Raw genomic sequence first — 57,111 nt, forward strand, 5'->3', positions numbered from 1 at the left:
CGCGCTGGGTTTGATGGAAATACCGCCAGTATCGAAGGTCACACCCTTGCCAACCAGCACGACGGTCTTGCGCCGGCGCTTCTGCCCAATTCGTTCTGGGTCCCACACCAGTTCCACCAACCGCGGTGGACGCACAGAGCCCTGCCCCACCGCCAGGATGCCACCGAAGCCTTTTTGCTGCAGCCATTCTTCGTCACGAATGCGTACCTTCACGCCCTCGATGTCATTAACGGCCTTCTTAGCTTGTCGCGCGAACCACTCCGGCGATTTCACATTTGCCGGAGCGTTGGCTAAGTCCCGGGCCAGACACGTCGCCGCACCTAAACGCGCTCCGGTTTTCACGGCGTTCGCTAGGTGCTCGGACGTTGCCGATTTGCCGTTACCCGGCAAAACGATGTGGGCGCGACGAACCTTGGGCTTTCGACGTTTATTGGTGGTGACGAACGTGTGGTTTCCCACCGTCATCCCAATAGCCAAAGAACGTAGCTTATCCGCACTGACGTTCGCGGGAACGCTCACCTGCACCAGGTGTTTCTTGGCACGGACTGGGTGGCCTTGAATCAGGGTGCTCAGACGGCGAACTATATCTGCACCCGCAGCGCGCCAACCGTCGTCCTCGAAGTCCTCCGCGTGGGTCAGATCCAATAGCGCCAGGCGCGAACCTTTGAGTCCGTAAACGAACGACCCATCGGCTTGGATTTCCATGCCTGGGGACTGGGCGGCGTCGGAGGAAAGAATGGAAACCTCAATGATCTCGCTGGACTCGAGGCGCTCCCCCGCGGTCAATTCAACAACTCTTTGCGGGATCGAGGGTATGGGGGCAGTAGTGGGCACTTAGTTTTCCTCCTTCAACGGCGCATGTGGTGAAGATTGGTTGTCAGTGCGGGCAGCGTTTTCCAGCTCCGCCAAACGGGCATGAACGTTTTCAAGGTAGGCGTCCACTTCATCCTGTCGGTAGCCTCGCAACCCCAAGGAAAACTGGACCTTGGTGACCGAAGCGGCCGTCACTGGAGCCTGAGTGAGATTACGCCAGTGCTCTTGTGAAGCAGGCCCTTTCTTCACATCAGGGAACTCTTCCCCACGCCCGAAGACGTTCCCCAGAAGGAACGTCAACAACGCAGCCACAAGCACGCCACCGGCGAAGGACAACAACCAAAACATGATTATTAATCTACCTGCCGAGTGGTGAGCCGTGTCTAATGCGGTTGTGCTGGATCGTCGAAATGGTCGCCGCGAGTTAGGTTATCGATCCGACGCTGCACTTGTCGCTGCTGTTCGCGTAGTTTTTCCTTTTCCTCTTCCAGCGATTCCACCTGGCCATTGTGGGTATCTTGGCAGATCCGAACAGCCTCCAGCGGATCGTCGGTGACGTAGAACAGATCCACGTCCTCGGGTGAAATCATGCCCTCATCCACGAGACGAGTGCGGATCCAGTCCACCAGTCCGCCCCAGAATTCGCTGCCGATCAGAATGATGGGGAAACGTTGGATCTTGCCGGTCTGCACCATCACTAGGGATTCAAACAGCTCATCCAAGGTCCCGAAACCACCGGGCAGACAGATAAACGCCTGCGAGTACTTCAGGAACATCGTTTTGCGCACGAAGAAGTAACGGAAGTTGATGCCCATATCGACCCAACGGTTGAGTCCCTGCTCCATAGGCAACTCAATGCCTAGGCCAATGGACATGCCCCCGGCTTCCTGCGCGCCGCGGTTGGGGGCTTCCATCAATCCTGGGCCACCACCGGTAATGGTGGCATAGCCGGCCTTGTGGATCGCCTCGCCCAGCTGCACACCCGTCTCGTAGTAGGGATGTCCTTCCTTGATACGCGCGGATCCGAATACCGTGATGGCTTTCGGTAGCTTCGCCAGCGCACCGAATCCGTCGATGAACTCCGCTTGGATTCGCATCACACGCCACGGGTCTGTATGCAACCAGTCAGTTTCTTGCTGGTCGCGCAACAGTCGCTGATCTGTGGTCGACGTTTCGCCATCTTCGCGCTGTCGCCCCCGCAAGATCACGGGGCCACGGTAGCGGGTTTCTTGAGGGGGAGTCATCGTTGCTCTTTCTCTCTTCGAGTAGGTGTCCTGTACTTTTCTACCGCCGGGTCCACCTTTTTGCTTGGCATTGCCCCACCCCACCCCTCTGTCTTGACCGCCTCGTCGGCTATTTTTACTCGACGCCCCCCCTGTCCCCGACTGTCGCCCTATGCAGTGAGGAAACTGGTCAGCTGCGCATGCACCTGCTCAATTTGTGCCACGGGGCAGCGTTCATCGCGAGTGTGGGACCCCGACTGTCGCCCTACGCAGTGAGGAAACTGGTCAGCTGCGCATGCACCTGCTCAATTTGTGCCACAGGGCAGCGTTCATCGCGAGTGTGGCACAGGCTGGGATCGCCAGGTCCGAAGTTCACGGCGGGGATACCCAGCGCGGTGAACCGTGCCACGTCAGTCCAACCGTACTTCGCTCGCACGTTGCCCCCGGTGGCCTTAACGAGGCTGACTGCAGCGGGCTGATCCAGCCCCGGGCGCGCCGCAGCCGCCGTGTCGTCAATTTCCACGGCGAATCCCTCCGCGGGCGCATCGGGAGTACCCACCTGTAGCACATCGAAGGTATGCTGCAGGGCTTCGTCCACACTGCGATCCGGGGCGAAGCGGAAGTTGATGAAGGCCCAGGCCTCGTCCGGAATGGTGTTCGTGGCGACGCCGGATTCGGCGATGACTGCATTGAGTCCCTCCTTGTATGTCAGGCCGTCAACTTCAACATCGCGTGGTTCATAGTCGGCGACTCGGACTAGCACGCGCGCAAGGCGGTGCAAAGCATTATCCCCCAGCCAGGACCGCGCGGAGTGCGCGCGTTTGCCCAGCGCGGTTACTTTCACGCGCAGCGTTCCCTGGCACCCTGCTTCAATCAACCCACCGCTGGGTTCACCCAGTAAGGCCAGCTTGCCATCGAGCAATTTCGGATCGGAAGTGACCAAGTGATTCAGGCCATTAAACTCCGTTGCCACTTCTTCGCCTTCGTAGAGAACCAAGGTCATGTCCCTCGTGAGCTCCGGAGAGTTGGCCAAGGTGGCAAAAGCTTGGGCATAACAAGCCGCGCCGGATTTCATATCCACGCTGCCGAGGCCGAAAATGGTGTCCTCCCCCGTCTGCGGGTCTGGACCACGCCGCGAAGGCACATTGTCCGCGGGGGGAACCGTGTCGATATGCCCGGCTAGCACAATGCGGTCCCCCAGATCTCGATGTGTTCGTGCCACGAGCGTGTTCCCGTGACGATTCACCTCCACATTGGGAATCGAGCGCAGCGCTGGTTCAAGCAGGTCAGCGATGGTTTTTTCGTGGTGCGATTCACTGTAGATATCAACCAAATCAGCGGTGAGCTGTACCGGGTCGACCGTAAGGTCGAGCTGTTTGTATTCCATATCACCTTTCATACCCCATCAATATCACGGGTAGTATCGCAAGCCATTTTTCGCGTACTTACAGTGTATAAGTTCCCGTGTGGTGTAATTCATGCATGAGTTCTGCGAAACAAACCGAAAGCTCCCAGTTGGGGCATGGCCTGAAGACGCGCCACCTCACAATGATGGGGCTCGGCTCCGCAATTGGTGCGGGCCTCTTCCTCGGCTCCGGTGTTGGCGTGCGCGCCGCCGGCCCGGCCATTCTTTTGTCATACGTTGTCGCCGGTGTGCTAGTCATCTTCGTGATGCGCATGCTCGGTGAACTCGCCGCTGCGCGCCCGGCATCCGGCACTTTCGCCACCTACGGTCGGCAGGCCTTCGGCCACTGGGCCGGGTTCTCTTTGGGATGGCTGTACTGGTTCATGCTGATCATGGTGATGGGTGCAGAAATCACCGGAGCCGGTGCCATCATGGGTAGCTGGTTCGGTGTGCCGGGCTGGATCCCGGCACTGGTTGCGGTGGTGATCTTCACGATCGTTAACCTCGCCGCCGTGCGCGGTTTTGGTGAGTTCGAATACTGGTTCGCCTTCATCAAGGTGGCTGTAATCGTGATCTTCATCCTCATCGGTTTTGCCCTGTTGTTCGGTTTGTTCCCTGATTACGACTCCCCCGGTTTGAGCAACTTTAGCGATTTCGCCCCCAATGGCATTGCCGGTATCGCCGCTGGCCTGCTGGCCGTTGCTTTTGCATTTGGCGGCATCGAGATCGTGACCATCGCTGCAGCGGAATCCGAAAAGCCCAGTGAATCCATCGCTTCCGCAGTCCGCGCTGTGATCTTGCGTATCTCCATTTTTTACTTGGGCGCAGTCTTCCTCATCGCGGCGCTGCTGCCATTCAAGACCCTCGGCGCAGCCGAATCTGCTGCGGAATCTCCCTTCACGCGCGTTCTCGAGCTCGCGGGTATCCCCGGTGCCGTCAAGGGCATGGAGATCGTGATTGTCCTGGCCTTGCTGAGCGCGTTTAACGCACAGATTTATGCAACCTCCCGCCTCGTGTTCAGCTTCTCCAAAACCGGTTACGCGCCGAAGTTCTTCGCCCAGGTCAACTCCTCCCGCGTTCCAATCCGCGCGGTTATCTCTTCCCTGCTGTTCGCCTTCATCTCCGTTGCACTGCAGGTCTGGGGCCCAGCGAACCTGATCGGTATCCTGTTCAACGCCGTCGGGGGTTCCCTCCTGGTCATCTGGCTCATGATTGCGCTGTCTCAAATTAAGCTGCGCCCGCAGTTGGAGGCCGAGGGCTCTTTGCAGGTCCGCATGTGGGCATACCCCGTGTTGTCCTGGATCACGGTCATTATGATCCTTGGTTTGACTGCCCTGATGCTGTTTGATGCACAGGCGCGCCTGCAGGTGCTCACGGTTGCCATCGCTTTCGCAGCCCTGTCTGGGCTGGGCGTCGTCATTGGAAAGAAAGCCGGCGACGACCACACGAAGGATGCCTTGGTTTAGCCCCCAGAGGCAGCGGCAGTGGGCGCACGTTCGCTAGACTCTGTGGTTATGACTGCAGCTTTTGGTAATGGATTTGCAACGCTCACTGCCGATGGAACCGTGCTGGATGCATGGTTCCCAGAATTCGATCTCATTGATGAGACCTCTTCGGCCGACTTCAAGGGGGGAACGGTCACTCGGAGGAATGAGGAACTCGACCCCTACGCCCAGGGCCTCGTTGGCTCTGACGATGTGCGCGGTGTAGCCCGCGTAGCCATCCGTACTACCATCGCCGACCTAGATGCGGCCCCTGCCGATGCTTATGACGCATACCTTCGCCTCCACCTCATCTCCGGTCGAAAGCTGCAGCCGCACGGATGCAACTTGGACGGTGTCTTCGGCAAACTCACCAACGTTGTATGGACCAACCATGGCCCATGCGCGGTGGAGAACTTCAATCTCACCCGTCAGCGTCTGCAGGCCCAGCGCGGCCCAGTGACGGTCTACAGCATCGATAAGTTCCCCCGCATGGTCGATTACGTCGTCCCCACTGGAGTGCGCATCGGCGATGCCGATCGTGTGCGCTTGGGCGCTCACCTCGCCGAAGGCACCACTGTGATGCACGAAGGCTTCGTAAACTTCAACGCAGGCACCTTGGGCTCATCCATGGTAGAGGGCCGAATTTCTGGTGGCGTGGTCGTGGGCAATGGCTCCGATATCGGTGGCGGCGCATCCATCATGGGCACCTTGTCCGGTGGAGGCAAGGAAGTCATCTCCATCGGCGAGGGCTGCCTCCTGGGCGCCAACGCCGGTGTTGGCATCTCCCTGGGCGATAACTGCACCGTAGAAGCCGGCCTTTACATCACCTTCGGCACGAAGATCACCGTCAAGGGAGATGTTGCCCAGGCACTAGGCAAAACCGATGGCGACATCGTCAAGGCCGCAGACGTTTCCGGCACCTCGGGTGTTCTGTTCCGCCGTAACAGTGTGACCGGCGCTGTCGAAGCCGTCGCAGGTTCTGGCCCGATCGAACTCAACGAGGACCTGCACGCCAACTAGTGCACGGGGAACTGTCGACTCTGGGTGTGCCGTCCCATGGCGGTAAGGTGCACGCCAACTAGTGCGTCCAGAACTGCCCGTCTGCCCCATCAGGAAGCTTCAGGGACAGTTCCACTGCCCTTAAACCAAGCCGTGGTTCCAGCTGATCCGCTGGCCGCGGCTTATATTCTGGATACGTATCATCACCCACGATTGGCGCACCCAAGTAATTCATCAGCGCCCTGATCTGATGAGTGTGCCCGGTCGTCGGCCGTACCTCATAGCGCCACCTGGGTGGCTGGTTTTTTCTTTCTGACGCCACCGGCCCCAGCAACCGCACCCAAGTCTTCGTCTGCTTACCTATGCCCTCGGAAACCTTCACTTGGGGATCGTGCGCGATCTTGGCCATTCCCACTGCATAGTGCACCCACGACTCGTGTCCCGGCAGGTAAACCGTGGAATCGGCATGGTACGTCTTGTGGACTTCCCGGCGTTGAAATTGCGTTTGCAACGCGCCACGCGTGCGCGGACGACGGGACAACACCAGCAAGCCTCCTGTGAGCCGGTCGAGGCGATGGATCGCCACTAGGTCCGGTTCTTCCCGTCGCACGCGCAGCATGGTCTGCACGCAGGCGCGCATGAACTGCCCGTTAGGGGTACTGGGTAACCCGTGGGGCTTGTCTACCACGAGTACATCCTCGGTTTCCGCGACGATGGGGATATCCAGGTTCAGCAAACGTTGTGGCTCGCGCCCGACCCTCGGGTGAAACCAGGCGGGAATGGCCCGGGGTAGCGTCGAACCAGCAGGTAAAACTGTGCCCGGTGCAAAGGGGGAATCTCCCGCTGCGGCGGCAAGATAGACCACGCCGTCGTCTGGGACGCGCTCTCTTAAGACTATTCGTTGTGCGGAGATGCCGTCGATGGGGTCCGGTCTGTACGTTGTCATCGGGCGGGGTGGGCGATCAGCTGCCGCGGTTACTTCCCGAAACCCTCCGTGATGCGGCGGGCGGCGGCCTCGATGCGCTCGTCGGTGGCAGTTAAGCCAATGCGCACGAATTGCTGGCCACGCGGACCGTAAAAATCACCAGGTGCGACCAGGATACCCAGCTGGGCCAAGCGGGCGACGGTCTCCCGGCCATCACAGCCCTCGGTGGCCCACAGGTACAGTCCGGCTTGGGAGTGCTCAATGGTGAATCCGGCTTCCCGCAGCGCGATTTTCAGCATGTCGCGACGATGGCGGTAGAGTTCGCGCTGCAGAGTTTCGTGACCATCTTCTTCGAGTGCGGCCACCATCGCGGCTTGGATGGGGCCGGGGTTCATCAGTCCCGCATGACGACGGATTTCCAGCAGCTCTTGAATGAGCTGCGGATCTCCTGCCAGCCAACCCGCGCGGTACGAGGCCATGTTGGAGGTCTTCGACAACGAGTGCACCGCCAACAAATTACGGTGGTCGCCGTCGCATACCTGTGGATCTAATATGGAAACGGGTTTTTCACCCTCGAAGCCTAGGCCCACGTAGCATTCGTCAGAAATGATGATGGTTCCGGTGCGCCGCGCGTAATCCACGAATTTGCGCAGGTGTTCTACGCCCAACACCTGACCGTGAGGATTGGCCGGGGAGTTCAGGTAGACCAGCGAAACCGGCTGTGGACCGAGTTTCAGCAGAGAGTCGCTGCGCAGCACGTCAGCGCCCGCCAAGCGTGCAGAGACTTCATAAGTGGGGTATGCCAACTCGGGGATAACCACCGTATGGCCCTCGCCGACCCCCAGCAAGGTTGGTAGCCACGCAATTGCTTCCTTGGTGCCGATGACAGGCAAAACCGCATTCTTGGGATCAAGGCCCGTTACCCCATAACGGCGCTGCATTGCGCCTACGATTGCTTCCCGCAGACGCTGCGTACCCTTTGTTTGGGGGTATCCGGGCACCGCTGCAGATTCAGCGAGTGCCAGCTGAATGCTGGGCGCAACGGGGTCGATGGGGGTACCGACCGAGAGATCCACAATCCCATCGGGATGGGATTTGGCCTGCGCGGTTGCCTCAGCCAAAGAATCCCAGGGGAAATCCGGCAAGCGATCGCCCACTGGCTTTCGCAAGACCCGCGGTTGCACACCCGAAGCGTCAGTCATAGCCACCTACTGATTAATCCTGGTTCTGTGGAGGCAGGGCAGCCACCATCGGTGGGTCGAAATCCTGTGGGCCCAGCTTGGCAGCACCACCCGGGGAGCCGAGATCGTCGAAGAACGCCGCATTGGCGTCGTTGTACTCTTCCCACTCATCTGGCACATCATCTTCATAGAAGATCGCTTCCACTGGGCACACTGGCTCGCAAGCACCGCAATCCACGCACTCATCAGGGTGAATGTACAGCGCACGCTTGCCTTCATAGATGCAATCAACCGGGCATTCTTCAACGCATCCACGGTCCATCACATCCACGCATGGCTGCGCAATGGTGTAAGTCATCGTTGGTTACCGAACCTTTCGCAGTTGTTCGAAGGTACATGCAGTGGTTAGTCACACCACCGCCAAAACTTCAGTGGTTCAACTCTACAATCATATGCTAATTCAGTCGCGATCGACCTCAGGAAAACGTGGTCGCATCGGCCACATTCCTCCGGCAAGGCCGACTACCAACACCAGCATCGACCACAGCGTGGAGGGGACGAGTACGGAGCTAGCCCCGGGTAGGAACGGCCATGCGGAAAGCACCACAAAGCCCAACAACCACACCATAAGAGGAATTCCAGCAAGCACTCGGTTGGGAGTCCACAATAACGCGGTACGGGTGATAACCGAGTTGAACCATCCTGCAAGCACAATGGTCCACGGCACTGGCCAGCTGGTTCCACCGATGGTCACCCTGGTACCCAAGTAGAGCACCGCAATGAATAACCCACCGAGCGCGCCGATCGTCAACCACACAATGCCGGAGACCTTTTCTCCCCTGGTCGTATCCATTCGCACCTGCGATTTCGTTGGGTGACCCCAGTCTGGCTCGGCGGTTTCGACTGTCTTGTCACTGGTCACGCTGGTGTTTTCCTTTTCATCTCACTGGGTTGGTTCCGGGCGGGGTTGGTTCCGGACTGGGCTGGTTCCTGGCTGGGTTGGTTCTGGGGCGGAGTTGGTTCCTGGCTGGGCTGGTTCCTGGTTGAGTTGGTTCCGGGCGGGGTTGGTTCCTGGCGGGGGCAGTAACAGGCGGAAGTAGTAGCGGGCGCGGTATAGCTAGGCTAAGACAAACGCCATTCCTTCCGCTCCTCTTGCAACTTACTCCGTAGCCGATTTCCCTGCGAACAGGCGTGCAGCGAAATCCGGTGCAGCCTTCTCCGCGGTATACCCGACGGCGTAGCTTTCCTCGTTCAGCAAAGGCAGCGTCAACATGTTGGACAGGCAGTAGACCACGGGGTCGCTGTGCCGCGCCTCAGAATTGACGTCCGTGCGCGTGCCATCGGCCACCCACACCTGGGTGGCGTGCGCTGCCATCGCCTTTTGCTTAGACGCCACGTCTTCTGCGGAACCCGAGACGACGAAGTCCACCGCATCGGGGTTCGTCAAAGAATCCACGCCTGCTACATCAGCTTCCGTGGCCATGGTCCACCCCTCCGGAGCCTCCACTGATTCGAGGGCCGCCATGACTTTGGCACGATCCGTCACCGCCCATAACACCTGCTGTGGCTCCCACTGTGTTCCACGCAGTTGTTCCACCGCCGCGCGCGTAATCTGGTGGGCACGAATGTGATCGGGGTGGCCGTATCCCCCATCGGAATCGTAGGTGATGATCAGCGAGGGGCGTCGGACCCTAATAAGATCCACCAACTGTGCCACCTGCGCCGCAAAGTCATCCGGGCGCCAGGTCGCCGCAAAAGCCCTAGAATGTTCGATCGACGGGGTGCCGGCCATACCCGAATCGCGCCAGCAGCCGGCTCCGCCCAGCAAAAGCGGCCCATGATCGATTCCCAGCGCTTGCAGGGCTCGCTGCAGTTCCGCGATTCGGTAACCTCCCAGCATGCCCGTGCCTTTGGGGTGCTGCGAATTCTCGACAAGCCGGGCGTACTTCTCCCCGATGACCTCCCCCTCTTCGCCTAGGGTGCACGTCACATTGGTGACCTCGTGCCCCAGCCGTCGCGCTTTCGCCAAGGCCAGTCCCGTCCAGATGGATTCATCGTCCGGGTGCGCATGTACGGCCATAATTCCGTTAGGCATGGCTCCTCCTATGTTTACTGTCCCGTTGTAGCTGTTGGGGCGGCGCTGGATGGTTGTGCTTCGCTGGGTGACGGCACATCGTTCGGTGACGGCGCTGCAGTGGCCTGTACATCCCCGATAGTCCAACGCGCCGCCGTCGGGAAAATTCCACTCATCGGGCTCAATGGCCAGTCGGCCAGATCTGCGCTCGGGCCCTGCAACCTGGAATTAACCGCTACCAGCTGTTGCTCGCCCAGCAGTGGGAGGATCACATTTTGCGCGGCCACGGCTTGGTCAATCAACTCCCTGTCGCCAAACAACCGGTCCGTGTCGCTCGTCAGTGCGCTACTCAGCCGTCGATCGACTTGCGGTGAGCAGAACCCGCTGGTGTTGTTACCAATTTCTGACTTGGGGGCCGACGCCCCGCTGCCCGAGCCTTCCGCCCCGCCGTGGTTTGTCGGTGTGGCCGAATCGGGTTGTCCCGAGGCATTGCCCGAACCCGCGTTGTTTTGCTGGGTCGCCTCACCGTGGTCTGTGTTGCCTTGATCTGCGTTTTCTTGAGAGTCAGCGTTGCTCTTGGAATCTGCGCCAGACTCAGCGGCCCCGGTCGCTGCAGTAGACCCGGTTTTCTTCTTCCCCGGTGTTTCGCCAGCGGCGGTGCAGCCAAATTGATCAGCGTACTGACTCGGGCTGGCAGGACTGTGTTGCCAGTGAGCAACGAGGTCCACCGAACCGTCGACGAGAGCCTTGGTGTGCAGCTCGTTGGCCTCCATGGTCTTCACCGACGCATTGAATCCCGCCTGCGACAGCTGGTCCGCAGCGGTACGGGCCGCGTTGACTGCCATCGAATCGTCAGTATCCGCGCCAATGACCACGGGTGTATGGGGAGCATTCGTAATCTTTTCGGGAGTTCCCGCCAACACGTCCGGAGTGATATCCCACTTGGGCGCAGGGGGCTCGGATCGCGTGGAGACAATCTTGGCAATCACGTCACGGTCCAGCGACCGCATGATCAAGCCACGGGTTTTCGAATTCCGCATGGTGGTGCTGCGCAGGTTCGCCGTGAGGTTTAGCTGAACCGCCCGTCCAGCCGTGCGTTGCTGCACGTCCTTGATCTGGGCAAATGACAACTCAGACTGTTCGGCCGGGCGCATAGCGACCATCTGGATCTGTCCGGTGCGCAGCATCTGCACTGCCGTTGGGGTATCGGGAACCGCTGCGAAAACCAGCTTGTCAGTTTCTGCTGGTTTAGCGCCCCAAAAACGGTCATTGCGCTGCAACTCGATGATGCCGCGGCCCGAATCCACGGCAGATACGACATAACGGCCCGCCGATGCCGCAGACGAGCCTTCCATCATTGTGCCGAACACGTGGTTTTCCGCGCGATAAATGTGGCTCGGCAGCACGTGACGGAAGAGTTCTTTCCACGGCACGTATGGCTCTTTCATCGTGACCGTGAATTCCGTGGCGGAACCGTGCGAGTCGAATGTGGCAATGCGCCGGTACCCCCCGGCACGTTCCACGCCCGGGGTGTTTGCCATCACAGAAACTAGGTATTCAAAGTCGCTGCTGGTCACCGGGGTGCCATCGGACCACTGCGCTTGCGGATTCAGTTTGTACTTGATGGTGGTGGGTGCATTTGGGTCATCCGGAATCACTTCGCGCATCAAGTTGTCGTCCTGCACCCAGCCTCCTGGGCCAGGCACAAAAACACTGGGCAACGTGAGGTCTGCGATTGCAGAGGTCAATGGCGATTCATTGCCCGCCAAGTGGGGATTCAGGTTCGTGGTGAACGCATCCACCCCAACCGTGATTTGTTTGCCCTTGCCTCGCTCGTCCTGATTCAAGGGCGCGGGCGCGGTGGTCGACGTTGCTTGTTCTTCGACCGTTGGTGCATCCCCGGGGTTGGCTTGGCAAGAGGCCACGCTAACCGCGGCAACCGTGGCCATCGCAGCTAGGCTGACCCGCATGATGTGTTGTGAAGTCATATGCGTGGCCTTTTCTGACGGGGCTGGTGGTGGACGCGAGATGGCGAGGTTTGGCAGGGCAATTACTTGTTGCGCTGCTTTTCGCGGGAACGAGCACGCGCACGCTCGGTAGCGTTGAGGATAGTCTTGCGCACGCGAACCACGTCAGGGGTGACCTCTACACACTCATCCACGCCACAGAACTCCATCGCTTCTTCCAAGGTGAGGTTGCGTGCCTTGGCCAGCGTCACAGTAGCGTCTGCTGTAGCAGAACGCATGTTGGTGAGCTTCTTTTCCTTGGTGATGTTAATGTCCATATCTTCATCACGGTTATTGGCACCAACAACCATGCCCTCGTAAGCCTCGGCACCTGGCTCCACGAAGAAGGTTCCGCGATCCGCCAGCTGTTGCAATGCGTACGCCGTAATCTGGCCCGAACGATCGGCTACTAGGGAACCGCTGGCGCGGTCCTTGATTTCACCGGCCCATGCTTCGTAGCCAGCGGAGTAGCTGTTGGCGATACCCGTACCGCGGGTTTCCGTCATAAACACTGTGCGGAAACCGATGAGACCACGAGCGGGAACCACAAAGCGCATGCGCACCCAACCGGTGCCGGTGTTGTCCATGCCCTCCATGCGCCCCTTACGGGCAGCCATCAGTTGGGTGATTGCGCCCAGGTGCTCTTCCGGTACGTCGATGATGAGGTTTTCGTATGGCTCCTGTAGCTGACCATCAACCGTCTTCGTGACCACCTGTGGCTTACCCACGGTAAGCTCAAAGCCTTCGCGACGCATGGTTTCAACGAGCACGGATAGGGCCATCTCTCCGCGGCCTTGAACTTCCCACGCATCCGGGCGCTCGGTAGGAAGCACGCGCAGGGAAACGTTACCAATCAGTTCCTGATCCAAACGTGCCTTGACCATACGCGCAGTCAGCTTATCTCCGCCTCCCTTACCTGCCATGGGGGAGGTGTTCACGCCGATCGTCATGGAGATCGCGGGCTCGTCCACGGTGATGCGTGGCAACGCAACTGGGTTTTCTGGATCGGCCAAAGTATCGCCGATCATGATGTCGTCAATACCGGAGATTGCAGCGATATCACCGGCGATAACCTCCTCGGCAGGCACGCGGGTCACGCCAACGGTGCGCAGCAGTTCTGCGATTTTGGCGGTTTTGGTGTGCTCCACACCGTCTTCGTCGTAGTGAATCCAAGCCACCTGCTGCCCCTTGCGCAGCTTGCCAGCGTGGATACGAACCAGTCCGATACGCCCCAAGAAGCTGGAAGAGTCCAAGTTGGTGACGTGGGCCTGCAATGGCCCGTCCACGTCCGCACTTGGTTCAGGCAGGACTTCATACAGCACGTCGAACAGTGGCTGTAGATCTGGAGAATCTGGCACGTTGCCGTTGCCTGGGTTGTCCGTAGATGCCTTACCCTCGCGGCCGGAAGTGTACAGAACCGGCAGGTCCAGCAGCTGCTCGGCAGCCTCTGCAGCATCTTCATCCAAGGTGGAGGCCAGCTCCAGCAGCAGATCCTGGGATTCCTCGACAACCTCGTCGATACGGGCATCGGGACGGTCGGTCTTGTTCACGCAAATGATCACTGGCATCTTTGCAGCTAGGGCCTTGCCCAGCACAAAACGGGTCTGCGGCAGTGGTCCCTCGGATGCATCCACCAGCAGAACCACGCCGTCAACCATGGACAACGCGCGCTCAACTTCGCCGCCGAAGTCGGCGTGGCCCGGGGTGTCGATGACGTTAATGATCAGATCGGTTCCATCTTTACCAGCGCCCGCACGTCGGATGGCGGTGTTCTTGGCGAGGATGGTGATGCCCTTTTCCTTTTCCAGGTCACCAGAGTCCATCACACGTTCTTCAACTTCTCCGTGGGAGGAGAAGGCGCCCGATTGGTGGAGCATAGCGTCCACGAGGGTGGTCTTACCGTGGTCGACGTGCGCGACGATGGCAACATTACGGAATTCAGTCAAAGACACAGATCCGATTCTTCCTGTCCTATTTTGGGTCGGCCCGCGGTGGCGTCGAGTGCAGCAAAACGGGTCGCGATGCCGCACTTCGCTACATAGCGCATGCGGACGTGAAAAAATTACTGTTCAATCCTACTCGCAAACACCAGATCTACGCAGTGGGCACGGCCGTTTCCCCACCCTCACCCCTCCACTACTTCCACCCCATTTTTAACCGACGCCCTCCTGACCAGCAAAAACACCTTCAGCAGTTCACATGCGAAGATATATTTTCGTTTTTGCTTCCGATTTGACCTTGAGTGCTATTCTGATCAAAAGTAAACAAGCACGTGACAAATGTGACATATGTGACTAATGTGACTGCTATCTTTGACAATCTGTAACGAGAAGCACCTTTTGAAAGGTTCACCATGGCACTCTCCCGCTACTCACGTCGCGCCCTCGCTGCCCTGACGGCCGTGAGCGCACTGGCAGCTCCCGCTGTCATCACTCCCAGCGCGGCTCAAGCTCAAGTAGCGCGCGCCGCTAGCCCAATCGATAACTTGGGTCGCCCAGCCCCGCACGTGCTGAACCAGCTCGAGGCGATTTCCAAGAACCCGCAGCTTCCCAAGGAAGTTCGTGAGAAGATCGCTAAGGCTGTGAGCTTCTTCCGCGGCGATGGCAAGCCAGGTGTGAAGGTGCCACAGGGTGGCCCAGCATTCACACAGTTCGGCTGGCCAACCGTTTCCGGTAAGTGCATCGGCGGCAAGAACAAGGCAGTGGGCACCGCAATGGCCGTTCCTGGCCCCGCTAAGCTGCCACTGCCAGGAGTAAAGGCTGGCGAGGTCAACTTCGTCTTCACTGGTCTGGGAACCGGCACGGTGTCCAAGCACCAAAAGGCCCCGATGAACGTACGCTGGATCAACCTCAACACCGGCAAGATCGGCATGACCAAGCTCGGTTACACCGGCATCAATCCCGATGGCCCTGCCACGGTTAACGGTGCAGCCAAAACCGGTCGCGGAACCGTTCTAGCTCTGTTGGAAGGTGGCGTAACCACCTACGAGAAGGAATCTGGCAACACCCACTGCTCGTTCCTGCCCACCGCTGCGATCATCAACGTTCGCTAGAGGCTTTTGCACTAGGGGCGCTGGGGTTTATACCCCCAGTGCCCCGTTTGCGTACCCCAGAATTGTTTGCACGCTGCGCCGACAGTTAAGCCTCAGCTCTGCCACACGCTCGACCAGTGGTGGGCACCGCTCCAAAAATGTCAGCATACTGCACCAACGGTTAAGCCTCAGCTCTGCCACACGCTCGACCAGTGGTGGGCACCGCTCCAAAAATCTCAGCACGCCACCGCACCACCCACGAGGAACACCCCACCACAGTGCGATCGCATACTGAGATCATGCCCCACCTGCACGAAGGAAGACCATGCATGAAATCGATCTTCACCCCATAAAAACTGAAACTTTCGACATCGCCAACCAGATCAACATTGATCCAAAAGGCAACCAGCGCCACGTGGATCGCTACGAGGTCAACAATGGATGCCTGTACATGGGACGCGTTGCCGATCATCCCGATTTCTCTTACCTTGAATCATGGTTGCTTCCGGAACACAATTTGCGGGTCAGTCGGTTCCACTTTCGCGAAGGATTCAAACCCTCCCAAGAGCTATACGTTGATATCGCATTGATCACTCAAGAAAGCACGCACGACAGCGCCGTGTGGACAACGCGGGACCTGTACGTGGATTTGGTCAGCCACAACGACGGCACCTGGGACCTGCTGGACCTAGATGAACTAGGTGCCGCGGTGGAATCCGGTTACATCACTGCCAAGGAAGCTGCGACGGCGCTGATCACCACGCAATCCGCGATCGATGGGATTTCGACCCAGGGGTTTGCTGGGTGGATCGAGAGCTTGGGCGTCGTTATGACATGGCCAGTATGGGAAGCAAAGGCGCAGAACACCGGCAACCACAACCCCAGCTAACGGTACTGGCACGGGCAGGGGAAGTCGATTGGTCAGCAGGACCAGTCCTTGCGAGAAAGCGAACTCGAGCGTATGGCTGGAGGCATGCCTAAAAAAATCATTGTTATTGGAGGCCACGGTAAAGTGGCACAGCTCGCTACCCCCCTCCTGGTGAACGAGGGATACGACGTCACTTCCGTGATCCGGAATCCACATCACGTGCCCGATATTGAAGCACTCGGCGCCAAGCCCGAGATCCAAGACGTTACGGAATTGAGCGTTGAGCAATTCGCCGACCTGCTGAAAGGTCACGATGCCGTCATCTGGTCCGCTGGTGCCGGCGGTGGCTCCCCTGAGCGGACATACGCTATCGACCGCGATGCAGCGATCAACTCCATTGCAGCCGCCAAGATGGCTGGCGTTGAGCGCTACGTCATGGTCTCTTACTTCGGAGCGGGACCAGACCACGGGGTTCCTGAAGATCACTCCTTCTTCGCCTACGCCGAATCCAAGGCGGCGGCGGACACCGCACTGCGAGAGTCCAACCTGCAGTGGACCATCCTTGGCCCCAGCACTTTGACCGAGACCGACGGACGGGATTCTATTGACGCCGACGCGTCCGAGGCCACGAACGTTTCTCGAGCTACAGTCGCCAACGTCATTGCGCATGCGGTATTCAATGACGACACGGTGGAACGCACGATCAATTTCAATGAAGGCGACACCCCCATTACCGCGGCTTTAAACCCAGAGCTCTAGATCTTAAGCACTGCGCTTTAATCGGTACTAGGTACCAGGACCCACGCGGGTTACAGCGCGAGAGGCTGCGGGCAGTCTGACGCGTGATGCTGAGGGCAGGAAATGAAAACGACGGCCCCTACGGTGGCGAATTGAAACCTCCGCAGTGGCCGTCGAAAAATCGCTGTGACCTGCTAACCCAGAATCTGGCGCCCCATCACCATGCGGCAAATCTGGTTGGTGCCTTCGTAGATCTGCGTGATTTTCGCATCACGCATCATGCGCTCAACGGGGAAGTCGCGGGTGAAGCCGTAACCACCGAGCAGTTGAACGGCATCGACAGTGACCTCCATAGCCACGTCAGATGCGAAGGCTTTGGAACCTGCAGCCATAAGACCCAGCTTCTCGCCACCTTCCGCGAAGCCACGCTCTGCGTTGGAAGCCGCGGTGTAAATCATCAAGCGGGCAGCATCGATCTTCATCTTCATGTCTGCCAGCATGAACTGGGTGTTCTGGAAGTCCGCAATGGATTTGCCGAACTGCTTACGCTCCTTGACGTACTTCACTGCCTCGTCGAACGCACCCTGCGCAATACCCAGAGCCTGTGCGCCGATCGTTGGGCGGGTGTGATCTAGGGTCTGCAGTGCAGTCTTGAATCCGGTGCCTTCTTCGCCGATCATGCGGGATGCAGGAACGCGGCAATCCTCGAAGTACAGCTCGGCCGTTGGGGAACCCTTGATACCAAGCTTGTGCTCCAAACCGCCGACGCGGAAGCCTTCGTCATCCTTGTGAACCATGAAGGCTGAGATTCCACGTGCGCCGGCCTCTGGATCCGTCACGGCCATAACGGTGTACCAGCTAGAACGGCCGCCGTTGGTGATGAAGCACTTGGAACCGTTGATGACCCAGTCATCGCCATCGCGGACAGCGCGGGTCTTCATCGCAGCGGCATCAGAACCGGCTTCACGCTCAGTCAGCGCGTAGGAAGCCATCTCGCCGTTAGCAATGGATGGGAGAACTTCCTTCTTCAACTCATCGGAGCCGTTCAGGATCAGGCCCATCGTGCCAAGCTTATTCACTGCTGGGATGAGGGAGGAGGAGCCACACACGCGGGCAACTTCCTCGATGACAATGACTGCGGCTAGGGAGTCGCCACCCTGGCCGCCGAACTCATCGGGCACGTGAATGGCATTGAAACCGGAAGCGTTCAAAGCCTCTAGCGCCTCTTCAGGGAACCGTTCGTTCTCGTCGACATCCTTGGCGTGTGGAGCAATTTGCTGCTCGCTCAGCTCGCGGATGGCCTGGCGCAACTCGATGTACTCATCGGGCAGGCGGAACAGGTCGAAATCAGGATTGAAACCCATCGCGCAGTTAACCTCGCTTCTGTGTTCTACGGTGATTGATCTATTTCAATGTAACCACACCCGTTCACATCGTTATTGAATCCTTACCCAAAAAGGCACATATTTTTATGGCATGGCCGAGGAATCACGATACGGTTGTAAACATGAAGCCTTTGCACTTTCGCTCCGCTCGTACCCTCGGGGTCGCATCACTTTCTGTAGTGGCGCTATCACTCGCCGCATGTGGGGCGAATGACCCATCGAACGATCAGCGATCGACCGTCTACGGTTCTGATTCTTCTCAGCCCTCGAATGCCGCGAACGCATCGGACCACCTGGGCGCTGACGGAAGTGGCACCCAAAGCGGCGACCCTTCGCAAGAGAATTCGAAGCAGAAAGCCCTCGCGAGCGCCGATAACAACGGGCTGTGTAAAACCAACCAGCTGGACGTGACGGTGACACCTGAGCAGGGAGCAGCTGGCACCTCCTACTACAACATCGTCTTTGAAAATCGCTCCAATAAGGAATGTGCCCTCAAGGGTTTCCCCGGCGTGTCCTTGGTGAAAGACAATAACGGCTCCCAAATCGGCCGTTCCGCACAGCGCGAAGAGGGCATCCCCGCGGAGGCGGTCGCGCTGCGCCCGGATGAAAAAGCAATGGCTAGCCTAGGTATAACCCGCGCCGAGCTGCATGGAGATGCCTGCACACCCGTGCAGTCCACCGGGATTCGCGTTTACCCGCCGGAAGAAACCCTCGCCGCATACGTCCCACTCAAGGCCACCGGTTGTGAAGGCAACGTGGAGACCCTGAAGATCCGGCCGGTGCAGCCCTACAAGCCAGCACCGGGAACGGCAAACGCTAGGTAAGCTTTGGCTTCTTTCTACCTAGTCGCAGCCCTCGTTGCGCTTCTCACTGTGGGCGCACGGGGGTTTCAGCTTTCCCAGCGGGGCTTGTTTTGGGATGACTTGGTCATCCCATCGTTCTATTCAGGATTCAACCCCGTTGGAGGTCAGCCCACCTCAGCCATGGGTGAAAACAGCGCGTCGGCCACACCACCGGGTGTTCCCGGTATTTCCCCCGCCGATCCAGCTTCCGCACAATTCGCCGCCGAGCAGCTCCGCTCCGCTCTGGGCAAAACGATCCCAGATGCCCACGCTTCCCTCCCGGAGCGACTTTTCACTCCCTATGATGGCCACCTCATGCCCGGTACCAGTGCGCTCCAACTGGCAGTTTCACGAGCCAATCCCCTGTCGTGGCATGTACCCGCGGTGCTCATTTTCGGGCTCACGATTGTGCTAACCATCGGTTGGTTTCTCGTCGCACGGAAAGCCATCCAATGGGGTGCTTCTCCTGGCCTCGCCTTAATCGTCTACACCGCCGCGTGCGTATCCCCATTCCTCAGCTCGGCCACAGGATGGTGGTCGGCAGCGATTAACGCGTTGGCATGGCAACTGGCCGCCGTGGGAATCCTGCTTGTTGGCCTGCACGCGAAGAACCGCACCGTGGCGTTGTCTATCGCTTTCACCGGCATCCAATTAACGGCTTTGCTCTTCACCGAAAAAGCCCTCAGCCTCGTCGCCATCATTGCCACCGTGACGTGGGTGCGTGCCCAGGTGCAGCGCCAACCCCGCCTCCTGCGAGCCACGATTGCCCCGGCGGTGCTGACTGTTGCATGGGCCGCCTGGTACCTCTCCATCGCGGGATTCCACGATGATTCCGAAGGTTTCGCCGTCACGACCGCTGTCCCGAAGGCCTTAGCCACGCTTGTTCTTCCCGGCATGATAGGCGGGCCCTGGGTATGGGATCGATGGCATCCGGGTTCACCCTTCGCGGACTTGGCGCTGGGTATCGCTGTGCCGGTCTCCCTCGCGATCGTGACGGGGTTGCTCTACCTGGCTTGGCGAGTGGTTTCCAACTCCACCCGCAGCACCCGGCGCGCGATGTGCGTCCTTGCGATGATTGTGGGCGCCAGCTTCGCTTACTTGGCCGCGGTCCTTGTGGTCATGGTCCGGGCGCGTACTAGTACGGGCACCACGGATCTTCTCCCGCGCACCCCCCACTATTACGCGGATTGGTGGACTTTCACCCTCGTGGTGGTATTGCTGGGTGGGATTGCCCTTTCTTCCCGACGCCCCTCCGACCATCCCCCTGCAATCCCCACAGGGCGCCGGTTTTCTGTGGCCGCGATGTTCTTGGCCATTTCTGCCACGATATCCACTGTGACCTGGACAATGACTTGGCAGGATGATCCCACGCGGGAATACCTAGCAAATCTCCGCCAGACGGTGGTGGATCCACAGCGGGCGGGCACGCTTTCCCCCTTACTCAGCCAGCCAGCACGAATCGATGTGCTGTCCCCGCTTTTGCACCCGTTCAATTCAATCAACGCAATAGCGGGCGTACCAGTGGCTACGCATACCACGCAACCTAAAGTTGTGGACGATTCGGGACGATTAGTGGACGCGGGTGTGCTGCGCGTGGCGTCGAATAAAAAGGGCACTGAGCCCCAGTGCGGAACCCGCATTACGGCGGGTAAACCGCGCGTGGTGGTGCTGGATCAGCCACTGCCTTTCGGGGATTGGACGTGGGAGTTCAATGCGGCGGCGACACAAGACGCGCAGGTCCGGATCAGTATGCCGAATGGTTTACAGTCGGCTTCGGAAGTCTCGAAGCGGGCGGTCACGGTGCCCGTTGGGACGGAGCTGCAAACGCAGTGGGTGCGGATTAATGGGGTGGGTGGAACTATCGCCTTGGAAGTACAGGGGGCCGAGGGGACCAGTGTGTGCTTAGGCGAGGGAGCGATCGGGCCATTGCTGCCGGTACAACAATAACGGCAAACAAGCCGTCCCGCTGGGGCTGTGCGGAGAACTAGCACGTGGCTCGCTCGCCCCTTTTCATCGCGCTAGTCTTCGCCTGCCGTGCCCAAGTGACGATCGATGTAGCGGACGGCCAGACCGGAACCGTTGACCGCCTGGTAGTTCACGTGGATACCCTGGCCCACGATGAGGTTAGGGATGCCTGCATAAAACGCAGCTTGTTCCCGCGGATCCAAGCGATCGATGGTCGACTTGGCCTGAGCCCAGGGGGAGAAACCGGTGAGGATTGCGCTGCGGGCAAAGGCCTTCGTCAACGGCGCAGCTGACCGTGGAGTATCGCAAACTAGATCACCACGGCGGCAAATCTCGAGCACCCGGTCATTGAGTTTGCCATACCCTCCCTTGAGCTCTCCGAAAGCGCCATCAGTGCGTGGAGCGCCACCTGCCTGGGCAACGTCGCCGTGCGCGGAGCGGTTGGGGTTGGCGATCATCACGGCGGAATCCAAACGATTAGCGGCAATGGGACCGCGCCCATACGCAATATCATTAACGATTCGCGAGGCAATATCAGATCCCATGGAGTACCCAATGATGCTGAACGTGGCCTGCGGGCAATGAGCAGCCTCGCGCGCGATGAGGGTCCGTGCCTTTTGATAGCCGTTCGTCCGAGTTTGCTCGTAGCTGTAGGCGCCACCGGGGATCGAGGAGAAAGATGCGTACCGATCCACCACTTTTCCGGGGTGATTCACACGCAGCTGGGAGCCCACCTCTGCGGTGTAGGCTCCTACAGGCAGGGTTTCCGGAAGATTGGCCGCAGTGTTTGCCCCACCGGGCACATTAACAACGATATGCGGTGCGCACCCCCGAGGGGCCAAGGACGTACCCACCTGGGATGACCCAATGGAAACATGGTTGAGGGGCAACCCTGGCAGGCTCGGTAGCTGGGCCTGCGCGGTGGCACCGGTGGATGAAGAAACATTCATACCCACGGTTCCAGTGATAGCTGCGGTGGCACCGACCGCCGCGATCATGCCTCGGGTGACCTTTGCCCGGAATGATTGTCGACGTGAGTTCACAGCTTGAGTTGGCTTTGTAACCGCCACTGCAGCAGTGTGAGTAAGTTTGTTCACCGTTTGTGACCTCATTGTTCCTCGTGTACTCGCCACCTCGTTTAGGGCAGGCGGGAGCAATTGACTTCGATCGGCCTGATGCGCGGGATCGCAAACAGACAGGGTAGTCCCACGCCAGTCGGTTCGAGAGTCCAATACTTTATAAATTTAAAACCGCAGTGATTATATGCGACGCGCGTGAGGGCGTCCACACCAGCAGTAAAACAACAACACCAAGTAAACTTTGCCTCAAACGCATAACGCGCATATCCACAGTCACCACGTGGTGGTGCGCCGCCCCTTAATGGGTCGCCCATAAGCAACATTTTTACGAAAGGCCTACCGAATGGCATTTGGACTAGCTGCGCTTCTCGACGACGTAGCACTGATCGCAAAAAAGGCCGCGGCCAGCGCTGATGACGTAGCCAGCATGACGGGCCGTACCAGTGCTAAGGCCGCCGGTGTGGTGGTAGACGACGCTGCGGTGACTCCACGCTTTGTGGAGGGCGTATCCCCTGCCCGTGAGTTGCCCATCATTTGGCGCATCACTAAGGGCAGCTTGCGCAACAAGCTGCTGATCATTCTCCCTATCATTTTGCTGCTCAGCTGGCTGCTACCGTGGGCCCTCACGCCGCTGTTGATGATTGGTGGCCTGTACCTGTCGTTCGAAGGTGCTGAAAAGGTCATCGAGAAATTCACGGGTGGCCATGAGGAAGAAGACGAAGGGGCAAAGTCGGAGGATGCAATTGTCCGCGGTGCCACCACTACCGACTTCATCCTGTCGGCTGAGATCATGGTGATTTCGCTGAACGAAGTCGCCGATCAAACCATCGGAATCCGCGCAGCGGTACTGGTGGTTGTGGGCATTTTGATCACCCTCGTGGTCTACGGCGCTGTGGGCCTTTTGGTCAAGATCGACGACATGGGTCTCGCCCTTGCCAAGAAAAACTCCACTGGAGCTCAGAAAATCGGCCGTATGATGGTCGCCGGTATGCCAAAGCTGCTGTCCCTCATTGCGATCATCGGCACTTTTGCCATGCTGTGGGTTGGTGGCCACATCCTTCTGGTGGGCGCCGATGAGCTCGGCTGGCACTGGCCTTATGGCACGGTTCACCATATCGTGGAATCGGTCCACCACCTCGGAGGTGCGGTGACGTGGCTGGTAGAGACCTTCTTTAGCTTACTAACGGGCCTCATCGTCGGGTCCATCGTCGCTCTGATTGTGCACTTTATTCCCAAGAAGAATAAGAAGAAGGCCCACCCCGGCCCCGAGCCCGCCCAGTAAAACCAGCTCACCAAGCAGAGGAGCCCCGCTGCCATGTCAATCGATGCCAACCACGTAGCCCTCGTCATCGAAGGCGGTGGGATGCGCAATTCCTACACCGCGGCCTGTATTCACGAACTGATTACGCACGAGGTCAATTTCGGTTGGGTTGGTGGCATAAGCGCGGGTGCCTCTCATACGGTCAACTTCCTTTCCCGTGATGCCCGACGCACCCGCGAATCCTTCGTCGAATTCGGCGCGGACCCTCGCACTGGTGGAATCCGTTCCATGATGCGCGGCACGGGCTTTTTTAATGCGGAGTACATCTACGAAACCGCCGGGGCGCCCGATAACGACTTACCTTTTGATTGGGAGACGTTCCTCGCCAACCCCACCCCGTTCCGCATTGGCGCCACCCGCGCCGACAACGGCGAAACGGTCTACTGGGGCCGCGATGACGTACACGATCTGCCGGGTCTGATGAAGCGGGTCCGCGCTAGCTCCACCCTTCCCGGCCTCATGCCGGTCCCCTCTGTTGATGGGGTGGAGTACGTAGACGGGGCTTTGGGCGCTTCTGGTGGCCTTATTATCGACGCCGCGCTCAGCGATGGCTTCGAAAAATTCCTAGTTCTTCGCACCAAGCCACGAGGGTATGTGCGCCCTCCCCTGCGCAGCCCCCGCTTGGTTCGCCAGCTTCTGCGGAAACGCCCTGCGGTAGCCGAAGCGATGATCGCCCGCCCCGATAAATACAATGCGGCCGCCAACACCATTGCCGAATTGGAACAAGCCGGTCAGGCCAAGGTGTTCTACCCCGAGAACATGCGTGTCAGCAACACTGAACGACGGCTATCCCGCCTGATGGATTCGTGGAGCAGTGGAATGGAACAAACCCACCGCGAATGGGACGACTGGATGGCATTCCTGCAGGACTGACCGACCTAGGCTGGCAAAACTTAGCCGCTTCGACCAGCACACCGAGCTTGGCAACAGCTAACCGCCGATCAGCGTGGCCAGTTGGCGACGGCGAACCGCTTCGACCAGCACACCGAACTTGAAAACAGCTAACCGCCGATCAGCGTGCCTAGGCCCATCAGGATCAAGATCAGTGCTACCACGTAACCCGCGGACTTGATCAAGGCCTCCTTGTGAGATCGCAATCCATCGATGAATTCCGCCAAGCGGCTTTCCGGATGCCGCAGAACCTGCCATAAAATAATGCCTGTCACCGCGGGCAAGCTGAGTGCTAGGCAGGCGTAAAGCACCACTGCAAGTGCTTTCAGCGTGAACGACAGATCGGTAGTGGTGAGGTACGCCAGACCGGCAAAAAACGGTACCGATGTTGCGGACTGAATAGCGCCCAAAGTCATTCCCGAAGTGAATGTTTTGAATGATGCACGCTGCAATGGTCGGGCCAGGCGATTAATCATCTCCGTTAGGTCTCCCCCACGGAACGTCAAGATTGCGGACAACAGACCAATGCCGATCAACACCGCGGCAAAAATGGGCGACTCCAACACGTGTCGCACCTGGTCTTCCACATTTCCAAACAGGAGGTACGTCAGAACCGCCAGCAGGAAAACTCCCGTCCAGTCACCGAGCACCAGTAAAAAGGCGATCTTTCCGTAGCGACCCGTCTTGGCGTGCAAAACTGCGACAGCGAAGAGCACGCCAATGAGCAAAACATTGACGGAATCCAGCAGCGCGTAGCTGGCAGCGTGAAGCATCGTTGTTTTTCCTTGGAAGGTCGGGATCAGTTTTTCCTAATTAGAACCGAATCCGAAGTGGCTCGGTGGCGAAAAGGCTTGCGGCAGGGCACCTTTTAATGCCGAGGTTTTTCCAGCCACGGTTGAAAGAGCTTCGTCATGAAGGGCAACACTATGTACACCATCAAGGGCATGACCATGAAAACGGCCAGGGTTACCTTCAGTGGCAGTGGCGTCCCTGTGGGAAGATAGTGGTTCAGAAGTAAATTGGCCGCCATCGTCATGGGATAGAAACCAAGGAAGATGACCACCATCTGTTTCCACCGGGGCGGAGCGGTGGAATCGGCCGAGGGCTTTTCGAAAGCTTCGGTATCAAACCACCCTTCCACGCCGGTGAGGTGATGGAAATCCTCCTTCTTCACGAAGTCTGAAAACTCTTCAGCCCATCGAGCGCGTTCCGGTGACTGCTCCCACCGCTGCAAGTCCTGATTGTTCTCGAAACGGTAGATCATCCGCCACAGCTCGCTGCCGGGGGAATTCCTTAAGAAACCCGATCCCAAGTAACCCGGGAAGTTTGCCATGACCGCCTGTCCGTCATGGACCCACTTGGCTACTTTGTCTCCCGCGTGCCCCTCCACCTCGCGGAGGACTTGGACGGTGATGGATCCCGGTCTGGACTCTTCCTGGTGGTCATCTGCCGATTGGGCTTCATTCATACGGGGGATACTAGCACTGCGATGAATCACGGCCGTGGTGGCTGCCTGAGCCCCAAACCAGTAGCACGAACGCTAACAACCGCGATACGCACAGCCCTTGGGCACAGCCACAATGCAACCCTCAGGCACAGCCACAATGCAACCCTCGGGCACAGCCACAAAACTGTTAGCCGTATTCCCGCTAGTAGGGCTAGAGTTAGTCTTATGTCAAAGAAGATCGACTACGACAAGTTGAACAGCACTTTGGTTTATGCCATGTGGTCTGCATTCCGCATCCCCGCGGGCACGCTAGATGGCGATCGTCAAGCAATTGCTGAACAGTTCCAAGAATTCCTCGATTCCTACGAGGATTCGAAAGTCACCATCCGCGGTGTGTACGACGTATCGGGCCTGCGCCCCGAAGCTGACATCATGTTTTGGACACACAGTGAAGATCTGGCTGAGCTCCAGGCTTTCTACCGCGCTTTCCGTCGCGAAACTGACTTGGGCAAGGTAGCGGAACCAGTTCGGTCCAATGCTGCACTTCACCGCCCAGCAGAGTTCAACCAATCCCACGTCCCTGATTTCCTGATCAACCCTGAACCCAAGCGTTGGATCTGCCTTTACCCATTCGTACGTACCCCCGAGTGGTACCTCATGGATGAAAAGGAACGTCGTCGCATGCTGGTGGAACACGGTGTGGAGGCCCGCCAATTCAACATGGTGCGCGCCAACACGATCCCCGCGTTCGGTTTGGGCGACTACGAGTGGATGTTGGCTTTCGAATCCCCCACCATGGAGGATGTCGTCGATCTCATGTGGAAGATGCGTTACACCGACGCGCGCCGCCACGTTGCGGAGGAAACCCCGTTCTACTCCGGCCAGTTGATCACTGATCAACTCCCCGAGTACATCCAGTCCCTGCCATAACTGTACGACGGACCACCGCGCCGCCGTTGACAACGTTTGAAAGGCAGCCCTCTCAATGAGGGCTGCCTTTGGCGTCGAGTATAAAAAAACCGCGTGCTGTCCGAAACCTACAGACTTGCCACAGCAGGGCGCAGCTTAACGTGGGTGATGTACAGGTCGTTGCCGGTATCCGGCCGGTTGGCCTCCGCCACGATGCGCTGCATCACTAGGTCGCGAGCCTCACCCAAGTCGGTGAAAAAATCCACGATTTCCGGTGCATCATCAGTATCCGAGGGCTGCCCAAAACGCTGCACGACGGCAAACGCACTCCCCTCCGGCCCCTTCACCACACGGTGCTTCAACGGCGGCTGGAAAGGATCTACAAAAATGAACTCAACCTCTGTGGCAGAGGCACGGTCGCTCGTGTGGTGGCCGTTATCGTTGCGATCTGGGCTCATGTGGTGACTTCTTTCTACAAGTTGGGCATTGGGGCAAAGCCTACAAGTTGGGCATTGGGGCAAAGCATCCCGAGCGTTGTGGTGTGGCGAGAATGCCCTGCGATTAAAAACGATACCTTGATTCTTCAATTGTGCGGCGCCGATGACTTCCAGCCATCGCCCCCAGGAGGGTCAGTGCCCTTGGGGAGGCACAGAGAAAAGGCCTCTGGAAGGCCCTGAATTACCGTGGCTGGGCGGTCTAACGTAGCTCCAGCCCCTTATCCCCCACCGTAAACCCGGCCACGCCATTGGAGCAGGTCATAGTGTTATCGCGGTTTGAACAGGTGATTCGTGTGCCCTTGTCGCCTGGCGCCTGCATCGCAATTGACTGCCCGTTCGGCAGTACCTTAGTTTCAGGGGTTACACGGGGCCAAGCGCCTTGAGTGACCCAAGTTTCCACCTTCCCGTCGAGTTTGCCCGGCCACCAACCCACCGTCTGCGGTTGGTGAGGTTCGAAACCCTTCTTCCGCGCCTCGGCAGGCCACTGGCCATGGGGCTTGGTGATGCACGCGAAACGATCAATCTGGAATTCACAATTGATCTTTCGATCGGGGCTGGCAAACCGCGTGGCCGTGCGACCCTCCTTCAGCGAGGAATCCTTCACCACGTAGTCATTGACATCCACTGTGGGAAGGCCACTGTCCCCCGCGATTTGGTTGCTGGCGCGTGCAGCACGGGAAATATCGGCCTCGTTCCCCGCCGCCGAAGGACTTGGCTGCCCTTCCCCATTTTGAGGCGCACACGCCACTAACCCGGCCACCACAGCCCCACTCAAGGCGACGCTCATCATTGTTTTTTCCACGTCCCGCCGTGCCCTACGAGCGCGGTTGTCATGGGACTTCTGTGCTCGAATGCTCATACACTTCACGTTACCTAGTATCTCCACCATTTTCTGCCACACTAGGTTTTATGCTTATGGCAATTATTTGGGGCTTTGTTGCGGCTTCGTCCCTGATCATCGGTGCGCTCCTCGGCTTTGCGCGTAAATGGCCGAACAAACTTATTGGCTCCGTCCTTGCCCTAGGTGGCGGTGCTTTGGTCGCGAGTATCTCCTTCGAGCTCGCCGAAGAGGGAATCGATATCGGCGGGCCCGCGCCGGTCGGTATCGGGTTGGCCGTCGGTGCACTGACGTACTTCACGGCTGACCGGTTGGTGTCCCAGATGGGTTCGTCCTCTAACTCCGGCACATCGCGGAGACATGGTCGGGCTGGTTCGCATAATGCAATCGGTGCAGTCGATACACTCGATGCGATGGGCGCGATGGGCGCGGACGGTTCGCACGGTACTGACAGCGCACACGGTGCACAATCTGAGAGTTCGACGGTAAGTGATCCCACAGGGCCCGTTGCGCCGCCACACGGTCGCCAGAAGCGCGGAGGCGGAACGTCACTCGCCGTTGGCGCATTCCTCGATGGGATTCCAGAACAAGCCGTATTGGGCTTGGGTCTAGCAAGTGGCTCGGGCATCAGCGCAGCACTGTTGGTGGCAATCTTCATCTCGAACCTGCCCGAGGCAATCGGCTCTTCGAACGATATGCACGAGGCCGGCGTAAAGCGCAGCTCAATCTTCTGGCTGTGGATCGGTGTGGCCGCGGTATGTACCTTGGCCACCTTTGGCGGATTCATGCTCGCCGATTCAGTAGGAGGCGGTATGCGCAGCGCGATCGATGGATTCGCGGCGGGCGCCCTCCTGGTGATGCTCGTGGATTCGCTGATCCCTGAAGCCCGCGAAAAGGCCGGGAACACAGCCGGACTGGTTACCGTCATGGGCTTCGCTGTGGCGGCGGGTTTGTCGCTGCTTGCTTAGTCTTCCGCCCTCCCTCCACCTCGGCGCCCCAGCCGGTGTGCCATTGCAGCGGGGCCAACTTGGCTGCTTGCTTAGTCTTCCGCCTTTCCTCCACCTCGGCGCACCCAGCCGGTGTGCCATCGCAGCGGGATCGCCCTCGCTGCTTGCTTAACTTTCCGCCCTTCCTCCACCTCGGCGCACCCAGCCGGTGTGCCATCGCAGCGGGATCGCCCTCGCTGCTTGCTTAACTTTCCGCCAACGCCGTGTATTCCTGCACACTGGGTCGCCACCACCCGGCTCGTGCCGCAGTGAGTTGCTTGAAACGCGTTGGCGTTACTTTTTCCAGACCAGCCACATACTCCGGAACCTGGGCGCGTGGGATACGCAATCCCACGGTTAAGTGGGGAATCCATTGTTTCCCCCGGCCGTCAGGATTGGCCGCTGAAATCTCGCGCGCCACGTGATGCATTTCATCCGATGTTTCCAACAACCACGTGACCGTCTGCTTGCTACGGGTTCCAAAGATGACCGTTCCAGCCCGTGTGAATTCGGCCGGAATTACTTCGGGCAACAATTGCGCAGCCACCTGGACTGCCTCGGTGCTCATAGACTGCGCAAATGTGATAGTGATATGCGGCCGTTGAAATTGCTGCGGCAATCCCAATTTCGCAAGATCGGCGAATACCGCCCGCACCTGCGCTTCTTGCTCCGGTGGAAGGTACAAAAGGATATTTTCAGGTGATCTGACCGACAATTACTAGTGCTTCCTCTCCCACCCTATAAGGGCTCGAATCGCTAACTCCAGCTTTATTATCGCAGTTGAGATTGCAATTCTAAGCCACATCCACGGGAGAAAAATTCCTTCCTCTCCGTAAAGCTTGGGTTAACCCGCTACAACAATCCGATAACACTGCAAGCCGGGTGTTAATACTTCCCCACTCCAAACGTTCATTTAAGTAAGGCACTTTCCCAAAGCGAAAGACCCGCCTTTTGTTCCGAATCTTTCAATGCTGGAGGATCACTATCATGCACCGACCACATTTCACTCACACGATCGCAGCCTTCGGCTGCGCTGTCCTGACTTCCGCAGCACTGACTGCGTGTGGGGCGGAGAACACAACCACGCAAACTGCCAGCTCACCCCAAACCGAGGGATCTTCTATGTCCGACGCCTCGTCGGCCCCCACCAAGGCCCCTACCTCGGCGCAGGACAGCCACTGGTCCGGCGAGAAGACCGATTCCGCGGAGAGGCCGGATCCGACATCTAATCAATCCGATTCAAAGGATACTCAAACCACGCTCGGCAACAGGCAGGACGAATCGGATCATCAAACATCGGCTCGCACCACTGGTGCTAGTAAACAACCGGCAAATGGCAGCCAGCTGGAGCTTGTGGATACTCAGACGGTCGTGTCCAGCAAATCTTCGGTAAAGTGTGATGTCACACGGTACAAAAACAGCACTACAGGGCAGGGGGAAGTCCACGCGCGGTGCATGACGAAAGATGCCCCGCAGCTCTCCTACTTACCGGACTGTGTTCCATCCGCTTCGCAAAGCCCAATCATCGTTTTTAACGGTCGCAATACCACGCTGGATTGCACCACTCAAGGATCACAAATGGCGAAGGTAGTGCCTACCACGCCCGGCGATTCAAAGGGGGTGACGATCTCACCCCCGAATAGTGGTGGTACTCCGCTCACTTTGGTGGAGGAGGCAGGTGGTGAAGCCATTCAACTTAAGATCAACGGCCGTGCTCGAGGCATCATTGGCCCCGGCAGGATTGAGTTGCCTAGTTAGTTGGATCGAACGTTTTCCTCTTGTCAGGTGATTCTGTAGCCAATTTACGCGATGGAATTACGCCTTTTTCACCACGCTTGATTTCAGGTACATCTGTCCGGCTCCCGGAACCTTGGCCTCAATATCGTGGCCATTTACAGGTTCCGACAGCAGCCGAATTCCCGTGACCTTGGTGCCGATCTTGATGTCGCTGCCACCCTTGACTTTCAGGCTCTTGATGATGGAAACGCTATCGCCATCGGACAGTACCTTGCCCACAGCATCCTTAATGACAGATCCCGCAGCCTCGGTTTCAGCAGCTTCTTCTGCCTCACCTGGCACCCACTCATAGCTGCACATTGGGCAGACGACCGAAGCGCCGGATTCGTACGTGTACTCGCTGGCACACTCTGGGCATGGTGGGATCTCGACGTTTTCAAGGCCTGACATAGGGATTCTCCGGAGGGTTAAGTAAAAAGAACTGTTTCTTAGGATTCTGCCAGTCTTCGGTGCGAATTCTCTCGAGAACAGGCCGAAACGCTAAACGCTAATTTAAATTCCATCGAATCTCGTCGGAATGTAACGTGTGCAACGTTCATCTGTCGCCACCTAGTGTGGCTCGATCAAATTGAGCTGATCAGGAATTCGTCATACGACTTGCGAGCATCTCGGTGACTATTCCTACATTAATTACTGGGCCATCAGTTGCTCGATAAAGACGGCCACGCCTACGCTGGCGGATCAAATGCCTTTAGTGCGCCCGACGCTTCGACGATCGCCTCGAATTGTGATTCCGGGACTTGGTCCAACAGGTGGAGTGGCGACTGGACACACCTGCTCGCATCCTTGGTCAGGTTTGGGTGTGGAGTCTGCCACCAGTTCAGCAGCGCCCTAGCTTTGTCGGTTCTATTCGAGTGTGTGCACGAAGAGAGGAACTCTTTGTTGATCTCAGCAAGAGCGTTGAGGTCTTTCCGTCGCGGAACTGAAAGGACGGATAATACCTCAAACCTCCTAACTCAACCTCAATCACCGCTTCGTGTTCGCCGTATGCTCGCAGAAGGTCCTTCTGAGCCGCACGTTTGGCTGCTGCCCACTGGTCAGGTGTGCGAGGCTCAGCCGTGGGCCTCGGCTCTGCAGAAATAAGAGATTCACGAGTTTGAGGTGCAGTGAGGGTTTCGACGCGGTCGAGCAAACTAGCTGCAACCATAGGTTCACGATTGATTTCAAAGCCTCGATCCCAAAGAGGGTTCTTCCTCCAACCTTCCGGGAATCCCAATTGCCCCATGCGGAAACCAAGGTGGCGGGACCGCTCATCGATATAGCTGGCTATGTCCACGCCATTGCCGTTGTCAGGATCAATGCTCAAAATGAGGTATCGCATGACGAGAAGCACACCGTAGAGCCTGTTGTTCACCCCGTTATCAACGAGCGGAGCAAGAAGATCCTCTTTTCTTCTGCGCGTCTGCCATGGCGCGTCAATAAGGACGTCGAAACCGCGATTCCACACACGGCCATAGTGTGCGCAAATGTTCCGCACATTTCTTAGGCAATTGAGCCAGTTGGCCGGTGCGCCGCGGTCTCCACGGCCATCGGCGGAGTGAACTTGGAAACGTGCTGCGAGAATCTCCTGGTCGTTCTGTCGCATTAATTTGTAGAGGTTGCTTAGCAGGCCGAAGGACATCACCTCCGTCACCACCCAAATCGGTAAGTGAGGACCGTAATGCTCCCGAAAGTGAAGGACGAAGTCTCCTCTCGCGCGCCTCTCGTGACGGTCGTGCTCTTCGAGCCATTTACAATAAGCGGTGGTCGGTACGATGCGCGGATGTGGTGTCCTCTGTGTAATTGCACCCAACAATCGACGGCTTCCTGCGACGGGATTTGTTCGAAGAGTTCAGGCCTGTCTTTCAGCAACGACTGCCCCCCCCCCGAGTGCTGCACCAATCTACTGAGTACTCAGCGAGTAGTCAATCCTTAGGCAGTTGAGCGGCTAGTTCCTGGGCATCGCATCTGGGTCGAGCGACAGCACCCAGCTAAACGTTGAACTTAAATTCCACCACGTCGCCATCGACCATCACGTAATCCTTACCCTCCTGGCGCACCTTGCCCGCAGCACGCGCTTCAGCCATGGAGCCCAAGGCGTCGAGATCATTAAAAGCAACGATTTCCGCCTTGATAAAGCCGCGTTCGAAGTCGGAGTGGATCACACCGGCGGCCTGAGGAGCCGTGGAGCCCTGGCGAATAGTCCACGCGCGCGACTCCTTCGGGCCCGCGGTCAGATACGTCTGCAAGCCTAACGTAGCGAAACCGGCCTTGGCCAGCGTCTGCAGACCTGGCTCATCCTGACCGACTGAAGCCAGCAGTTCAGCCGCCTCCTCGTCATCGAGCTCCAGCAACTCAGCTTCGGTGGCAGCATCCAAGAACACGCAATCTGCGGGCGCCACGAGGTCGCGAAGCTCCTGCTTCTTAGCCTCATCGGTGAGGACGGCTTCGTCAGAGTTGAACACGTATAGGAAAGGCTTCGCGGTCAGGAAGTGCAGGTCACGGACCGTGGCTAGGTCCAGCTCCCCCTTGGCCGCCGCCGAAGACAGCGTACGGCCGTCCTCGAGGATTTCCTGCGCCTTCTTCGCGCCCTCTACCTGCTCCGCTAGTTCCTTATTCTTGCGAGCTTCCTTCTCCAAGCGCGGCAGGGCCTTTTCCACCGTCTGCAAGTCAGCCAGGATCAGCTCGGTCTCGATCACGGAAATATCAGCCTGTGGATCCACCCGGCCGTCAACGTGAATCACATTATCGTCGGAAAAAGCACGAACTACCTGGCAAATTGCGTCTGCTTCACGAATGTTAGCCAGGAAAGCATTACCCATACCTTCACCGTCCGACGCCCCTTTCACAATGCCTGCAATATCCACGAAGGAAACGGTCGCGGGAAGGATCCTCTCGGAACCGAAGATCTCGGCCAGACGCCCGAGCCGAGGATCTGGCAACTCGACAAGTCCCACGTTCGGCTCGATCGTTGCGAAGGGGTAGTTAGCCGCCAGCACATCGTTACGGGTCAGGGCATTAAACAGCGTGGACTTGCCAACGTTGGGCAGGCCGACGATTCCTAGAGTCAAAGTCACGCTCACCATTGTATCGAGTCAACTGCAAAGGACCGAACGCTGGTTCCCTAGCCACCTTGTTACGCAATACACAAGAATTTAGAACAATAATTTGAGACCTTGGCGCAATATTTGAGCAATATTTTTCAGACAGTTTATGGCAATTTGCCACTCGGTGGCTTCACATGAGCTTATAGTGAGAACACCTTGAACGTTTTCCTCCCCAAACCCGTCACTGCCGTCGGTGCACTGGGGAGAAATGAAGAAAGAGAGGGCACCCTCTTGGCATCCTCAAATCCTCCGTCGTCGGCACATTCGGCACGGCCCACTAAAGTCGCATCTGATTCGGCGGCCGCGGATACGAATGCACCCGAAGGTCGCGAGACCTTTAACTCTCGCCTCGTCTTCCTCATGGCCGCCATCGGTTCTGCCGTCGGTTTGGGCAATATTTGGCGTTTCCCCTACGTTGCGTTCGACAACGGCGGTGGCGCGTTCCTTATCCCCTACTTGGTGGCGCTCCTAACCGCGGGTATCCCCTTGCTGTGGTTCGATCTCGCGATTGGTCACCGCTTCCGCGGGTCCACACCATTGACATTCCGGCGCATCGGCAAATTCGCCGAACCCATCGGCTGGCTAAAGGTGGGCGTGAACTTCTTCATTTCCATCTACTACGCCGCCATCATCGCGTGGGCAGCAATCTACACCTGGGATTCCATCACCAAAGCTTGGGGCGATAGCCCGGAAGATTACTTCATGAAGGATCTGTTGAAGGTCGACGCCGCCCAGTCTTGGTCCGGCGAATTCGTCATGCCAATCCTCATCACAATGATTGTGGTCTGGGTTATCTGCATCCTCACGCTAGCCTTTGACATCAACTCGGGCATCGGTCGCATCACGACCATCTTCGTCCCCGTCCTTGTTGTCCTCTTCATCATCATGGTCGTTCGTGCACTCTTCCTCGAAGGCTCCCTGGAAGGTCTGAACGCGTTCTTCACCCCAGACTGGGCTGCGTTGAAGAACCCAAGCGTGTGGATTGCCGCATACGGCCAAATTTTCTTCTCCCTGTCCATCGGATTCGGCATCATGGTGACGTACGCTTCCTACCTCAAACCTCGTACGAACCTAACCGGCACGGGCATGGTCACCGCTTTCGCGAACTCCTCCTTCGAGGTCTTGGCGGGCATCGGTGTGTTCGCCGTGCTGGGCTTCATGGCTGCACAAAGCGGTACCGAGGTCAGCGAGGCCGCGGCGTCCGGCATCGGCCTTGCCTTCATCGCATTCCCCACCATCATCAACCAAATGCCGTTCGGTGAAATCTTTGGCGTACTGTTCTTCGGTTCGCTGTTCCTGGCCGGGATCACCTCGCTGATCTCCATCATGGAGGTTGTGATCTCCGCCGTGAAGGACAAGCTGAACCTCAGTCGTCCAGTCGCCAGCGTGTCAGTTGGCCTAGTCATGGCCGTTGCATCCACCTTGCTATTCTCCACCACCTCAGGCCTCATCACGCTGGACATCATGGACAAGTGGACCAATAACCTCGGCATCGTCATCTGTGCGACTGCAGCGGTTATCACCACGGCGTGGATTACGGGGCGTCGAAACGAAGTCCAGCAGCACCTTAACGCCGTTTCTTCGGTACGCGTCGGTGGCGTGTGGCAAGCCTGCGTGTTTATCATCACCCCAGCGGTCCTGTTGTACTTCCTGTTCAGCGAAATCAAGACCCTCCTCGCCGAACCCTACGAGGGTTACTCCAGCCAGGCGATCTTCTCCTATGGCTGGTTGGTTCTCATCATCATCGCCGCTGCCGCCATCGTGTGGAGCTTCCTACCTTTCCGAGGTAATCAGATCCTCGACGGCTTGGAGACCTCCGATTACGGCGTGCCAATCAAGGGCCGTAAGAACGGCGCGGTCAACACAATGGCAGACGGCACGGACCTCAAACAGTCCGGCAGTGATGCCAAGGTCGACACTTCTCCAAGCTCTTCTTAATCCGACGCCCCGCGCTGGCCAACGACCACGCCAACCCGTAGGGCTAGGAAAACTTCAGTTCTATAACTCTTCAGCCCGCCAGCGCCTCAATCTTTCTGAATCCCCGGCCCTCCCGGGTTGGCACTCATACTTCAGTTCACTAACTACGCAGCCCCCCTCCCCCCTGGCCCTATACCTCTAGCCCTATCCCCCTAGCCCTATACCTCTAGCCCCCTCCCCCCCTGGCCCTATACCTCTAGCCCTATACCCCTGGCCCGATACCCCTGGCCCTCCCCCAGGCCCTAAAACTTCAAGAAAGGAAGTGCTCTCACCATGACCGCTCCCGCGCTTATCCTCATGGTCCTGTTTATCCTCGTGATTTGGGGCGGACTGGTTTCCTCGGTACTGCTTCTCAATAACACCCGTGATGAGACCACCGGCGAACTGGGAACCGCTCCTGGAACCGACGATGATTCCCTGATGCGCGATAACACCTACGCCACCTAAAGCCATTCACGAACTAAGAAACCGTAAAAAGGCTTCCTTAGGACCAAAGAATTACCGGGGTTGTACGACCAGTACAACCCCGCCTTTATTTGCCCGCTACCCCTACTCAGCAGGAAAAATACCGATAAAGGTTTGTTCGCCTATTAATTCGAACTGAAATCAGGCAGAATACTAAGAATGAATCAAGGCCCTAATCACCGTGATCCCAAAAGTGAATCCAGCGGACGCGACTTCGCTGACTTCCTCGCCGGATCCTCGCGTATGGACACCGAAACGAACCTTCCCCTACCCGATGACAACAAAGCGAACAGCAACACCCGCATTTCAGCCCGGGAAGAACTCGAAGACCTCACCCCCGGCTTGCCAGTGGCAGGACAAAAGGATGCCGACAAGCCCAGCTCCCGTTCTGACGAGCTGATGACCGAGGTGGATTCCTCGGCAACGGAGAGTGCCCAGCCCCGCGAAAGCGGTTCTGCTCACTCGCTGTCCGCCGCCGAAAAGCAGGCCGCCGACGCGCAAGAAGACAAGACGTTTGACGAAGGCCTTCGCCCCGAACTGCGCGACCGCGCAGAAGTCATCGGCACGTCGGTACGCTGGTTCGCGGGTTGGTGCCTGCGCTTCATCATTATGGGCGTAGCGGCATACGTTGCCTCCGTTGTTTTCGCCAAGCTGTGGTCGGGCATTCTGCCGATTTTGTTGTCGCTGATCGTCTGTACGGTTTTGTGGCCAGTAGTGCGCACTCTGCGTAAGTTCAAGATCCCCAATGCTTTGGCAGTAGCCCTCACAATTCTTGGGTTTTTTGCTGTCATCGGCGGAATCTTCGCTGCGATCGCACCTAGTGCGGTAGATCAAAGCCGCAAGTTGGCGACTCAGGCCAATGACGGGATCGGCCGGTTGCAGGAATGGTTGCAAGGCCCACCGGTAAACCTTCAGGAAAGCCAATTCAACGATGCCGTTAACCAGGGCACGGAGTGGCTACAGCAGAAATCCGGTGACATCGCCTCCCAGGCAGCTGCGGGTGCATCCGCTACCCTCTCGGCAGTCGTCACCCTGTTCATCATGCTGGTGCTGACCTTCTTCTTCCTGAAGGACGGCGAGAAGTTCCTGCCCATGATTCGTCGTGTCACTGGGCGGCGCGTAGGTTGGCACCTCACGGAAGTACTTACCCGCTGCTGGAACACCTTGGGCGGTTTTATCCGCACCCAGGCTATCGTCTCCTTCATTGACGCGTTCTTCATCGGCCTGGGCCTTGTCATCCTCAACGTTCCTCTGGCAGGCGCCCTGGCGATCTTGACGTTCTTCGGTGGCTTCATCCCGATGATCGGCGCCTTCGTTGCCGGTGCGCTCTCCGTGTTGATCGCAGCTGTTGCTATCAATATTCAAACGGCACTGATCGTTTTGGCTATTGTCGTGGCGGTGCAGCAGCTGGAGGGCAATATCCTGCAGCCCCTGTTGCAGTCCCGCGCGATGGATATTCACCCAGTGATCGTTCTGCTGTCCGTAACCTTGGGTGGCACGCTGTTCGGCATCATTGGTGCCTTCCTGGCCGTGCCGGTTGCAGCGGTGCTTGCAGTGATCTTGCGATACATGGGTGATCTGACGGACTTGGCGACGGGAGAAAAGACCGCGCAGGAAATCAAGTTCGTCACCACGGCTGGTTCCCTCACCGGGCGCCAATCGGAAGAAGCTGCCACCCGCTGGCGCGAACTGCGCCGCCCCAAGTTGCGCATGGGTGGCTCTCCCAAGGCTGAAGACAACGCCCCGGAGGACGATACAGTTGCTGTTGAATCCGAAGGCATGGCCGACAAGGCCGAGTCTTCCTCGGCAGTTCAGCAACTAAGCCAGATGTTCAACCGATTCCGGCGTGGATCAAAGTAACAAATTACCCACTGAGCAAGTAGCATTACACCCCGTGTTCCAGAAGTCTTCGCCTAACCAAACTTCGCGATTCCCCGTGTGGGCGCCACCGCTTGTGATGGCTGCCGTGATTCTCACGGGGTTGGTTCTCGCGTTGAGTTCCCACGCAATCCCCACCAGCTATTTCGTGCTATTCGCTGTAGCAACAATCGCATGTGCGTTCTTCGTGGACCCACGAGGTCTCTTCCTTACTGTGGCCGCGATCCCGGTGTACTACGTAGTGGGCACGTTCGTTGTCGGCTGGTTCGCCACCTCCGGGTCAGGGGCCGCTCCGGGTCGGAAGGCCCGGATCCTTACCGCCGCCTATCCCACCGTGGAACACTTCTTGTGGTTGTTGCTCTCCTTCCTTGTCGCCTTGGCCATCGCCATGTTCCGTTGGTGGTTCTACCGGGAGGAACTAGCTCGCCGTGCCGCTCGGGAAGCTTTCGCTCGTCGACGCCGCGTTGCCAGCGAGCGCACCAACCGCGAGTCCTACACGCGTGCCCGCACCCGCTCCATCGAGGAATTGCGTGAGGCTAGCGAGCGCCGCCGCCGCAATCCCGCCCACGCCCACGATTCAGACTGGAACGAGGATAGCGTTGAGAGCGTGGAATCGCGTAGGGATTCTTCCCTTGCCCGTTATGGGGAGCGTGATCGGGGGAAGTTGGCGTCGGATAAAGAGGGTCAACACCCATGGAACGACGGCCAAGCGACAGGCAATGCCTCACCGGCAAGCAAGGTAGAGCGGCACAACCTTCCCCGTTTGTAGCGGGAGAGAAGTAGCTAGGCACGAACGCACGCGCCCCCGGTGAGAAATTGAGTTGCGGGGGCGGGACGGGAGTTGCGGGGGCGCGACGGGAGTTGCGGGGGCGCGACGGGACGGGATTTGCAACAACACGCGAAAACGCGCCGAGGCTGTTGCCACTGAACAACAGGTAAAAACGCGCCAAGGCTGTTGCCACTGAACAACAGGCAAAAACGCGCCAAGGCGGCTGCCACTGGCGCGTTTTTGCGTTGAGGGTGATATGAACCGATGCGACCGAGGCTGCCGATTCAGCGAGCCGCCTACTCCGCGAGCTAGCGGTGCTCGAGCTGTGTTGCTGGGCTAGCGGTTCGTGCGGGCGGGGCGCAGCTCGCGAGGCAGGGAGAAGATCAGCTCCTCCGTTGCCGTCGTTACTTCCTCGACATTGGTGAAACCGTGTTCAGCGAGGAGTTCCAAGACACCCCGGACGAGGATCTCAGGAACAGAGGCCCCGGATGTCACGCCTACGCTGCTCACACCTTGCAGCCACTGCAGATCTACTTGGTTGGCGTAATCCACCAGGTAGGCTTCCTTGGTCCCGTGCTGCAGCGCAACCTCAACTAGACGGCGGGAATTGGAAGAGTTTTGCGAACCCACCACAATCATCAGCTCCACCTTCGGCGCTATCGCCTTCACAGCGACCTGGCGGTTTTGGGTAGCGTAGCAAATGTCATCGCTTGGCGGGTCCTGGATGTGCGGGAACTTTTCACGCAGCAGCTTTACGGTATGCATCGTCTCATCGACAGAGAGCGTGGTTTGAGACAGCCAAATCAGCTTGCTGTCCTCTGGAAAGTCCAGCGCATCCACGTCCTCCTGGCCGTCGACTAGGTGCACCACATCGGGAGCTTCTCCCGCGGTGCCCTCCACTTCCTCGTGCCCATGGTGGCCGATGAGGATGATTTGGTAACCCTGGCGCGCGAAGCGCTTCACTTCCTGATGCACCTTCGTAACCAATGGGCAAGTGGCGTCGAAAGTCTTGAGGCTTAGCTGGCGGGCTTCCTCGTGGACCTGCGGGGAAACACCGTGAGCGGAGAAGACCACGTTGGATCCCTCGGGGACCTCGGTGGTTTCATCGACGAAAATCACACCGCGCTCTTCGAACGTCTTCACAACGTGTTTATTGTGGACAATTTCCTTGCGCACGTAGAGCGGGGAACCGTGCATTTCAAGAGCTTTTTCTACAGTCTCCACGGCACGATCCACACCGGCGCAATAGCCGCGGGGTGCAGCGAGCAAAACCCTCTTCTCGCCCCCGCCCTCAGTTGTACCGGGCGCGGCGCTAGCCGTTTCGTTTACGGTGCTGGGAGTAGTCATGCCCACCATGCTAGCCCAACGTAGAACGAAGCCCTATTGAGTCCGGGTGGGTGGTGATCGTAAGGCGTTGGTGTTTACCCTTGAGCCCACTCTTTGGTGTTTATCCTTGAGCCCACTCTTTGGTGTTTATCCTTGAGCCCACTCTTTGGTCGCCCTTTCTTCCTTGCCGGTGTACCCGCAGCCCATTGGGGCGGTTTGTGGCCGCTCATGGACCCGCCCCCACGGTCGTCCACCTCACAGCAGTGTCTGGCGCTCTGCCTACAATGGTTCACATGTCTCAGCAGCCAAACTCCGCGGAATCCCCGTGGGCAGTTCATCAGCTCAACCTGCAAATCAAGCAGTGGGTTGAGCGCCTGGGCCATATCTGGGTGGAAGGGCAGATCACCCAGGTCAATATGAAACCCACGTGGAAGTTCTCCTACATCACGCTGCGCGATGTGGAACAGGAAATGTCCGTCTCTGTCACGATGAACACCTCCACGCTGCAAAAGCTGCCCACTCCCCTACGCAATGGCGACCGCGTTGTTATGTATGGAAAGCCCGCTTTCTACGCTGGCCGAGGCAGCTTTTCGCTTTGGGTCACCCAAGTAAAACCCGTGGGTATTGGTGAACTGCTGGCGCGTATCGAGCAACTCAAGCGGGCCTTGGCAGCCGAAGGACTGTTCGATCCACGGTTAAAAACCCCTTTGCCTTTTCTTCCCCACAAAGTTGGGCTGATCACAGGTCGCGGTTCTGCCGCCGAGCGTGATGTGCTGGCGGTCTCACATGATCGCTGGCCGGCGGTGCAGTTCGAGGTGATCAATACCGCCGTTCAAGGTGTCAATGCCGTGCCTGAAGTCATCGCGGCCCTGCAGAAATTGGAAGCCAACCCGGATGTCGACGTCATCATCGTCGCCCGCGGCGGCGGCTCGGTGGAGGACTTGCTCCCGTTTTCGGAGGAAGCGCTGGCCCGCCAAGTCGCACGCATGCGCACCCCGGTGGTTTCAGCGATCGGCCACGAACCCGACAATCCTGTCTTGGACCACGTGGCTGATCTACGTGCTGCCACTCCAACCGACGCCGCCAAGCGAGTGGTTCCCGATGTTGCCGCCGAGCTTCAGTATGTACTGGAACTGCGGTCGCGTGCTTCCAGCGCGCTTCGTAGCTGGGTGGGCCAAGAACGACGGCACCTGGACAGTGTGCGCTCTCGACCGGTCATGAACAACCCGCTGCTTCCGGTGACGAAGCAACGGGATCTGATCGAAGAGGCTATGCAGCGCAAAGACCGCGCTTTGCACAACATCATCCGTCACCTGCGATCGGAGGTGCACAGTTACAAGGCGCAAGTGAATGCCCTGGGCCCATCGCAGACCCTGGCGCGTGGCTATTCGATCGTGCAGGTGATTCCGCGCGATGGTTCGGGTGCGCAAGTGGTAACCAGCGTTGAGGACGTCACGCCGGGTTCACAGTTGCGTGTGCGGGTTCCCGACGGGTCCATCACTGCGGCAACCATGGGGGTCTCGGCGGCGCCGGGCAGCGATGCGACCCCGCAACCACGACCAGCGAAAAAGTTTTGACAAGGAGAATGAGAAATGGCGCAGAACAATAACGAAGAGCAGCAGAAGTTCCGTTCGCTTGAGGAGATGAGCTATGAAGAAGCTCGCGATGAATTAATTGAGGTCGTGAAGATCCTCGAGCTGGGCCAGATGAGCCTGGATGAATCACTGAACTACTGGGAGCGGGGCGAGGAGCTCGCCGCGTATTGCGAGGACTATCTCGATGGCGCGGCTACCCGTATCGAGACCGCACTGGCTAAGCGAAATCGTGCTCAAGCTGAGGATGCGGGCCAAGACCGCCCTAACGGTGCGGAATAAGGCGCCCTGTCACCGCTCCCCTTTTTGTCGAATTCGCAGACCGAATCGCCTGTCGGTCAACTCTGGGCGGGGTGCTCGCGGGCGACATCTCGGCGGGGTGCTCGGAAGGTGCTCGCGGGCGACATCTCGGCGCTGTACTCGCCGGCCACCGCCCATTTCCCGGCGCAACACCCACCAGCCGCCGCCCGCATCCCGGCGCAACACCCACCAGCCGCCGCCCGCATCCCGGCGCAACACCCGCCAGCGCCGCCTGCATCCCAGCGCAACACCCACCAGCCGCCGCCTGCATCCCAGCGCAACACCCACCAGCCGCCGCCCATATCCCGGCGCAACACCCACCAGCCGCCGCCCGCATCCCAGCGCAACTCCCGCCGGCCACGCACTAACCCACACAATGTGCAGCAGAACTCTCACAAAAGAACGCGTTTTTGTCGGACTTCTGCTGCACATTTGTCCCTCAACGCGAAAACACCGGCACCCGGAACTTCGAAGAGCCCACCAGCCATTCCCCGGCGCAACACCCGCCAGCCGCCGCCCGCATCCCAGCGCAACACCCACCAGCCGCCGCCCGCATCCCAGCGCAACTCCCGCCAGCCGCCGCCCGCATCCCAGCGCAACTCCCGCCGGCCACGCACTAACCCACACAATGTGCAGCAGAACTCTCACAAAAAAGCGCGTTTTTGTCGGACTTCTGCTGCACATTTGTTCCTCAACGCGAAAACACCGGCACCATGAGCTCCGAAGAGCCCACCGCCCACATTTCGGTGCGACTCCCACCACCCACCGACCATTTCCCGGCGCAACACCCACCAGCCGCCGCCCGCATCCCGGCGCAACCCCCACCAGCCGCCGCCCGCATCCCAGCGCAACCCCCGCCGGCCATATCCCGGCGCAACCCCCGCCAGCGCCGCCTGCATCCCAGCGCAACACCCACCGGCCATATCCCGGCGCAACTCCCGCCGGCCACGCACTAACCCACACAATGTGCAGCAGAACTCTCACAAAAGAACGCGTTTTTGTCGGACTTCTGCTGCACATTTGTCCCTCAACGCGAAAACACCGGCGTCGTGTTCCGTTTCTTAATTGGCGGGGTTTCCTACTTCTAGGCCAGAGCGGTATCAGCGGGGTTTCCTACTTCTAGGCCAGAGCGGTATCGGCGCGGTTTTCTACTTCTTTTCGGGCGCGGTATCGGCGCGATTTTTTTCTTTCTCGGCTGGAGCGGTATCGGCGGGGCTTTCTCCTTCTTCGCCAGAGCGGTATCGGCGCGGTAGTGGGAGGGTTCCTACTTCTTGATCGGGTCCGTCTTCACCAACTGCTCCGCGAGCTGCTGCGCGTCAGCGTCCTGCCCCATGTACTCAATCATCCAGCGAACATCGCCACGATCTGCCACCCACAATGGCCGTGCATGCTCTCCGCGCAACACAGTCCACTCCACCCCGCTGATCTGCTTCTTCTCGGTTTCCTCGCGGGGGTCATCCTTCGGCTTCATTGCCGCTTTCATATCAGCTTTGGTCTGGGTAAGCGAGATGTATTTCTCCCCGTCAATGACCCACCCGACCAGGCTGGATGGCTCCTGACCGACAGAGGTGCGTCGCGCGGAATTCGGTACCCAGTTATCGGGCATCTCTGGGTAGCGAATGGGAACACTCAAACTACGGGCATCCATGGTCAGCGCGGTTTTTGCATCGATTTCTTGCACTGGACCGGATTTATCCGGACCGCCCGGGTTGTATGAACACAGTCCTGTAAAACCCACGGTCAAGAACGTGGCCAAAAGAAGCACCCCAAGCGACAAGATCATGTCCTTGGTGGATTGGAAAACGCGGGGCTTTTGAATCTGCACGGCGCCCATTATCGCACCGTCACCGCCCTGCCCCCAATTTTAGGTAGCGCCTTCCACACCTCAGACCCGTCAGATGGAACAATGAGAATGAACTAAACAACCCACTTTCAACAGGAAAAGAGTTGATCAATATGATCCCCGAGGTCGACCCAGCAGTCTCGCCTAACCCCGACGCGCCAGATCGAAATCTTGCGATGGAACTGGTGCGCGTGACGGAAGCTGCGGCGCTGGCATCCGGAAAGTGGGTTGGCCGGGGTCAGAAGGAGTCTGGCGACGGTGCTGCCGTGGATGCCATGCGCATGATGATCAACTCCGTCGAAATGGACGGCGTGGTTGTCATCGGTGAGGGCGAAAAGGACGAAGCCCCCATGCTCTACAACGGCGAAAAGGTGGGAACCGGTCGTGGCTCAGCTGTCGACATCGCCGTGGACCCTGTCGACGGCACCACCCTCATGGCAGAGGGGCGCCCGAACGCGATCGCAGTGATCGCCGCCGCTGAACGGGGCAGCATGTACGACCCATCCGCCGTCTTCTACATGGAGAAAATCGCCGTGGGTCCTGAAGCTGCCGGGCTCATCGACATTGAAGCACCCGTCAAGCACAACATCGATCAGGTCGCCAAGGCGAAAGGCACGGTTCCGGGAGACATCACTTGCGTGGTTCTAGACCGCCCTCGCCATGCTGATCTAATTCGCGAGATTCGTGAAGCAGGTGCCAAGGTTCGCCTCATTGGAGATGGAGATGTGGCAGGAGCCGTGGCAGCAGCCCAGGACAACGGGGTCAACTCCGTGGACATCATGATGGGCATCGGTGGCACCCCAGAAGGTGTGATCGCAGCCGCAGCTATGAAGTGCATGGGCGGTGAAATCCAGGGCAAGCTCTGGCCAAAGGACGACGCCGAGCGCCAGCGCGCTCTGGATGCCGGCCACGACCTCAACCGCGTTCTCACCACCGACGATCTGGTCAACTCCGACCACTGCTACTTTGTCGCAACCGGCGTGACCAACGGTGACATGGTTCGTGGTGTGTCTTACCACAAGAACTCAGCAACCACCCGCTCCTTGGTCATGCGCTCCAAGTCTGGCACCGTCCGCCACATCGAGTCGGTTCACCAGTTGGCCAAGCTGCAGGAATACTCCGTTCTGGATTACACCCCCGGCAGCTAACCCCCCCCCAAAAAAACTGAACGCTCCCTGTTGCCAGATCCCGCCGCCGCAGTTCGTTTCCGGCCCGCGCCCTGTTGCCAGATCCCGCCGCCGCAGTTCGTTTCCGGTCCGCGCCCTGTTGCCAGATCCCGCCGCCGCAGTTCGTTTCCGGTCCGCGCCCTGTTGCCAGGCCCCGCCGCTGCAGCTCGCTTCCGGTCCACGCCCTGTTGCCAGGCCCCGCCGCCGCAGCTCGCTTCCGGTCCACGCCCTGTTGCCAGGCCCCGCCGCCGCAGTTCGTTTCCGGAACGCGCCCTGTTGCCAGGCCCCGCCGCCGCAGTTCGTTTCCGGTCCGCGCCCTGTTGCCAGGCCCCGCCGTCGCAGTTCGTTTCCGGTCCGACAAACCCCGCTAGTTTCGGCCCCAACCATTCTCGGCCATGGGCCCACGTTCATGGCTAAGCTGGGTTCTAGGTACGCCTCGATGCCGAATGTGGCGAGGGGCGTCGAATCCCCCAACGGAATCGCCCAACGGATTCGTCAAAACAAAAGAACGTAAAACCAATCCTGCCAACCGAAAGGACAACAAATGACTGAACAAGAGTTTCGCATTGAACACGACACGATGGGTGAGGTCAAGGTGCCTGCCAAGGCCCTGTGGCGCGCACAGACCCAGCGTGCTGTAGAGAACTTCCCCATTTCCGACCGCCCACTTGAGTCCGCGCAGATCCGCGCAATGGGCCTCCTGAAGGCCGCATGTGCGCAGGTGAACATCGATCGTGGCCTGCTGGACAGCGAGCAGGGCAATGCCATTATTGCCGCTGCTAAGGAGATCGCCGACGGCAAGCACGATGCGGAATTCCCCATCGACGTGTTCCAGACCGGTTCCGGTACGTCCTCCAACATGAACACCAACGAGGTCATCGCCTCCATTGCGAAGAGCAACGGTGTGGAGGTTCACCCTAACGACCACGTCAACATGGGCCAGTCCTCTAACGACACCTTCCCAACCGCTACCCACGTGGCGGCTACCGAGGCTGCCGTCAAGGACCTCATCCCAGGCCTGAAGGTTCTGCACAAGTCCCTCAGCACCAAGGCCAAGGAGTGGGAGACCATCGTCAAGTCCGGTCGTACCCACCTCATGGACGCTGTTCCCGTGACCTTGGGTCAGGAGTTTTCCGGCTACGCCCGCCAGATCGAGGCCGGCATCGAGCGCATTGAGGCTACTCTGCCCCGCTTGGGTGAGCTGCCAATCGGCGGCACCGCGGTGGGCACTGGCCTGAACACCCCAGCCGACTTCGGTGAGAAGGTCACGGCAGAGCTCGTCAAGCTCACCGGTGTTAGTGAGCTGCGCGAATGTGTTAACCACTTCGAGGCTCAGGCAAACCGCGATGGCCTGGTGGAGTTCTCCGGCGCAATGCGTACCATCGCCGTCTCCCTGAACAAGATCGCCAACGATATCCGCTGGATGGGCTCCGGCCCACTGACCGGTTTGGCAGAGATCCACCTGCCAGACCTGCAGCCAGGTTCTTCGATCATGCCAGGCAAGGTCAACCCCGTGCTGTGCGAGACCGCAACGCAGGTGGCCGCGCAGGTCATCGGCAACGACGCAGCGGTCGCCTTCGGTGGCGCCCAGGGCGCTTTCGAGCTCAACGTGTTCATCCCAATGATGGCTCGCAACGTGTTGGAGAGCTCCAAGCTGCTGGCTAACACCGCCCGCGTGTTCGCGGAGAAGCTGGTCGACGGCATCGAGCCAAACGCGGAGCACATGCGCACCCAGGCTGAGTCCTCCCCTTCCATCGTGACCCCACTGAACTCCGCGATTGGTTACGAGAATGCAGCCAAGGTCGCCAAGACCGCGCTGAAGGAGGGCAAGACCATCCGCCAGACGGTCATCGACTTGGGCTTCGTGGACGGCGACAAGCTCTCCGAGGAAGAACTGGACAAGCGCTTGGACGTGCTGGCTATGGCCAACACCGACCGTGACAAGTAATAACCTCGACACGGTAACGCCTTTGTAGCGTCACCTATGTCTCCTTTGGCCTCTGCCCCTCTTCGGGGTAGGGGTCTTTTTTATCGACGCCACGTTCCGCACCCCCGCTTCTATCAGTACCTTATGTACCATTTGGCAAAAGTTTGCACTGGGTGTAAATTTATATCCCGTGCAAGATTTTTCCGAAGATGTATGTGAGGATGCCGAAGGCGACGCAACCGGCATTAGCGCTGGAGCGCAAGACGTTGACCCCTGCGCGCAGATGGGTCTGCGCGAACGTAAACGAAGGCTCACCCGGTTGCGGATCGAGGATGAGGCCACGCGCCTGTTCCTCGAACGCTCCTACACCTCCGTAACCTTGGAAGATATCTGCTCTGCGGCGGACATAAGCCGCCGCACATTTTTCAATTACTTTGATTCCAAAGACCACGTTGCCCTGGGGGTGGCCCCACCACCCCTGACACAGGACGACCTAGACAAACTAGAAAACACTCCCCCCGCCGAAGACGGTTCGGGCCAACCACTGGAAAGCCGACTGTTTGGACTGTTCCTAACCCGGCGCGCAGAGCAGTTCCGCGATTGCGACGGCACGGTTCTGGACGCCCAACTGGCAGAGGAAGTTGCCCGCCGCCGTGGGTTGATCCTGGAACGCAACTCTGAATTGGCGCTTGCCAAACTGTCGCGGTTTCAGGACCTCCGTCAAAGACTGGGCGATGCGATCACCAAGCATCTGCAGAAATTCCCCGAACAGCGCCGTTTCAGCGAAGACTTCACCGCAGCCGAGGAAGCGTTCCTCATCGTAGCCAGCGCTATCTCCACCCTGTGGGCCTCGTCCACGCTGAACGCCCAAGAAAAAACGCCCGTGGTTAACCCCCAGCGGGCGTACGCCACCTCGCGTGCACTGAGCTCCTTGCACCACAACATCGCAGAAAACGTGAAACCAGATGATGACCGGGGCGGACCAACAGCGGGGCGTCGACAATAAAAAACCAACAACCACCAACCACCCCCAAGGAGGTGCTGTGTCCACGAAGCTAACCACGCCAGACCAGCAGAATCACCCCAGCCAATCACCAGCCGGCGGGACAGAATCGACAAACAACAATGTGCCCCTCGTTTTCGCGTGCCTAATGCTGGGCATGCTGATGAGTTCGCTGGGGCAGATGATTTTCTCTACCGCGCTGCCCACCCTCGTGGGCGAACTAGGCGGTGCGGACCAGATGAGCTGGGTTATCACCATTTTTATGGTCACGATGACTATCGCTATGCCTATCAACGGCAAACTAGGTGATCAGATCGGTCGCAAACCGTTGTACATCACAGCAATCATTTTGTTCCTGATCGGCTCCACCATCGGTGCGCTGGCGCAAAACATGGGCATGATGATTATGGCTCGTGGCATCCAAGGCTTGGGTGCTGGTGGACTGATGATCGGTGCACAGGCAATCATCGCCGATGTGATCCCCGCCCGTGAGCGCGGTAAATACATGGGCGTGATGGGCGCGGTCTTCGGTCTCTCATCAGTGCTGGGACCATTGCTAGGTGGCTTCTTCACCGATGGTCCAGGATGGCGCTGGGCGCTATGGTTCAACCTTCCATTGGGCCTATTCGCCCTGGTCATGGTGATTACTGTCCTGCGCATCCCGCGGCGCGGGGCCGGGGCGAACCTGGACTGGCCTGGCACAATCACGTTGACTATCGCCACTGCATCCTTGATCCTGTTCGTCACCTGGGGTGGGCGCGAACACCCTTGGGGGTCGCCGCTTATCCTAGCGCTGATCGCGTCCACGGTGATCTTCGGAGCGGCATTCGTACTCATTGAGCGTCGCGCTGAAGACCCGCTGATTCCGATGGGGCTTTTCCGCGCGCGCAACTTCGTTTTGGCCACCTCTGCGGGATTGATTGTGGGTGTGGCTATGTTCGGTACATTGGCCTACCTGCCCACATACATCCAGATGGTGCACAACATGTCCCCCACCGCAGCTGGATTGATGATGATCCCGATGATGGCGGGAATGATCCTGACATCCACGGTGATCGGCCGCCGCGTTTCTGCCACCGGCCACTATAAGTCCTACCCCATCATCGGCCTAGTGATCGTATCCATCGCACTGGCCGGCATGGGCACGTTGAAGGCCCACGATTCCCTAGTGAAGCTGGGGATTGTTCTGGCCATTATGGGTATCGGGCTGGGCTTCGTGATGCAACTGCTGGTGTTGATCGTGCAGAATACCTTCCCCATCGCTATCGTGGGCGTGGCGACCGCATCCAATAACTTCTTCCGCCAAATCGGTGGCACACTGGGCGCGGCCATTATTGGTAGTTTGTTTACGCACCGCGTGGGCAATTTCATTACCGAGCGTATGCCCCACGCGATCCACGACATGGGCGCGGCGGGTTCTCAGGCCGCTGAGAAGTTCGCCCAGGGTGGATTGTCAAACCTCACCCCAGGGCATGTACACCAGCTGCCCGCGCCGTTAGCGGAAGTGATTGTAACCAGCTACAACGATGCACTGGCACCAATCCTCGCCGGCTTAACCCCCATCGTTTTGTTGGCCGCGCTAATCATGGTGTTCGTCCGTCAGGACAACCTCAAGGAGACAATTCGCTAGACCTAGCACCGGTCAAGTCGCTAGACCTAGCACCGGTCAACATTGAAGGCCAGCGGGGACGACTGTTTCTAGCTAGAACAGCTCGTCACGCTGGCCTTGTTCTCTTGTCGTGTGACGTCGTGCTGCTCACGGCGCTCAGGTCGCTGCTTCGCTACGGCAACTCACCCGCGGCCTCTCTTTTTGTGTGACGTCGTGCCACTCACGGCGCTCAGGTCGCTGCTTCGCTACAGCAACTCACCCGCGGCCTCTTCGTCCTTGTACTGTCCCCACGCCGGCCCCTTTTCCAGCACCTTCTCCATAATCAGGTTGTGGCGCCACTTGCCCTTCTTCGGGCCGTACGTCATCTGCGCCATGGAGTGCAGGATTCCGACTTTCTGGAAACCACGCGATTCGTGGAGCTTCACGGAGGATTCGTTCTCGGGGAAAATGCTGGAGTGCATAGCCCAGTAGCCTTGCGATTCGGCGTCGCTAATCAAGTAATCCAGCAAGCTGCCGGCCACTCCGCGCCCCTTGGCATCGGCGGAAACGTAGATCGAATCCTCGATAACACCGCGAAAGACTTCGCGATGGCTCGCGGGCGTGGCGGTGATCCAACCGAGGACCTTGTCTCCGTCCACAGCCACGAACGCTAAATCCATGATGCGATGGTGTGAAAATCCCAACCAGTCGGGCGCCTCTCCTTCAAAAGTCGCCTGACCGGTATCCATTCCGGCCTGGAGAATGTCGCGGACTTGCGGATAGTCGCGCTCCGTCATCGGCCGAATATCAAATGATCTGTCCTGAGCGGATGTCATGCCAAAAATTGTGCCCTATGGGTGGTGGGCACCGCCACTTGGCGCCGGTGTGAGTGCACCCGAGGTCACTTTTTTAACCGACGCCCCGCTGCCCATCAGCCAGCCCATCTTTGGCTAGCCTTTTTCCAACAAGTCGGTTACCAATTCCGCGACCCGGGATCGTTCGGAGCGGGTGAGGGTGATATGTGCGAATAGTGGGTTGCCTTTGAGCTTCTCGATCACCGCCTGTATGCCGTCGTGCCTACCCACGCGAAGGTTGTCTCGCTGCGCCACATCGTGGGTCAGAACCACGCGAGAATTCCGGCCTAGGCGGGATAGCACGGTCAACAACACGTTGCGCTCGAGGGATTGTGCTTCATCAACGATGACAAAACTGTCGTTCAAGCTACGGCCACGAATGTGAGTGAGTGGCAGGACTTCCAGCATCCCGCGCGCGTCGATTTCCTCGAGTACATTTTCGCTGACCACTCCCTCGAGAGTGTCGTATACCGCCTGAGCCCATGGGTTCATTTTGTCTGATTCGCTGCCGGGCAGGTATCCCAAGTCTTGCCCACCCACGGCATACAGTGGCCGGAATACAACGATTTTGCGATGCGTACCGCGTTCCATCACCGCTTCCAGACCCGCGCATAGGGCGAGTGCAGACTTACCCGTACCTGCCGAACCGCCGAGCGATACAATGCCGACCTCTTCGTCGAGCAATAGATCTAGGGCGATGCGTTGCTGAGCACTGCGACCGCGAATGCCGAAGACCTCCAGGTCTGCCGGCACTTGACGCGCCCAACCATCACCGGTCGTGCGGGCCAGCGCGGATTGGCTGCCCGCAGTTAGTTGCAAGCCGCAGTGGATGGGTAACTCGTCAACTTCTTCCCCGTCGACGGTAAGCGCACCCGTGAGTTCGACCTCCGCTGTTTCGTACAGCTCATCAATGAGGTGGGACGGGACTTCTGCGCGGGCCATGCCCTTGTAACCTGTGAGGACCACGTCTTGAGCATGGTATTCGTCGGCATCCAATCCCACCGCGCCTGCTTTCACTCGCAGCGGTACGTCCTTCGTCACCAGCGTGACGTCGTGGCCCTCTGCGCGCAGGTTGAGGGCACATGCCAGAATGCGGTGATCATTGTCCTCGCCACGCAGGCCGCTGGGCAGGATCGACTGGTCGATGTGGTTGAGCTCCACGTGCACGGTTCCACCTTCGTCATTCACTGTGGTCGGAACATCCAAGCGCCCGGTGGAGTGACGAAAGTCCTCCAACAACCCTAGGGATTGGCGTGCAAACCATCCCAGCTCGGGGTGATGACGTTTTCCTTCCAATTCACTGATCACCACAACCGGCAGGATAATCCGGTGTTCTGCGAACTTCAGTAGCGCCCATGGATCAGAAAGCAACACGGACGTATCCAGAACATAAGTCTTCACCCCCTGCTCTGCTGCTTGTGAAGCCGAAGCTACTGGTGTGTGGACGGTGGTGTTGGCTGGCAGTGTCATGGAGGCAAAACTCCTCTTAACGGGATCTAGTCGGGGTGTTGGTCGCGCTGTGGCGACCCAACCTGTCCACCACCCGAAGCTAGAAGGCGCCAGTGGAAATTACATGTGTGAAAGATGAATAACTAGTTAACTCCCCTGAGACGCAGGAAACCCGACCATGAGGAGGGCTTTCCCTCCCCGCAGTCGGGGGAATCAAGTCTCACTTAAAGGTGAGACTTTTACATGCGACGGGGAATCGACTTAGCGATTCATCGTCGTTGCAGTGAACGTACCAGAGGCATCCTTAGCCCACTTCAGCACACCATTTTGGAAGGACTGGGTCCAGCCAGAACCAGCATCGCCCTTCTCAGGTGCGGTTGGCAGTCCCAGTTTGTTGTCCAAGCCACCTTCCTTCGCCCAGGTCTCACCGATCTTGCCCTTCAATGGCACAGCACCAGTGTCCTTGGAGTAGGTCATCCAACCCTTTTCAAACGTAGCTAGGACGTTGTTATCGTCCTCGTCCACGTCCTTCAGCATTCCGAAGGCACCTGCCTTGCCACCTGCGTTATCCCAAGCGGTCTTGATTTCAGCGGGCAGATCCTTCTCATCGTCGGACCCGCCCATGTCATCCGCGTCGCCATTCTTGTCATCGGCATCGTCGGCATCGGTCTTCTTTGCGCCAGTCATGGCGTCGTCGTCCTTGTCATCCTTATCGGACTCGGACGTAGCGGACTCCATTGCGGAACCAGCTGCGGACGTAGCAGAACCAGCAGCCTCACCAGCAGCGCTGGTGGCCTCATTGGCCTTGTTCTTCGCATCATTCTGCGCGTCATCGGAACACGCAGCTGCGCCCAGCAGCAGTGCAGATCCAGCAGCAATTGCGGCAAACTTACGACGTACGTTCATGGTTAATCCTCTTCTTTCGTCGTCTTTCGTTGAACCGTCACCATTCCTACCGAATTCTCAGGGCCCGGTGGGGTCTCAATCTATATTGTTATCAACTCTTAACCAACGTTCCCTGAGGTAGTAGCCACCCGTTTTCCGCTCTCAGCCTTTCCTTTTACGCTTTCCCTTCGCACCCACCTGGCGCGAACTACCCGCTTTTCTCCCCCGGCAAATCCCTACAAAATCCTGCACCTCATCGGCGTCCCTGTCTTTCCTCCACACCAACGCAACGCGTGTCCCGCCTACGCGAGGGGCGTCGAAAAGATCCCGATGCACAACCCCTGGCTGGTTAATCGCTCGCAGAAGGGGGCGCGGCGCAATGACCACCCCCACATTGGCCGCCACCACCTGCAATCCTTCGCGGACCTTCGCCAGATCGACCCGGCCCTGTGCGTCAGGTTCTGCATTAATTACCTCATCCTCGACATCCACCAACGTCGCACTCTCCACGACCTTCAACGGGTGATCCTTTGGCGCAGCAACTCCTAGCTGTTCGTCGTACAATCGCACTTCGTGCAGGTCACTCTCTTTCCCGCCGACGCCCCCTTGTTCCGCACTCGGCAACCGCACAATGGCAACATCGGCTGCGCCCGCCTGGACGTATTTGAGTGGGTCATCCGCCTGCGCCGATGCGATCTTCCAGCTGGGAATGCGCTCGTCATACCGGTTGAACCACTTATCGGGCTGCACCCCGGGACTATAGACAACGCGCAAGAATTGTTGAGGCATGATCAACATCTTAAAGTGGGGGTGTGACTAACGCAGAAAGCGGAAATTCCGCTACCCCACAGACCGAGGGCGCCTCAGCAGCATCGCGCTCAAAGAAGTCCGGACCACCCATGAAGCCCATGACCGCGGCTAAAAAACTGGGTATCTACCTGCCGGCAGCCCCGGCGGAATTCCAGAATTCTCCTCTTTCCCACGAGGATTTCGTCAGCTACCAAATTAAGCCGCCAGAATGGTTGCAGGAACTGCGCCGAGAAGGGCCGCATCCTCGCCCGGAGGTTGCTCGCCGTTTGGGCATCACTATCACGGCCCTGAAGAACAATCAGATGGATAAGCCGCTCACCACGACGGAGATCAAGGCGTTGCTGGAGGACCAGCCCGACTGGTTGCGGCAAGCTCGGCTGAGCTTGGCCCAGCAGAGAGAAGAACGTGGCGAGAGCTCCAAGCAGGAGGGCTAAACCCGACAGCACCGCGAGAGCTCCAAGCAGGAAAGCCAAACAGGACAACGAAAGAGGCGGGGTATCAGCAACGATTGTTGCTGATACCCCGCCTTTGGTCCTCAAGGTGACGAGCCTCAGAACCACCCGGTTACGCACTGACCTCCACCACCTTCGCATCGCGGTGCGATGACATCGTGCTGGTTTGTCATGGTTCCCGACAGGTGACGAGTCTGCCGGCAACCCCGTGCGAACTGAGTTCTTTTTCGATCTATCCACGCTCCGCCAAGTTCCCTTGGCTCCGACTGCCGCGCATGAGGAGGTAATTCTAACGACAATCGGCACACGAGTGCGCTCTTCAACGAGGAGAAGAAGCCCGCTGGCAAGCTACTCGAATGAATGGATAGGAATCCACAACTGCAGTGCGCCCCAGGTGACTAGCCTGTGACACAACGTCAGGTTAGCCAACCCTCAGTTCAGGTGTCAATATTTTCGCAACATTTTTGTTTTTTAATTGACACCCCACCCCCACTTACCCCCTAAATGATGCAACGCGTATCTGACATTGCTTTTTAAAGGCGTTACTATGTTTATAAACAATCAGAGACGCACGTCACACTTTAAGTAACGTTCGTATCTGGCCCACACCGTTACCGTGTGCAAAATAAAACTCTTGCGCACGTTTGACTATCACCTCTCGGAGGAAGCAATGAAGAACTACCTGCCACGTACCATCTTCGAAGAAGAGCACAACATGTTCCGCGAGGCCTGCCGCGCATTCGTCGAGGCAGAGGTTCGCCCGAACGTTGAGCGTTGGCACGACCAAGGCTACTGCGACCGCGATCTCTACAAGAAGGCCGGCCAGCAGGGCCTCCTGGGCGTTATGGCCCCAGAAGAGTTCGGCGGCGGCGGAATGGGCGACGACTACCGGTTTAACGCGATCCTGTCTGAGGAGCTCGCAAATGCAGACTCCGGCTCCGTCATCGTGGGCATCCAGACCATCAACGACCTGGTAATCCCATACCTCACCCGGTTCGGCAACGATGACCAGAAGGAGCGCTTCCTCAAACCACTGTGCGCTGGCGACAAGATCGCCGCTCTGGCAATGACCGAGCCTGGCGCAGGCGCTGACCTCGCTGGCATCCGTTCTTTCGCACGCAAGGACGACAACGGCGACTACATCCTCAACGGCTCTAAGACCTTCATCTCCAATGGCGTTCAGGCTGACTTCACCCTCGTTGTCGCCGTCACCAACCCAGAAGCAGGTCGCGCTGGCGTTTCCATGCTGATCATCGAAGATGGCATGGAGGGTTACACCAAGACCGGCCCTCTGAAGAAGGTCGGCTTGAAGTCTCAGGACACCGCCGAGCTGTCCTTCGAGGACGTTCGCATTCCGAAGGAGAACCTGCTGGGCGAAGAGGGCGCTGCTTTCGGCTACCTGCGCACCAACCTGGCTCAGGAGCGCCTGTCCATCGCCGTCGGTTCCATCGCTACCTCCCGCCGTGCGTTCGACTTGGTTTACAAGCACTCCCAGGACCGCAAGACCTTCGGCAACCGTCTGGTTGACCACCAGGCATACCGATGGGAGCTGGCTAAGATGGCTACCGCTATCCAGGCCGCACAGTCCTTCGTGGATGCAGCCATCATGGAAAAGGTCGAGGGCAAGCTCGACGAGGTTACCGGTGCCATGGCTAAGTACCACACCACCGAGCTACAGATTGAGGTCGTTAATAAGGCTCTGCAGATGCATGGTGGTTACGGCTTCATGATGGAGTACCCAATCGCTACCCACTACCTGGACTCCCGCGTCCAGCCAATCTACGGTGGCCCGAACGAAATCATGATCGAGATCATCTCTCGCCGTCTAGCCAAGGGCGACCAGTAGTCACCCTCCCCCACGCCCCTCACCTGTTGATTCAGGTTGGGGGCGTTCTTCTTTTTCTTCACTTATTTTACCCTGCAGGGTATATTCGCTCGAGTACAAGCACGAAACGCTCAGCCTGCCGTTTGATCGGTAGATAGACTATTTTTCACGCGCCGACCATCGAGGAAGGATGTCATCCGCATGAAACTCGATCCTGAAACCCTCACTCCCGCACTCAACCGCCTCAAGCGGGCACGAGGCCAACTAGATGCCGTCATTCGCATGATAGAAGAAGAACGCGATTGCCAAGACATCGTCACCCAACTCGCGGCCGCATCTAAAGCGATCGACCGCGCGGGTTTCAACATCGTGGCCACTGGCCTACAGGAATGCTTGGCATCCGATAATCCTGACATGGACCCAGCCAAGCTGGAAAAAATGTTTCTCAGCCTGGCTTAGAAAATCTCCAGTCCGCACAGCCCCCCCGACCGTCTTAAGTGGCGACAGTGACTGCAGGACCCTAACACCCCGGCCCCGCTATGCCTCCACCAGCGCCACGTACGCCGCAATGCTGATTAAGAACACCCCAAAGGCCGCCCGCAGCGCACGCGCGGGCACTTTCGAGGAGAACGCCGCACCGGACAAAACCCCCACGATCACCATCGCCATCACCGGGGCGACAGTCGGGATGTCCACAAGCAGAATCTGGTCGCCCCGAAGCACCAGGGCGACCACCGTGTTAATGAAAATCACCAACAGGGATGTCCCCACCGCCTTTTGCATTGGCAGAGCCAAGGCCATCGTCAACGCGGGCACAATGAGGAAACCACCGCCCACACCAAAGAATCCCGTCAGAAATCCCACGGCGACGGCCGCGCTGGCAAACAACACCGGCCGGTCGGGTATCCACGTTGATCTGTAGGAATACGCCTGGCTACCCACTGCCGTGGCAACGGCGCCAGCCCCAGAGGTGGTTGTTGTAGTGCGTGGCGTGGCGTCGGTAAACCCTTGCCTAGAGCTCCAGACACCCCGCAACATCAGAACGGCGACAAGAACCAACAACGCCGCGAAATACAGCATAAAGTGGGCACCGGAAACGCGATGCGCCACGGAGGTTGCAGCCACCGAGCCGACAATGCCCAGCACACCAAAGGCGACCCCGCGAGGGACCAGCACGTGCCCCTGCCGCAGGTGAGTCGCCCCACCGACAAC

At 58.5% G+C, this 57,111-nt stretch carries 53 protein-coding genes (2 of these 53 only partly in view); 25 read left to right on the top strand and 28 right to left on the bottom strand.

Annotated elements, in window-relative coordinates:
* The 4 genes from CAURIC_RS07230 to dapE all read right to left on the bottom strand — a co-directional run.
* Window positions 1–834, bottom strand: the 5' portion of a protein-coding gene (locus tag CAURIC_RS07230; protein WP_290182290.1) for a leucyl aminopeptidase family protein. The gene continues 645 nt to the left of window position 1, outside the view; the window shows 834 of its 1,479 coding nt (coding positions 1–834); the start codon lies at window positions 832–834; its stop codon lies beyond the left edge, outside the window.
* Window positions 835–1,161: a DivIVA domain-containing protein gene (locus tag CAURIC_RS07235; protein WP_052095098.1), complete on the bottom strand. Its 327-nt coding sequence runs from the start codon at window positions 1,159–1,161 to the stop codon at window positions 835–837.
* Window positions 1,162–1,196: 35 nt separating this feature from the next.
* Window positions 1,197–2,057, bottom strand: a complete 861-nt coding sequence (locus CAURIC_RS07240; protein WP_035115098.1) for an LOG family protein — start codon at window positions 2,055–2,057, stop codon at window positions 1,197–1,199.
* Between the two features lie 244 nt (window positions 2,058–2,301).
* Window positions 2,302–3,423 (bottom strand): succinyl-diaminopimelate desuccinylase, encoded by a 1,122-nt coding sequence (gene dapE / locus CAURIC_RS07245; protein ID WP_035115140.1) that lies wholly within the window; start codon window positions 3,421–3,423, stop codon window positions 2,302–2,304.
* A gap of 95 nt (window positions 3,424–3,518) precedes the next feature.
* Between dapE and CAURIC_RS07250 the strand changes: the two genes are divergently transcribed.
* Both CAURIC_RS07250 and dapD read left to right on the top strand, forming a co-directional pair.
* Complete coding sequence (locus CAURIC_RS07250; RefSeq protein ID WP_290182295.1) at window positions 3,519–4,907, top strand: amino acid permease; 1,389 nt, start codon at window positions 3,519–3,521, stop codon at window positions 4,905–4,907.
* Window positions 4,908–4,955: 48 nt separating this feature from the next.
* Window positions 4,956–5,945, top strand: coding sequence for a 2,3,4,5-tetrahydropyridine-2,6-dicarboxylate N-succinyltransferase (gene dapD / locus CAURIC_RS07255; RefSeq protein WP_035115142.1), 990 nt, complete (start codon window positions 4,956–4,958; stop codon window positions 5,943–5,945).
* A 58-nt stretch (window positions 5,946–6,003) separates the two neighbouring features.
* On the opposite strand, the gene CAURIC_RS07260 is transcribed toward dapD, so the two are convergent.
* From CAURIC_RS07260 to typA, 7 genes are all read right to left on the bottom strand, one after another.
* A complete protein-coding gene (locus CAURIC_RS07260; protein ID WP_290182297.1) occupies window positions 6,004–6,870 on the bottom strand; it encodes a pseudouridine synthase in 867 nt (288 codons plus the stop codon).
* A 29-nt stretch (window positions 6,871–6,899) separates the two neighbouring features.
* Window positions 6,900–8,051, bottom strand: a complete 1,152-nt coding sequence (gene dapC, locus CAURIC_RS07265; RefSeq protein ID WP_052095100.1) for a succinyldiaminopimelate transaminase — start codon at window positions 8,049–8,051, stop codon at window positions 6,900–6,902.
* Window positions 8,052–8,064: 13 nt separating this feature from the next.
* Window positions 8,065–8,388, bottom strand: a complete 324-nt coding sequence (gene fdxA, locus CAURIC_RS07270) for a ferredoxin (protein WP_035115101.1) — start codon at window positions 8,386–8,388, stop codon at window positions 8,065–8,067.
* A 102-nt stretch (window positions 8,389–8,490) separates the two neighbouring features.
* Entirely contained in the window at window positions 8,491–8,952 is a 462-nt protein-coding gene (locus tag CAURIC_RS07275) for a hypothetical protein (RefSeq protein WP_035115103.1), read from the bottom strand.
* A gap of 237 nt (window positions 8,953–9,189) precedes the next feature.
* Entirely contained in the window at window positions 9,190–10,125 is a 936-nt protein-coding gene (gene mshB / locus CAURIC_RS07280; RefSeq protein WP_035115105.1) for an N-acetyl-1-D-myo-inositol-2-amino-2-deoxy-alpha-D-glucopyranoside deacetylase, read from the bottom strand.
* A 14-nt stretch (window positions 10,126–10,139) separates the two neighbouring features.
* A complete protein-coding gene (locus CAURIC_RS07285) occupies window positions 10,140–12,092 on the bottom strand; it encodes an ABC transporter family substrate-binding protein (RefSeq protein WP_052095101.1) in 1,953 nt (650 codons plus the stop codon).
* 62 nt (window positions 12,093–12,154) lie between these two features.
* On the bottom strand, window positions 12,155–14,062 hold the full coding sequence (gene typA, locus CAURIC_RS07290; RefSeq protein ID WP_035115107.1) for a translational GTPase TypA: 1,908 nt from the start codon (window positions 14,060–14,062) through the stop codon (window positions 12,155–12,157).
* A 401-nt stretch (window positions 14,063–14,463) separates the two neighbouring features.
* Here typA and CAURIC_RS07295 point away from each other — a divergent pair, with 401 nt between their 5' ends.
* The 3 genes from CAURIC_RS07295 (at window position 14,464) to CAURIC_RS07305 (ending at window position 16,768) form a co-directional block, all read left to right on the top strand.
* Window positions 14,464–15,162 carry an Rv1157c family protein gene (locus CAURIC_RS07295; protein WP_035115109.1) on the top strand — a complete coding sequence of 233 codons (699 nt, stop codon included), beginning with the start codon at window positions 14,464–14,466 and terminating at the stop codon, window positions 15,160–15,162.
* 304 nt (window positions 15,163–15,466) lie between these two features.
* The gene (locus CAURIC_RS07300; RefSeq protein ID WP_035115111.1) at window positions 15,467–16,030 is read left to right on the top strand and encodes a ribonuclease FAU-1 family protein; all 564 of its coding nucleotides are present in this window, start codon (window positions 15,467–15,469) and stop codon (window positions 16,028–16,030) included.
* An 84-nt stretch (window positions 16,031–16,114) separates the two neighbouring features.
* Entirely contained in the window at window positions 16,115–16,768 is a 654-nt protein-coding gene (locus CAURIC_RS07305; protein WP_035115148.1) for an SDR family oxidoreductase, read from the top strand.
* 173 nt (window positions 16,769–16,941) lie between these two features.
* Here CAURIC_RS07305 and CAURIC_RS07310 read toward each other — a convergent pair whose 3' ends face one another.
* Window positions 16,942–18,111 (bottom strand): acyl-CoA dehydrogenase family protein, encoded by a 1,170-nt coding sequence (locus tag CAURIC_RS07310; protein ID WP_035115113.1) that lies wholly within the window; start codon window positions 18,109–18,111, stop codon window positions 16,942–16,944.
* A 143-nt stretch (window positions 18,112–18,254) separates the two neighbouring features.
* Here CAURIC_RS07310 and CAURIC_RS07315 point away from each other — a divergent pair, with 143 nt between their 5' ends.
* Both CAURIC_RS07315 and CAURIC_RS07320 read left to right on the top strand, forming a co-directional pair.
* Window positions 18,255–18,956, top strand: a complete 702-nt coding sequence (locus tag CAURIC_RS07315; RefSeq protein WP_052095102.1) for a DUF4232 domain-containing protein — start codon at window positions 18,255–18,257, stop codon at window positions 18,954–18,956.
* A 3-nt stretch (window positions 18,957–18,959) separates the two neighbouring features.
* A complete protein-coding gene (locus CAURIC_RS07320) occupies window positions 18,960–20,921 on the top strand; it encodes a hypothetical protein (RefSeq protein WP_035115115.1) in 1,962 nt (653 codons plus the stop codon).
* Window positions 20,922–20,992: 71 nt separating this feature from the next.
* On the opposite strand, the gene CAURIC_RS07325 is transcribed toward CAURIC_RS07320, so the two are convergent.
* On the bottom strand, window positions 20,993–22,036 hold the full coding sequence (locus tag CAURIC_RS07325; protein ID WP_172644080.1) for a cutinase family protein: 1,044 nt from the start codon (window positions 22,034–22,036) through the stop codon (window positions 20,993–20,995).
* 325 nt (window positions 22,037–22,361) lie between these two features.
* Between CAURIC_RS07325 and CAURIC_RS07330 the strand changes: the two genes are divergently transcribed.
* Window positions 22,362–23,300 carry a DUF808 domain-containing protein gene (locus CAURIC_RS07330; protein WP_035115118.1) on the top strand — a complete coding sequence of 313 codons (939 nt, stop codon included), beginning with the start codon at window positions 22,362–22,364 and terminating at the stop codon, window positions 23,298–23,300.
* 33 nt (window positions 23,301–23,333) lie between these two features.
* Window positions 23,334–24,212, top strand: coding sequence for a patatin-like phospholipase family protein (locus CAURIC_RS07335; protein ID WP_035115119.1), 879 nt, complete (start codon window positions 23,334–23,336; stop codon window positions 24,210–24,212).
* Between the two features lie 128 nt (window positions 24,213–24,340).
* Here the strand turns inward: CAURIC_RS07335 and CAURIC_RS07340 are convergent, their stop codons facing one another.
* The gene (locus tag CAURIC_RS07340) at window positions 24,341–25,003 is read right to left on the bottom strand and encodes a membrane protein (protein ID WP_035115122.1); all 663 of its coding nucleotides are present in this window, start codon (window positions 25,001–25,003) and stop codon (window positions 24,341–24,343) included.
* Between the two features lie 95 nt (window positions 25,004–25,098).
* The gene (locus tag CAURIC_RS07345; protein ID WP_052095104.1) at window positions 25,099–25,698 is read right to left on the bottom strand and encodes an antibiotic biosynthesis monooxygenase; all 600 of its coding nucleotides are present in this window, start codon (window positions 25,696–25,698) and stop codon (window positions 25,099–25,101) included.
* Between the two features lie 204 nt (window positions 25,699–25,902).
* Here CAURIC_RS07345 and hemQ point away from each other — a divergent pair, with 204 nt between their 5' ends.
* Window positions 25,903–26,607 (top strand): hydrogen peroxide-dependent heme synthase, encoded by a 705-nt coding sequence (gene hemQ, locus CAURIC_RS07350; RefSeq protein WP_035115123.1) that lies wholly within the window; start codon window positions 25,903–25,905, stop codon window positions 26,605–26,607.
* A gap of 107 nt (window positions 26,608–26,714) precedes the next feature.
* Here the strand turns inward: hemQ and CAURIC_RS07355 are convergent, their stop codons facing one another.
* Together CAURIC_RS07355 and CAURIC_RS07360 are read right to left on the bottom strand one after the other, a co-directional pair.
* Window positions 26,715–27,044: a hypothetical protein gene (locus CAURIC_RS07355; RefSeq protein ID WP_035115125.1), complete on the bottom strand. Its 330-nt coding sequence runs from the start codon at window positions 27,042–27,044 to the stop codon at window positions 26,715–26,717.
* A gap of 238 nt (window positions 27,045–27,282) precedes the next feature.
* Window positions 27,283–27,942, bottom strand: a complete 660-nt coding sequence (locus tag CAURIC_RS07360; protein WP_156963504.1) for a hypothetical protein — start codon at window positions 27,940–27,942, stop codon at window positions 27,283–27,285.
* A gap of 56 nt (window positions 27,943–27,998) precedes the next feature.
* On the opposite strand from CAURIC_RS07360, the gene CAURIC_RS07365 reads away from it, so the two are divergent.
* Window positions 27,999–28,889: a ZIP family metal transporter gene (locus tag CAURIC_RS07365; protein ID WP_052095105.1), complete on the top strand. Its 891-nt coding sequence runs from the start codon at window positions 27,999–28,001 to the stop codon at window positions 28,887–28,889.
* 223 nt (window positions 28,890–29,112) lie between these two features.
* Here the strand turns inward: CAURIC_RS07365 and CAURIC_RS07370 are convergent, their stop codons facing one another.
* Window positions 29,113–29,562, bottom strand: coding sequence for a 2'-5' RNA ligase family protein (locus tag CAURIC_RS07370; protein WP_353959098.1), 450 nt, complete (start codon window positions 29,560–29,562; stop codon window positions 29,113–29,115).
* Between the two features lie 332 nt (window positions 29,563–29,894).
* Here CAURIC_RS07370 and CAURIC_RS07375 point away from each other — a divergent pair, with 332 nt between their 5' ends.
* Window positions 29,895–30,665, top strand: a complete 771-nt coding sequence (locus tag CAURIC_RS07375) for a hypothetical protein (protein ID WP_035115133.1) — start codon at window positions 29,895–29,897, stop codon at window positions 30,663–30,665.
* 57 nt (window positions 30,666–30,722) lie between these two features.
* Here CAURIC_RS07375 and CAURIC_RS07380 read toward each other — a convergent pair whose 3' ends face one another.
* The 3 genes from CAURIC_RS07380 to ychF form a co-directional block, all read right to left on the bottom strand.
* Window positions 30,723–31,094, bottom strand: a complete 372-nt coding sequence (locus tag CAURIC_RS07380) for a zinc ribbon domain-containing protein YjdM (protein WP_035115136.1) — start codon at window positions 31,092–31,094, stop codon at window positions 30,723–30,725.
* A gap of 430 nt (window positions 31,095–31,524) precedes the next feature.
* Entirely contained in the window at window positions 31,525–32,499 is a 975-nt protein-coding gene (locus tag CAURIC_RS07385; RefSeq protein WP_328286731.1) for an Abi family protein, read from the bottom strand.
* 175 nt (window positions 32,500–32,674) lie between these two features.
* Window positions 32,675–33,760, bottom strand: a complete 1,086-nt coding sequence (ychF, locus tag CAURIC_RS07390; RefSeq protein WP_035115158.1) for a redox-regulated ATPase YchF — start codon at window positions 33,758–33,760, stop codon at window positions 32,675–32,677.
* 261 nt (window positions 33,761–34,021) lie between these two features.
* On the opposite strand from ychF, the gene CAURIC_RS07395 reads away from it, so the two are divergent.
* From CAURIC_RS07395 to CAURIC_RS07410, 4 genes are all read left to right on the top strand, one after another.
* A complete protein-coding gene (locus CAURIC_RS07395) occupies window positions 34,022–35,728 on the top strand; it encodes a sodium-dependent transporter (protein ID WP_084588212.1) in 1,707 nt (568 codons plus the stop codon).
* 312 nt (window positions 35,729–36,040) lie between these two features.
* Window positions 36,041–36,214: a methionine/alanine import NSS transporter subunit MetS gene (gene metS / locus CAURIC_RS07400; RefSeq protein WP_035116249.1), complete on the top strand. Its 174-nt coding sequence runs from the start codon at window positions 36,041–36,043 to the stop codon at window positions 36,212–36,214.
* Window positions 36,215–36,391: 177 nt separating this feature from the next.
* The gene (locus CAURIC_RS07405) at window positions 36,392–38,092 is read left to right on the top strand and encodes an AI-2E family transporter (RefSeq protein ID WP_290182318.1); all 1,701 of its coding nucleotides are present in this window, start codon (window positions 36,392–36,394) and stop codon (window positions 38,090–38,092) included.
* 34 nt (window positions 38,093–38,126) lie between these two features.
* On the top strand, window positions 38,127–38,879 hold the full coding sequence (locus CAURIC_RS07410) for a DUF6542 domain-containing protein (RefSeq protein ID WP_290182320.1): 753 nt from the start codon (window positions 38,127–38,129) through the stop codon (window positions 38,877–38,879).
* Between the two features lie 336 nt (window positions 38,880–39,215).
* On the opposite strand, the gene CAURIC_RS07415 is transcribed toward CAURIC_RS07410, so the two are convergent.
* Window positions 39,216–40,226: a 4-hydroxy-3-methylbut-2-enyl diphosphate reductase gene (locus CAURIC_RS07415; RefSeq protein WP_035116252.1), complete on the bottom strand. Its 1,011-nt coding sequence runs from the start codon at window positions 40,224–40,226 to the stop codon at window positions 39,216–39,218.
* Between the two features lie 272 nt (window positions 40,227–40,498).
* Between CAURIC_RS07415 and xseA the strand changes: the two genes are divergently transcribed.
* Together xseA and CAURIC_RS07425 are read left to right on the top strand one after the other, a co-directional pair.
* A complete protein-coding gene (gene xseA, locus CAURIC_RS07420) occupies window positions 40,499–41,782 on the top strand; it encodes an exodeoxyribonuclease VII large subunit (protein WP_290182323.1) in 1,284 nt (427 codons plus the stop codon).
* Window positions 41,783–41,797: 15 nt separating this feature from the next.
* Window positions 41,798–42,079 carry an exodeoxyribonuclease VII small subunit gene (locus CAURIC_RS07425; RefSeq protein WP_035116255.1) on the top strand — a complete coding sequence of 94 codons (282 nt, stop codon included), beginning with the start codon at window positions 41,798–41,800 and terminating at the stop codon, window positions 42,077–42,079.
* A gap of 1,282 nt (window positions 42,080–43,361) precedes the next feature.
* Here the strand turns inward: CAURIC_RS07425 and CAURIC_RS07430 are convergent.
* Window positions 43,362–43,931, bottom strand: a complete 570-nt coding sequence (locus tag CAURIC_RS07430) for a DUF4245 domain-containing protein (RefSeq protein WP_035116205.1) — start codon at window positions 43,929–43,931, stop codon at window positions 43,362–43,364.
* A 122-nt stretch (window positions 43,932–44,053) separates the two neighbouring features.
* Here CAURIC_RS07430 and glpX point away from each other — a divergent pair, with 122 nt between their 5' ends.
* The 4 genes from glpX (at window position 44,054) to CAURIC_RS07450 (ending at window position 49,666) form a co-directional block, all read left to right on the top strand.
* Window positions 44,054–45,088, top strand: a complete 1,035-nt coding sequence (glpX, locus tag CAURIC_RS07435) for a class II fructose-bisphosphatase (RefSeq protein ID WP_035116202.1) — start codon at window positions 44,054–44,056, stop codon at window positions 45,086–45,088.
* A gap of 562 nt (window positions 45,089–45,650) precedes the next feature.
* Window positions 45,651–47,054, top strand: a complete 1,404-nt coding sequence (locus tag CAURIC_RS07440) for a class II fumarate hydratase (RefSeq protein WP_035116200.1) — start codon at window positions 45,651–45,653, stop codon at window positions 47,052–47,054.
* Between the two features lie 169 nt (window positions 47,055–47,223).
* On the top strand, window positions 47,224–48,039 hold the full coding sequence (locus CAURIC_RS07445; protein WP_052095220.1) for a TetR/AcrR family transcriptional regulator: 816 nt from the start codon (window positions 47,224–47,226) through the stop codon (window positions 48,037–48,039).
* Window positions 48,002–49,666 (top strand): MDR family MFS transporter, encoded by a 1,665-nt coding sequence (locus CAURIC_RS07450; protein WP_425474820.1) that lies wholly within the window; start codon window positions 48,002–48,004, stop codon window positions 49,664–49,666. Before CAURIC_RS07445 ends, CAURIC_RS07450 begins: the two co-directional genes overlap by 38 nt.
* A 224-nt stretch (window positions 49,667–49,890) precedes the next feature.
* On the opposite strand, the gene CAURIC_RS07455 is transcribed toward CAURIC_RS07450, so the two are convergent.
* The 4 genes from CAURIC_RS07455 to CAURIC_RS07470 form a co-directional block, all read right to left on the bottom strand.
* The gene (locus CAURIC_RS07455) at window positions 49,891–50,460 is read right to left on the bottom strand and encodes a GNAT family N-acetyltransferase (protein ID WP_035116197.1); all 570 of its coding nucleotides are present in this window, start codon (window positions 50,458–50,460) and stop codon (window positions 49,891–49,893) included.
* A 114-nt stretch (window positions 50,461–50,574) separates the two neighbouring features.
* Window positions 50,575–51,948, bottom strand: a complete 1,374-nt coding sequence (phoH2, locus tag CAURIC_RS07460) for an RNA 5'-3' helicase PhoH2 (protein WP_265913848.1) — start codon at window positions 51,946–51,948, stop codon at window positions 50,575–50,577.
* A gap of 240 nt (window positions 51,949–52,188) precedes the next feature.
* Complete coding sequence (locus tag CAURIC_RS07465) at window positions 52,189–52,833, bottom strand: LGFP repeat-containing protein (protein ID WP_290182336.1); 645 nt, start codon at window positions 52,831–52,833, stop codon at window positions 52,189–52,191.
* Between the two features lie 141 nt (window positions 52,834–52,974).
* On the bottom strand, window positions 52,975–53,601 hold the full coding sequence (locus CAURIC_RS07470; protein WP_235700852.1) for a LysR family transcriptional regulator substrate-binding protein: 627 nt from the start codon (window positions 53,599–53,601) through the stop codon (window positions 52,975–52,977).
* A gap of 110 nt (window positions 53,602–53,711) precedes the next feature.
* On the opposite strand from CAURIC_RS07470, the gene CAURIC_RS07475 reads away from it, so the two are divergent.
* The 3 genes from CAURIC_RS07475 (at window position 53,712) to CAURIC_RS07485 (ending at window position 56,358) form a co-directional block, all read left to right on the top strand.
* Entirely contained in the window at window positions 53,712–54,056 is a 345-nt protein-coding gene (locus CAURIC_RS07475) for a DUF5997 family protein (protein ID WP_290183423.1), read from the top strand.
* Between the two features lie 688 nt (window positions 54,057–54,744).
* Window positions 54,745–55,920 (top strand): acyl-CoA dehydrogenase family protein, encoded by a 1,176-nt coding sequence (locus CAURIC_RS07480; RefSeq protein ID WP_035116193.1) that lies wholly within the window; start codon window positions 54,745–54,747, stop codon window positions 55,918–55,920.
* A gap of 180 nt (window positions 55,921–56,100) precedes the next feature.
* Window positions 56,101–56,358: a metal-sensitive transcriptional regulator gene (locus tag CAURIC_RS07485; RefSeq protein ID WP_035116191.1), complete on the top strand. Its 258-nt coding sequence runs from the start codon at window positions 56,101–56,103 to the stop codon at window positions 56,356–56,358.
* Between the two features lie 78 nt (window positions 56,359–56,436).
* Here the strand turns inward: CAURIC_RS07485 and CAURIC_RS07490 are convergent, their stop codons facing one another.
* On the bottom strand, window positions 56,437–57,111 hold the 3' portion of the coding sequence (locus CAURIC_RS07490) for a sulfite exporter TauE/SafE family protein (protein ID WP_035116189.1). It continues 159 nt past the right edge of the window; only the last 675 of its 834 coding nucleotides appear in the window; its start codon lies beyond the right edge, outside the window; it ends in the stop codon at window positions 56,437–56,439.

It is taken from the genome of Corynebacterium auriscanis (assembly GCF_030408435.1).
Lineage (GTDB): Bacteria > Actinomycetota > Actinomycetes > Mycobacteriales > Mycobacteriaceae > Corynebacterium > Corynebacterium auriscanis.

What these genes read in the sequence shown, in the direction of transcription:
- CAURIC_RS07235 (WP_052095098.1), bottom strand. Translation starts at nt 1,161, where the DNA reads ATGTTTTGGTTGTTGTCCTTCGCCGGTGGCGTGCTTGTGGCTGCGTTG.
- CAURIC_RS07240 (WP_035115098.1), bottom strand. Translation starts at nt 2,057, where the DNA reads ATGACTCCCCCTCAAGAAACCCGCTACCGTGGCCCCGTGATCTTGCGG.
- dapE (WP_035115140.1), bottom strand. Translation starts at nt 3,423, where the DNA reads ATGGAATACAAACAGCTCGACCTTACGGTCGACCCGGTACAGCTCACC.
- CAURIC_RS07250 (WP_290182295.1), top strand. Translation starts at nt 3,519, where the DNA reads ATGAGTTCTGCGAAACAAACCGAAAGCTCCCAGTTGGGGCATGGCCTG.
- dapD (WP_035115142.1), top strand. Translation starts at nt 4,956, where the DNA reads ATGACTGCAGCTTTTGGTAATGGATTTGCAACGCTCACTGCCGATGGA.
- CAURIC_RS07260 (WP_290182297.1), bottom strand. Translation starts at nt 6,870, where the DNA reads ATGACAACGTACAGACCGGACCCCATCGACGGCATCTCCGCACAACGA.
- dapC (WP_052095100.1), bottom strand. Translation starts at nt 8,051, where the DNA reads ATGACTGACGCTTCGGGTGTGCAACCGCGGGTCTTGCGAAAGCCAGTG.
- fdxA (WP_035115101.1), bottom strand. Translation starts at nt 8,388, where the DNA reads ATGACTTACACCATTGCGCAGCCATGCGTGGATGTGATGGACCGTGGA.
- mshB (WP_035115105.1), bottom strand. Translation starts at nt 10,125, where the DNA reads ATGCCTAACGGAATTATGGCCGTACATGCGCACCCGGACGATGAATCC.
- CAURIC_RS07285 (WP_052095101.1), bottom strand. Translation starts at nt 12,092, where the DNA reads ATGACTTCACAACACATCATGCGGGTCAGCCTAGCTGCGATGGCCACG.
- CAURIC_RS07295 (WP_035115109.1), top strand. Translation starts at nt 14,464, where the DNA reads ATGGCACTCTCCCGCTACTCACGTCGCGCCCTCGCTGCCCTGACGGCC.
- CAURIC_RS07300 (WP_035115111.1), top strand. Translation starts at nt 15,467, where the DNA reads ATGCATGAAATCGATCTTCACCCCATAAAAACTGAAACTTTCGACATC.
- CAURIC_RS07305 (WP_035115148.1), top strand. Translation starts at nt 16,115, where the DNA reads ATGCCTAAAAAAATCATTGTTATTGGAGGCCACGGTAAAGTGGCACAG.
- CAURIC_RS07310 (WP_035115113.1), bottom strand. Translation starts at nt 18,111, where the DNA reads ATGGGTTTCAATCCTGATTTCGACCTGTTCCGCCTGCCCGATGAGTAC.
- CAURIC_RS07315 (WP_052095102.1), top strand. Translation starts at nt 18,255, where the DNA reads ATGAAGCCTTTGCACTTTCGCTCCGCTCGTACCCTCGGGGTCGCATCA.
- CAURIC_RS07330 (WP_035115118.1), top strand. Translation starts at nt 22,362, where the DNA reads ATGGCATTTGGACTAGCTGCGCTTCTCGACGACGTAGCACTGATCGCA.
- CAURIC_RS07335 (WP_035115119.1), top strand. Translation starts at nt 23,334, where the DNA reads ATGTCAATCGATGCCAACCACGTAGCCCTCGTCATCGAAGGCGGTGGG.
- CAURIC_RS07340 (WP_035115122.1), bottom strand. Translation starts at nt 25,003, where the DNA reads ATGCTTCACGCTGCCAGCTACGCGCTGCTGGATTCCGTCAATGTTTTG.
- CAURIC_RS07345 (WP_052095104.1), bottom strand. Translation starts at nt 25,698, where the DNA reads ATGAATGAAGCCCAATCGGCAGATGACCACCAGGAAGAGTCCAGACCG.
- hemQ (WP_035115123.1), top strand. Translation starts at nt 25,903, where the DNA reads ATGTCAAAGAAGATCGACTACGACAAGTTGAACAGCACTTTGGTTTAT.
- CAURIC_RS07355 (WP_035115125.1), bottom strand. Translation starts at nt 27,044, where the DNA reads ATGAGCCCAGATCGCAACGATAACGGCCACCACACGAGCGACCGTGCC.
- CAURIC_RS07360 (WP_156963504.1), bottom strand. Translation starts at nt 27,942, where the DNA reads ATGAGCATTCGAGCACAGAAGTCCCATGACAACCGCGCTCGTAGGGCA.
- CAURIC_RS07365 (WP_052095105.1), top strand. Translation starts at nt 27,999, where the DNA reads ATGGCAATTATTTGGGGCTTTGTTGCGGCTTCGTCCCTGATCATCGGT.
- CAURIC_RS07375 (WP_035115133.1), top strand. Translation starts at nt 29,895, where the DNA reads ATGCACCGACCACATTTCACTCACACGATCGCAGCCTTCGGCTGCGCT.
- CAURIC_RS07380 (WP_035115136.1), bottom strand. Translation starts at nt 31,094, where the DNA reads ATGTCAGGCCTTGAAAACGTCGAGATCCCACCATGCCCAGAGTGTGCC.
- metS (WP_035116249.1), top strand. Translation starts at nt 36,041, where the DNA reads ATGACCGCTCCCGCGCTTATCCTCATGGTCCTGTTTATCCTCGTGATT.
- CAURIC_RS07405 (WP_290182318.1), top strand. Translation starts at nt 36,392, where the DNA reads ATGAATCAAGGCCCTAATCACCGTGATCCCAAAAGTGAATCCAGCGGA.
- CAURIC_RS07415 (WP_035116252.1), bottom strand. Translation starts at nt 40,226, where the DNA reads ATGACTACTCCCAGCACCGTAAACGAAACGGCTAGCGCCGCGCCCGGT.
- xseA (WP_290182323.1), top strand. Translation starts at nt 40,499, where the DNA reads ATGTCTCAGCAGCCAAACTCCGCGGAATCCCCGTGGGCAGTTCATCAG.
- CAURIC_RS07425 (WP_035116255.1), top strand. Translation starts at nt 41,798, where the DNA reads ATGGCGCAGAACAATAACGAAGAGCAGCAGAAGTTCCGTTCGCTTGAG.
- CAURIC_RS07430 (WP_035116205.1), bottom strand. Translation starts at nt 43,931, where the DNA reads ATGGGCGCCGTGCAGATTCAAAAGCCCCGCGTTTTCCAATCCACCAAG.
- glpX (WP_035116202.1), top strand. Translation starts at nt 44,054, where the DNA reads ATGATCCCCGAGGTCGACCCAGCAGTCTCGCCTAACCCCGACGCGCCA.
- CAURIC_RS07440 (WP_035116200.1), top strand. Translation starts at nt 45,651, where the DNA reads ATGACTGAACAAGAGTTTCGCATTGAACACGACACGATGGGTGAGGTC.
- CAURIC_RS07450 (WP_425474820.1), top strand. Translation starts at nt 48,002, where the DNA reads ATGACCGGGGCGGACCAACAGCGGGGCGTCGACAATAAAAAACCAACA.
- CAURIC_RS07455 (WP_035116197.1), bottom strand. Translation starts at nt 50,460, where the DNA reads ATGACATCCGCTCAGGACAGATCATTTGATATTCGGCCGATGACGGAG.
- phoH2 (WP_265913848.1), bottom strand. Translation starts at nt 51,948, where the DNA reads ATGACACTGCCAGCCAACACCACCGTCCACACACCAGTAGCTTCGGCT.
- CAURIC_RS07465 (WP_290182336.1), bottom strand. Translation starts at nt 52,833, where the DNA reads ATGAACGTACGTCGTAAGTTTGCCGCAATTGCTGCTGGATCTGCACTG.
- CAURIC_RS07470 (WP_235700852.1), bottom strand. Translation starts at nt 53,601, where the DNA reads ATGCCTCAACAATTCTTGCGCGTTGTCTATAGTCCCGGGGTGCAGCCC.
- CAURIC_RS07475 (WP_290183423.1), top strand. Translation starts at nt 53,712, where the DNA reads ATGAAGCCCATGACCGCGGCTAAAAAACTGGGTATCTACCTGCCGGCA.
- CAURIC_RS07480 (WP_035116193.1), top strand. Translation starts at nt 54,745, where the DNA reads ATGAAGAACTACCTGCCACGTACCATCTTCGAAGAAGAGCACAACATG.
- CAURIC_RS07485 (WP_035116191.1), top strand. Translation starts at nt 56,101, where the DNA reads ATGAAACTCGATCCTGAAACCCTCACTCCCGCACTCAACCGCCTCAAG.